Source organism: Megamonas rupellensis DSM 19944, from assembly GCF_000378365.1.
GTDB lineage: Bacteria > Bacillota > Negativicutes > Selenomonadales > Selenomonadaceae > Megamonas > Megamonas funiformis.
The window spans coordinates 1-57,671 of the sequence record NZ_KB899578.1; the positions used below are offsets into that span (position 1 = coordinate 1).

The 57,671-nt window shown below is 33.0% G+C and carries 62 protein-coding genes (1 of these 62 running past the window's edge); 40 read left to right on the plus strand and 22 right to left on the minus strand.

Features of this window, described 5'->3' with window-relative positions; translation table 11 throughout:
• A partial coding sequence (locus F553_RS12750; RefSeq protein WP_156809624.1) for an IS3 family transposase occupies window positions 1-88 on the plus strand: 88 nt, incomplete at its 5' end.
• Between the two features lie 75 nt (window positions 89-163).
• On the opposite strand, the gene F553_RS0106150 is transcribed toward F553_RS12750, so the two are convergent.
• The 11 genes from F553_RS0106150 to F553_RS0106200 all read right to left on the minus strand — a co-directional run bounded on the left by F553_RS0106150 (window position 164) and on the right by F553_RS0106200 (window position 11,277).
• Complete coding sequence (locus tag F553_RS0106150; protein ID WP_008537265.1) at window positions 164-1,516, minus strand: amino acid permease; 1,353 nt, start codon at window positions 1,514-1,516, stop codon at window positions 164-166.
• A 114-nt stretch (window positions 1,517-1,630) separates the two neighbouring features.
• Complete coding sequence (locus tag F553_RS0106155; protein WP_018999428.1) at window positions 1,631-2,113, minus strand: PTS sugar transporter subunit IIA; 483 nt, start codon at window positions 2,111-2,113, stop codon at window positions 1,631-1,633.
• Between the two features lie 227 nt (window positions 2,114-2,340).
• Window positions 2,341-2,787: a DUF2680 domain-containing protein gene (locus F553_RS0106160; RefSeq protein ID WP_008537260.1), complete on the minus strand. Its 447-nt coding sequence runs from the start codon at window positions 2,785-2,787 to the stop codon at window positions 2,341-2,343.
• Window positions 2,788-2,865: 78 nt separating this feature from the next.
• Entirely contained in the window at window positions 2,866-4,302 is a 1,437-nt protein-coding gene (locus F553_RS0106165) for a sensor histidine kinase (RefSeq protein ID WP_018999429.1), read from the minus strand.
• Complete coding sequence (locus F553_RS0106170; protein WP_018999430.1) at window positions 4,289-4,981, minus strand: response regulator transcription factor; 693 nt, start codon at window positions 4,979-4,981, stop codon at window positions 4,289-4,291. The genes F553_RS0106165 and F553_RS0106170 overlap by 14 nt, the downstream gene beginning before the upstream one ends.
• A 132-nt stretch (window positions 4,982-5,113) precedes the next feature.
• Window positions 5,114-7,066, minus strand: coding sequence for an ATP-dependent zinc metalloprotease FtsH (gene ftsH, locus F553_RS0106175; RefSeq protein WP_008537257.1), 1,953 nt, complete (start codon window positions 7,064-7,066; stop codon window positions 5,114-5,116).
• Between the two features lie 93 nt (window positions 7,067-7,159).
• Window positions 7,160-7,708 carry a hypoxanthine phosphoribosyltransferase gene (gene hpt / locus F553_RS0106180; protein ID WP_008537255.1) on the minus strand — a complete coding sequence of 183 codons (549 nt, stop codon included), beginning with the start codon at window positions 7,706-7,708 and terminating at the stop codon, window positions 7,160-7,162.
• A gap of 21 nt (window positions 7,709-7,729) precedes the next feature.
• Window positions 7,730-9,196, minus strand: a complete 1,467-nt coding sequence (gene tilS, locus F553_RS0106185) for a tRNA lysidine(34) synthetase TilS (protein ID WP_018999431.1) — start codon at window positions 9,194-9,196, stop codon at window positions 7,730-7,732.
• A 94-nt stretch (window positions 9,197-9,290) separates the two neighbouring features.
• Entirely contained in the window at window positions 9,291-9,752 is a 462-nt protein-coding gene (locus F553_RS0106190; RefSeq protein WP_008537253.1) for a S1 domain-containing RNA-binding protein, read from the minus strand.
• An 83-nt stretch (window positions 9,753-9,835) separates the two neighbouring features.
• Window positions 9,836-10,069: an FtsB family cell division protein gene (locus tag F553_RS0106195; protein WP_018999432.1), complete on the minus strand. Its 234-nt coding sequence runs from the start codon at window positions 10,067-10,069 to the stop codon at window positions 9,836-9,838.
• An 80-nt stretch (window positions 10,070-10,149) separates the two neighbouring features.
• A complete protein-coding gene (locus tag F553_RS0106200; RefSeq protein ID WP_008537251.1) occupies window positions 10,150-11,277 on the minus strand; it encodes an MGDG synthase family glycosyltransferase in 1,128 nt (375 codons plus the stop codon).
• 205 nt (window positions 11,278-11,482) lie between these two features.
• Between F553_RS0106200 and recJ the strand changes: the two genes are divergently transcribed.
• The 12 genes from recJ to sdhB all read left to right on the plus strand — a co-directional run bounded on the left by recJ (window position 11,483) and on the right by sdhB (window position 24,205).
• Entirely contained in the window at window positions 11,483-13,471 is a 1,989-nt protein-coding gene (recJ, locus tag F553_RS0106205) for a single-stranded-DNA-specific exonuclease RecJ (RefSeq protein ID WP_018999433.1), read from the plus strand.
• Between the two features lie 106 nt (window positions 13,472-13,577).
• Window positions 13,578-16,196: an alanine--tRNA ligase gene (alaS, locus tag F553_RS0106210; RefSeq protein WP_018999434.1), complete on the plus strand. Its 2,619-nt coding sequence runs from the start codon at window positions 13,578-13,580 to the stop codon at window positions 16,194-16,196.
• A 158-nt stretch (window positions 16,197-16,354) separates the two neighbouring features.
• A complete protein-coding gene (locus tag F553_RS0106215; RefSeq protein WP_008537248.1) occupies window positions 16,355-16,630 on the plus strand; it encodes an IreB family regulatory phosphoprotein in 276 nt (91 codons plus the stop codon).
• 6 nt (window positions 16,631-16,636) lie between these two features.
• Window positions 16,637-17,050 (plus strand): Holliday junction resolvase RuvX, encoded by a 414-nt coding sequence (ruvX, locus tag F553_RS0106220; protein WP_008537247.1) that lies wholly within the window; start codon window positions 16,637-16,639, stop codon window positions 17,048-17,050.
• A 39-nt stretch (window positions 17,051-17,089) separates the two neighbouring features.
• On the plus strand, window positions 17,090-17,836 hold the full coding sequence (gene rph, locus F553_RS0106225; protein ID WP_018999435.1) for a ribonuclease PH: 747 nt from the start codon (window positions 17,090-17,092) through the stop codon (window positions 17,834-17,836).
• Window positions 17,836-18,432, plus strand: a complete 597-nt coding sequence (locus tag F553_RS0106230; RefSeq protein WP_008537245.1) for an XTP/dITP diphosphatase — start codon at window positions 17,836-17,838, stop codon at window positions 18,430-18,432. Before rph ends, F553_RS0106230 begins: the two co-directional genes overlap by 1 nt.
• Window positions 18,429-18,905: a metallophosphoesterase family protein gene (locus tag F553_RS0106235; RefSeq protein WP_008537244.1), complete on the plus strand. Its 477-nt coding sequence runs from the start codon at window positions 18,429-18,431 to the stop codon at window positions 18,903-18,905. Before F553_RS0106230 ends, F553_RS0106235 begins: the two co-directional genes overlap by 4 nt.
• A 463-nt stretch (window positions 18,906-19,368) precedes the next feature.
• A complete protein-coding gene (locus tag F553_RS0106240; protein ID WP_008537243.1) occupies window positions 19,369-20,214 on the plus strand; it encodes a fumarate hydratase in 846 nt (281 codons plus the stop codon).
• A gap of 22 nt (window positions 20,215-20,236) precedes the next feature.
• Window positions 20,237-20,809, plus strand: coding sequence for a Fe-S-containing hydro-lyase (locus F553_RS0106245; protein WP_018999438.1), 573 nt, complete (start codon window positions 20,237-20,239; stop codon window positions 20,807-20,809).
• Between the two features lie 192 nt (window positions 20,810-21,001).
• Window positions 21,002-21,619 carry a succinate dehydrogenase/fumarate reductase transmembrane subunit gene (locus F553_RS0106250; protein WP_008537240.1) on the plus strand — a complete coding sequence of 206 codons (618 nt, stop codon included), beginning with the start codon at window positions 21,002-21,004 and terminating at the stop codon, window positions 21,617-21,619.
• 82 nt (window positions 21,620-21,701) lie between these two features.
• On the plus strand, window positions 21,702-23,450 hold the full coding sequence (gene sdhA, locus F553_RS0106255) for a succinate dehydrogenase flavoprotein subunit (RefSeq protein WP_051081863.1): 1,749 nt from the start codon (window positions 21,702-21,704) through the stop codon (window positions 23,448-23,450).
• Window positions 23,450-24,205: a succinate dehydrogenase iron-sulfur subunit gene (gene sdhB / locus F553_RS0106260; RefSeq protein ID WP_008537238.1), complete on the plus strand. Its 756-nt coding sequence runs from the start codon at window positions 23,450-23,452 to the stop codon at window positions 24,203-24,205. The genes sdhA and sdhB overlap by 1 nt, the downstream gene beginning before the upstream one ends.
• Before the next feature lie 104 nt (window positions 24,206-24,309).
• On the opposite strand, the gene F553_RS0106265 is transcribed toward sdhB, so the two are convergent.
• The 10 genes from F553_RS0106265 to F553_RS0106310 form a co-directional block, all read right to left on the minus strand.
• Entirely contained in the window at window positions 24,310-24,531 is a 222-nt protein-coding gene (locus F553_RS0106265) for a helix-turn-helix domain-containing protein (RefSeq protein ID WP_008537237.1), read from the minus strand.
• 208 nt (window positions 24,532-24,739) lie between these two features.
• Window positions 24,740-26,017 carry an amidohydrolase gene (locus F553_RS0106270; RefSeq protein ID WP_018999440.1) on the minus strand — a complete coding sequence of 426 codons (1,278 nt, stop codon included), beginning with the start codon at window positions 26,015-26,017 and terminating at the stop codon, window positions 24,740-24,742.
• A 15-nt stretch (window positions 26,018-26,032) separates the two neighbouring features.
• Window positions 26,033-27,274, minus strand: coding sequence for an adenosylhomocysteinase (locus F553_RS0106275; protein WP_015563116.1), 1,242 nt, complete (start codon window positions 27,272-27,274; stop codon window positions 26,033-26,035).
• A complete protein-coding gene (surE, locus tag F553_RS0106280; RefSeq protein WP_018999441.1) occupies window positions 27,258-28,028 on the minus strand; it encodes a 5'/3'-nucleotidase SurE in 771 nt (256 codons plus the stop codon). Before surE ends, F553_RS0106275 begins: the two co-directional genes overlap by 17 nt.
• A 16-nt stretch (window positions 28,029-28,044) precedes the next feature.
• On the minus strand, window positions 28,045-28,794 hold the full coding sequence (locus F553_RS0106285) for a 7-carboxy-7-deazaguanine synthase QueE (RefSeq protein ID WP_071594777.1): 750 nt from the start codon (window positions 28,792-28,794) through the stop codon (window positions 28,045-28,047).
• Window positions 28,787-29,164 (minus strand): 6-carboxytetrahydropterin synthase QueD, encoded by a 378-nt coding sequence (queD, locus tag F553_RS0106290; protein ID WP_008537232.1) that lies wholly within the window; start codon window positions 29,162-29,164, stop codon window positions 28,787-28,789. The genes F553_RS0106285 and queD overlap by 8 nt, the downstream gene beginning before the upstream one ends.
• A 138-nt stretch (window positions 29,165-29,302) precedes the next feature.
• Window positions 29,303-30,532: a glycosyltransferase family 2 protein gene (locus F553_RS0106295; RefSeq protein WP_008537231.1), complete on the minus strand. Its 1,230-nt coding sequence runs from the start codon at window positions 30,530-30,532 to the stop codon at window positions 29,303-29,305.
• Window positions 30,533-30,557: 25 nt separating this feature from the next.
• A complete protein-coding gene (gene pssA, locus F553_RS0106300) occupies window positions 30,558-31,271 on the minus strand; it encodes a CDP-diacylglycerol--serine O-phosphatidyltransferase (protein ID WP_008537230.1) in 714 nt (237 codons plus the stop codon).
• Complete coding sequence (locus F553_RS0106305) at window positions 31,271-31,909, minus strand: phosphatidylserine decarboxylase family protein (RefSeq protein ID WP_018999443.1); 639 nt, start codon at window positions 31,907-31,909, stop codon at window positions 31,271-31,273. Before F553_RS0106305 ends, pssA begins: the two co-directional genes overlap by 1 nt.
• Before the next feature lie 123 nt (window positions 31,910-32,032).
• A complete protein-coding gene (locus F553_RS0106310; RefSeq protein ID WP_051081857.1) occupies window positions 32,033-32,803 on the minus strand; it encodes a WecB/TagA/CpsF family glycosyltransferase in 771 nt (256 codons plus the stop codon).
• 203 nt (window positions 32,804-33,006) lie between these two features.
• Here F553_RS0106310 and obgE point away from each other — a divergent pair, with 203 nt between their 5' ends.
• From obgE to pyrR, 15 genes are all read left to right on the plus strand, one after another.
• Window positions 33,007-34,293, plus strand: coding sequence for a GTPase ObgE (gene obgE, locus F553_RS0106315; RefSeq protein ID WP_008537225.1), 1,287 nt, complete (start codon window positions 33,007-33,009; stop codon window positions 34,291-34,293).
• 149 nt (window positions 34,294-34,442) lie between these two features.
• Window positions 34,443-34,748: a ribosome assembly RNA-binding protein YhbY gene (gene yhbY / locus F553_RS0106320; RefSeq protein ID WP_018999445.1), complete on the plus strand. Its 306-nt coding sequence runs from the start codon at window positions 34,443-34,445 to the stop codon at window positions 34,746-34,748.
• Between the two features lie 46 nt (window positions 34,749-34,794).
• Window positions 34,795-35,925, plus strand: a complete 1,131-nt coding sequence (gene proB / locus F553_RS0106325) for a glutamate 5-kinase (RefSeq protein ID WP_008537223.1) — start codon at window positions 34,795-34,797, stop codon at window positions 35,923-35,925.
• Between the two features lie 17 nt (window positions 35,926-35,942).
• On the plus strand, window positions 35,943-37,214 hold the full coding sequence (locus F553_RS0106330) for a glutamate-5-semialdehyde dehydrogenase (protein ID WP_018999446.1): 1,272 nt from the start codon (window positions 35,943-35,945) through the stop codon (window positions 37,212-37,214).
• A 182-nt stretch (window positions 37,215-37,396) separates the two neighbouring features.
• Window positions 37,397-37,987 carry a nicotinate-nucleotide adenylyltransferase gene (gene nadD / locus F553_RS0106340; RefSeq protein WP_008537220.1) on the plus strand — a complete coding sequence of 197 codons (591 nt, stop codon included), beginning with the start codon at window positions 37,397-37,399 and terminating at the stop codon, window positions 37,985-37,987.
• A 53-nt stretch (window positions 37,988-38,040) separates the two neighbouring features.
• Window positions 38,041-38,997: a helix-turn-helix domain-containing protein gene (locus F553_RS0106345; protein ID WP_244263939.1), complete on the plus strand. Its 957-nt coding sequence runs from the start codon at window positions 38,041-38,043 to the stop codon at window positions 38,995-38,997.
• A gap of 34 nt (window positions 38,998-39,031) precedes the next feature.
• The gene (gene nrdR / locus F553_RS0106350; protein ID WP_008537218.1) at window positions 39,032-39,502 is read left to right on the plus strand and encodes a transcriptional regulator NrdR; all 471 of its coding nucleotides are present in this window, start codon (window positions 39,032-39,034) and stop codon (window positions 39,500-39,502) included.
• An 83-nt stretch (window positions 39,503-39,585) separates the two neighbouring features.
• Window positions 39,586-41,313, plus strand: a complete 1,728-nt coding sequence (locus F553_RS0106355; RefSeq protein WP_018999448.1) for a TIGR03960 family B12-binding radical SAM protein — start codon at window positions 39,586-39,588, stop codon at window positions 41,311-41,313.
• A gap of 52 nt (window positions 41,314-41,365) precedes the next feature.
• On the plus strand, window positions 41,366-42,184 hold the full coding sequence (gene pgeF / locus F553_RS0106360; protein ID WP_018999449.1) for a peptidoglycan editing factor PgeF: 819 nt from the start codon (window positions 41,366-41,368) through the stop codon (window positions 42,182-42,184).
• An 83-nt stretch (window positions 42,185-42,267) separates the two neighbouring features.
• On the plus strand, window positions 42,268-42,957 hold the full coding sequence (locus tag F553_RS0106365; protein ID WP_018999450.1) for a YggS family pyridoxal phosphate-dependent enzyme: 690 nt from the start codon (window positions 42,268-42,270) through the stop codon (window positions 42,955-42,957).
• A 15-nt stretch (window positions 42,958-42,972) separates the two neighbouring features.
• The gene (locus F553_RS0106370) at window positions 42,973-43,416 is read left to right on the plus strand and encodes a cell division protein SepF (RefSeq protein ID WP_008537214.1); all 444 of its coding nucleotides are present in this window, start codon (window positions 42,973-42,975) and stop codon (window positions 43,414-43,416) included.
• A 24-nt stretch (window positions 43,417-43,440) separates the two neighbouring features.
• The gene (locus F553_RS0106375; RefSeq protein WP_008537213.1) at window positions 43,441-44,226 is read left to right on the plus strand and encodes a YlmH family RNA-binding protein; all 786 of its coding nucleotides are present in this window, start codon (window positions 43,441-43,443) and stop codon (window positions 44,224-44,226) included.
• A 17-nt stretch (window positions 44,227-44,243) separates the two neighbouring features.
• Entirely contained in the window at window positions 44,244-44,696 is a 453-nt protein-coding gene (lspA, locus tag F553_RS0106380; RefSeq protein WP_018999451.1) for a signal peptidase II, read from the plus strand.
• Window positions 44,693-45,607 carry an RluA family pseudouridine synthase gene (locus F553_RS0106385; RefSeq protein WP_018999452.1) on the plus strand — a complete coding sequence of 305 codons (915 nt, stop codon included), beginning with the start codon at window positions 44,693-44,695 and terminating at the stop codon, window positions 45,605-45,607. The genes lspA and F553_RS0106385 overlap by 4 nt, the downstream gene beginning before the upstream one ends.
• 53 nt (window positions 45,608-45,660) lie before the next feature.
• Complete coding sequence (pyrR, locus tag F553_RS0106390) at window positions 45,661-46,209, plus strand: bifunctional pyr operon transcriptional regulator/uracil phosphoribosyltransferase PyrR (RefSeq protein WP_008537209.1); 549 nt, start codon at window positions 45,661-45,663, stop codon at window positions 46,207-46,209.
• Between the two features lie 50 nt (window positions 46,210-46,259).
• Here the strand turns inward: pyrR and sigH are convergent, their stop codons facing one another.
• On the minus strand, window positions 46,260-46,979 hold the full coding sequence (sigH, locus tag F553_RS0106395; protein WP_008537208.1) for an RNA polymerase sporulation sigma factor SigH: 720 nt from the start codon (window positions 46,977-46,979) through the stop codon (window positions 46,260-46,262).
• 330 nt (window positions 46,980-47,309) lie between these two features.
• On the opposite strand from sigH, the gene F553_RS0106400 reads away from it, so the two are divergent.
• From F553_RS0106400 to F553_RS0106455, 12 genes are all read left to right on the plus strand, one after another.
• Window positions 47,310-47,876 carry a Maf family protein gene (locus F553_RS0106400; RefSeq protein WP_018999453.1) on the plus strand — a complete coding sequence of 189 codons (567 nt, stop codon included), beginning with the start codon at window positions 47,310-47,312 and terminating at the stop codon, window positions 47,874-47,876.
• Window positions 47,873-48,562 carry a RadC family protein gene (radC, locus tag F553_RS0106405; protein WP_008537206.1) on the plus strand — a complete coding sequence of 230 codons (690 nt, stop codon included), beginning with the start codon at window positions 47,873-47,875 and terminating at the stop codon, window positions 48,560-48,562. Before F553_RS0106400 ends, radC begins: the two co-directional genes overlap by 4 nt.
• 41 nt (window positions 48,563-48,603) lie before the next feature.
• On the plus strand, window positions 48,604-49,647 hold the full coding sequence (locus F553_RS0106410; RefSeq protein WP_008537205.1) for a rod shape-determining protein: 1,044 nt from the start codon (window positions 48,604-48,606) through the stop codon (window positions 49,645-49,647).
• The gene (gene mreC / locus F553_RS0106415) at window positions 49,647-50,564 is read left to right on the plus strand and encodes a rod shape-determining protein MreC (RefSeq protein ID WP_018999454.1); all 918 of its coding nucleotides are present in this window, start codon (window positions 49,647-49,649) and stop codon (window positions 50,562-50,564) included. Before F553_RS0106410 ends, mreC begins: the two co-directional genes overlap by 1 nt.
• Window positions 50,561-51,067 (plus strand): rod shape-determining protein MreD, encoded by a 507-nt coding sequence (mreD, locus tag F553_RS0106420; protein WP_008537203.1) that lies wholly within the window; start codon window positions 50,561-50,563, stop codon window positions 51,065-51,067. Before mreC ends, mreD begins: the two co-directional genes overlap by 4 nt.
• A 185-nt stretch (window positions 51,068-51,252) precedes the next feature.
• Complete coding sequence (mrdA, locus tag F553_RS0106425) at window positions 51,253-53,055, plus strand: penicillin-binding protein 2 (protein WP_018999455.1); 1,803 nt, start codon at window positions 51,253-51,255, stop codon at window positions 53,053-53,055.
• A 20-nt stretch (window positions 53,056-53,075) separates the two neighbouring features.
• Entirely contained in the window at window positions 53,076-53,699 is a 624-nt protein-coding gene (locus tag F553_RS0106430; RefSeq protein ID WP_018999456.1) for a septum site-determining protein MinC, read from the plus strand.
• A 78-nt stretch (window positions 53,700-53,777) separates the two neighbouring features.
• A complete protein-coding gene (minD, locus tag F553_RS0106435) occupies window positions 53,778-54,581 on the plus strand; it encodes a septum site-determining protein MinD (protein ID WP_008537200.1) in 804 nt (267 codons plus the stop codon).
• 19 nt (window positions 54,582-54,600) lie between these two features.
• The gene (gene minE / locus F553_RS0106440; RefSeq protein ID WP_008537198.1) at window positions 54,601-54,873 is read left to right on the plus strand and encodes a cell division topological specificity factor MinE; all 273 of its coding nucleotides are present in this window, start codon (window positions 54,601-54,603) and stop codon (window positions 54,871-54,873) included.
• A 174-nt stretch (window positions 54,874-55,047) separates the two neighbouring features.
• Entirely contained in the window at window positions 55,048-56,034 is a 987-nt protein-coding gene (locus tag F553_RS0106445) for a lysylphosphatidylglycerol synthase transmembrane domain-containing protein (protein ID WP_008537197.1), read from the plus strand.
• Between the two features lie 38 nt (window positions 56,035-56,072).
• The gene (gene ruvB, locus F553_RS0106450; protein WP_008537196.1) at window positions 56,073-57,077 is read left to right on the plus strand and encodes a Holliday junction branch migration DNA helicase RuvB; all 1,005 of its coding nucleotides are present in this window, start codon (window positions 56,073-56,075) and stop codon (window positions 57,075-57,077) included.
• A gap of 26 nt (window positions 57,078-57,103) precedes the next feature.
• Window positions 57,104-57,671 carry the 5' portion of an epoxyqueuosine reductase QueH gene (locus tag F553_RS0106455; protein WP_008537195.1) on the plus strand. 47 nt of this gene lie beyond the right edge of the window, so the window shows 568 of its 615 coding nt (coding positions 1-568); the start codon lies at window positions 57,104-57,106; the stop codon falls past the right edge of the window.

Consider the following 57,671-nt stretch of genomic DNA (forward strand, 5'->3'; position numbering starts at 1 on the left):
AAAATATTATAATACAAAACGGATAAAGATAAAACTAAAAGGACTTAGTCCTGTAGAATACAGAATTAAATTTCAATTAGTAGCCTAATTAATATGTCCAATATTTTGGGTGCATATCATTTATCTGTACTCTTTATTTCTGTTTATATTTCTATTTTTATATTTATTTTTTCTTTTTAAGCATATAACCGATAGCTAAAATAATAATCCATAAAGGTAAAATATACAAAGCATTTCTAGTATCAGGAATTTGATACATCATGAATGCAATAAAAATCAAAAATACAATACATAAATAATTGATGATTGGATAACCAATAGATTTAAAATGTAAATCTTTATCTTGCCCTAAACGAGCTTTAGCTTTTCTAAATTTCAAATGTGTAACAATGATGATAAACCAACTAACAAGTACCGCTGCTACTGCAATAGAAACTAAATACATAAATACTTTTCCAGGGAAAAGATAATTTAAAACTACTGCGATTAATGTAATTCCTGAAGAAATGAAAATACCAACCATTGGCACACCATTTCTAGTTAAAGCAGTTAAAATCTTAGGAGCATTTCCTTGACTAGCTAAACCATATAACATGCGTGAATTACTATAAATAGCACTATTATAAACAGATATAGCCGCTGTTAATACTACTATATTTAATAAATTTGCTGCAGCAGGTATACCAATATTAGAGAAAATCTGTACAAATGGACTTGCTTCTAATCCTACTTCATTCCATGGATATAAAATCATTAAAACGACTAAAGTACCAATATAAAAAATAAGAATTCGCCAAATAACTTGGTTTATAGCTTTAGGGATAGATTTTTGTGGTTCATCTGCTTCACCTGCAGTAATACCGATTAATTCTATACCGCCAAAAGAGAACATAACTACTACTAAAGAAAGAGCAAGACCCCACCAGCCATTTGGCAAGTAACCGCCATGACTCCAAAGATTGCTAAGATTTTCAGGAAATGTTCCCATATCTGTACAAATAATATATATGCCAAAAATAATCATACAGCAAATAGCAACTACTTTAATAATAGCTGTACAAAATTCAAATTCACCATATAATTTTACATTAATTAAATTAATCACTGTAATGATAATTAAACAAATAAGAGCAGAAAGCCATTGTGGTACATCTGGCAACCAATAATTTATATAAATACCTACAGCTGTTAATTCTACCATACTAACGATGACATAATTCATCCAATAATTCCAACCAGATAAAAAACCTACGAATTCATGCCAATAAGTATTTGCATATGAACTAAATGAGCCAGAAACTGGATTATCTACAGCCATTTCCCCTAACATGCGCATGATAAAAAATATTACACAACCACCAATTAAATAAGATAGTGAAATAGCTGGCCCAGCCAATTGAATTGTTGAAGCCGAACCATAAAATAGACCTGTACCAATAGCGCCACCTAAAGCAATCATCTGTAAATGACGATTTTTCAAACCACGCTTTAGACTTTGCTGTGAATTTGTTTTCATTTTAATTCCCTCCATCAATCAAATAAGGTAATTAATTAAAAACCCTGTAGGTTTTCTATTCCTACAGGGTTTAATTATTAATAGTACAAATAGATGTTACTATTATACACTATTTTATTTGTAATTTAAAAGACCTTTTTCACCAGCAACAACATTTTGTCCAATTTTAAAAACTTCAACTTTATTATTGCCAGTAAAAGCAATAGGAGATACGAGTGATTTACCTGCTTCTTGTACAGCTTCTAAATCCACAACTACTAAAACATCACCTTGTTTTACTTCATCACCGACTTTTATATTAGAAGAAAAACCTTCGCCTTCCATTTCAACTGTATCAATTCCAATATGAATTAATACTTCTGTGCCGTCTTCTTTAGCTTCTAAACCAAAAGCATGACCAGTAGGGAAAGCAGCTGTTACTTTAGCATCAAAAGGTGCAACAACTGTACCATCTGTCAATTCAATACCGCAACCATCACCCATCATTTTTTGAGCAAATGCAGGGTCTGGAATATCGCTCATAGCCACCACTTTACCTGTCATCGGTGAAACAAAATTTTTTTCATTAGACTGAAATAGTTTTGAAAATAATCCCATTTATTTATCCTCCAAAATCTTAAACATACTACTTACGTTTTTTATTTATTATATACTAAGCTAGTATTACATTGCAATAAATATTCTAAATCATCATTAATTTTTGCAATTTAATTTCAAAATTTACTATAAAAAAAGACTTAATCTGGCATATAAACCAAAATTAAGTCTTTTTTATATCTTTAATATATATTTATTAAATTTAATCTGTCAATTTAAGTAATCTTTTACCATCTGCAATCGCCACAGCGGTTATGATGATGTCTGCCACCATCACGATATCCATCACCATTACCATCACGGTAACCGCGACCATAGCCACAACCATATCCATAGCCTTCGCCATCACAAAGAGCTTGTCTTTCTTCAATAGAAGCTAAAATTTTATCTGCTTGTTCTTGAGTAAGTCTGCCATCTGCTACACGTGCTGCTAATTGATCTTTTCTAAGTTCTAAAATTTCTGCTTTAAATTCATCTAATTTGCCAGCTTCTTTAGCGATAGTGCCAAAAGATTTACCTGTATCATGTCTTTCATCAATAACACTTTCTACGCTACGACCAGTGAGTCCAGCAACTATTTCTGCTGGATTATTATAAGCAGATGTTGCAAAAGCTGTAGTTGCAACGCTCAATGCTAATAATCCTGTAACGATAATTTTCTTTAAGTTTTTCATATTTATTCCTCCCTACTTATCTCTTATCTTTGATTATATTGTAGCAAGACTTTTTGTCAAAATTATGTCTTTTTTGTTTTATTTTAATGGTATTTTAAAAATAAATTTTGCCCCACCATCAAAATTATTTTGAGCAATTAGTTCTATATTATGCCTTTCCGCTATCTGTTTTGCTATAGCTAAACCTAAACCTGTACCTACTTTATTATGCTCACCATGAGTTTTGTAAAATCTATCAAAAATATGTGGCAAATCTTTTTCATTTATACCTATGCCATAATCACGAATAATAATTGTGTCATTTTTAACCAAAACATCTACCTTATTATTTTCAAAAGAAAATTTGATGGCATTATCTAATATAATCAAAAACATTTGACGGAGTCTTCCATAATCACCAGAAATTTTTAAATTAGGATTTTCTAAATCAATATTTATATTAATATTTTTATTTTTAGCAATCTGCCTTGCACTTCTAACTACATCAGAAATTACATCATTTAAATTTAACTCCTGCTTTTCAATCGCAAAATCTGGATTTTGTAATCTAGATAAATCAAGTAAATCCCCTACTAATCTTTGCAAAAATTTAGCTTCATTTAACATCTGTAAATGATATTCATCAATTTGATTAGGGTCTGTAATAATCTTATCACAAAGTGCTTCTAAAGAGCCTCTAATAACTGTTACTGGTGTTCTAAGTTCATGTGATATATTAGACACAAAATCCTTTCGCATTTGTTCTAATTTTAAACTTTCTTTACTAGCTTCATCTAAACGTCCAGCTAATAAATCCATTACATTTGCCAATTCTCCAACTTCATCTTTCTGTTTTATATTACATTTAGCCTGATAATTACCTTCGGCTAATTGCATTGCCACAGATTTCATCTTTGTCAAAGGTTTAGTGAAAAAATATGAAAATAATATTGCTAAAGCTAAAACAATAATAAGTGCTAAAATTATACTTATGCCTAAAATCATAAGCCCTTGATAAATCCCATCAGTGGTACCTTCTACAGGTGAATGCAATAATACAGCTCCCCATACTTTTCCATTTGCATCTTTTATCGGCACACCTACAGTTAACGTCAATTGTGATAAAACATCACTAAATCCTTCACTAAATACTGTTTTATCTTGAAAAACTTCTCTGATAACCTCACTGGCATTTGGTGGCAACTCAGAAAAAGTATAATTTGCATGCATCATTTTATGATGTTGCATATTTCTTGGTGTGATGACATTCATATTCTCGTCTACAATCCAGACATTATAGCCCATAATTTCACTACTAAAATATAAATGCGCGCCATATCCCATACCATTATATCGTTTACCACTTGATAATGATTGTGCTAGCGATTGTGCATAATTTTGTAATTGCGTCTTATGCAAATCCACAGTATATTGCTTGAATAACACTAAAAACACACCACTGATTATAATGGAAAAAATTATCAAAGCTAGCGCAAAACTTAAGCTTAATTTTAGAGCTATTTTATTGTTTAACATCATCACTTACCTCAAATTTATAGCCAACTCCCCAGATAGTTTTTATTTCCCACTTATCATGAGGATATTTTTCCAATTTAGCACGCAATCTCTTTATATGGCTATCCACTGTTCTACTATCGCCGATATAATCATATCCCCATAATTTATTCAATAACATATCACGAGAAAAAACTCTATCTTTTTTTGTAGCTAAAGTCCATAAGATTTCAATTTCTTTTTTTGTAAGTGATAATACTTTATTATCTATACTCACTGTATAATCAGCTAAATTTATCTGTAAATTATCATAACTAAAAACTTGTAAATTTTCTGTTTTAGGCTGAATACGTCTTAAAATAGCCTTTATTCTAGCCATTATCTCTCCTGGTGAAAAAGGTTTTACTATATAATCATCAGCACCAATTTCCAGTCCCATAATCTTTTCAAAATCTTCACCACGAGCAGTAATCATTATAATTGGCACATTAGAAGTTTTGCGAATTACTCGACACACTTCAAAACCATCTATTTTAGGCATCATGACATCTAATAAAATAATATCTGGTCTTTCCCTTTGAAATACATCTAAAGCCTCTTGTCCATCTACAGCAATAACAGTTTGATATCCTTCCTTTTTAGCATAAGCTTCTAAAATAGAAGTAATTTGTTTATTATCATCTACAATCAAAACCTTCATAAAAAAACTCCCTTTATATCTATATTTTTTATTCTAAAAGTTTATAAAAAAAGTGCATAAGATAAAGTAAAAACTTTTTCTTACACACTTTTAGCTTACCCTATTTTTATATTACAAACAAGGTGAATATATTTAGATTTTTTCAGTAGTGGAAATAGCAGGTTCTTTAGCTACAGCATCTGCTTGTTTTTCTTCTACTACTTCAGCATTTTTCACTTCTTCTGTAGTGGAAGTTTCTTTTTCTTCGCTATTTGCTTCTTTGATTTCGCAAACGCCTTCTAAGCTACCAGTTTCCATGATAATTTTTAAATCTTTTTCTTCTAAAGTTTCTTTTTCAATCAAAGCTTTAGCGATTAAATGAAGTTTATCTATATTTTCGATTAATAATTTACGACATTCATCGTAAGCTTCTTCAATATAACGACGAACTTCTTTATCAATAGCACAAGCTACATCTTCACTGTAATTGCGTTGATTATTGAAATCACGACCTAAGAATACTTGATGATCTTGTCCATCACCAAAAGCAATTGGACCTAATACATCGCTCATACCATATTGAGTAATCATGCTACGAACTAAACCAGAAGCTTGTTGAATATCATTAGAAGCACCTGTACTGATTTCTTTAAGTACAACTTCTTCAGCAACACGACCACCGAGCATAGTTTTCAATCTATCAAGTAACTCTCCACGTGTAGCATAAGAGCGATCTTCTTTTGGTAACATTAAAGTATAACCACCAGCTCTACCACGAGGAATAATTGTTACTTTATGCACAGGATCAGCATTTGGTAATAATAAACCAATTAACGCATGACCACCTTCATGATATGCAGTTAGACGTTTTTCACGATCACTGATTACTTTAGATTTTCTTTCAGGACCTGCAATTACACGTTCTATTGACTCTTCTAAAGAATTCATAGAAATAGTCTTTTTATTTCTGCGTGCAGATAAAAGCGCAGCTTCATTTACGAGATTGCTTAAATCAGCACCTGTAAAACCTGGTGTACGGCGAGCTAATACATCAAGATTAACATCACTATCTACAGGTTTACCTTTTGTATGCACTTTTAAAATAGCTTCACGGCCACGAACGTCTGGTCTATCAACAACGATTTGTCTATCAAAACGTCCTGGACGTAAAAGAGCTGGGTCTAAGATATCTGGTCTATTTGTAGCTGCGATGATAATAATACCTTCATTAGCTGCAAACCCGTCCATTTCAACGAGTAATTGGTTAAGTGTTTGTTCACGTTCATCATGACCGCCACCTAAACCTGCTCCACGCTGACGACCAACAGCATCAATTTCATCGATAAATACGATACATGGTGCATTTTTCTTGGCTTGTTCAAATAAATCACGAACACGAGATGCACCAACACCAACGAACATTTCCACAAAATCAGAACCACTGATAGTGAAGAATGGAACGCCAGCTTCACCAGCTACAGCTTTAGCAAGTAAAGTTTTACCTGTACCTGGAGGGCCAAATAATAATACACCTTTTGGAATTCTTGCACCAAGGTCATTGAATTTCTTTGGATGTTTTAAGAACTCTACAACTTCAGCAAGTTCTTGTTTTGCTTCATCAGCACCAGCAACATCACTGAAAGTAACTTTTACTTTACCATCACCCATCATTTTGGCACGGCTTTTACCAAAGCTCATTACACGGCTACCGCCACCTTGTGACTGTTGCATGATGAAAAACCATACACCAATGAGTAAAAGCATAGGAAGTAAAGAAGAAAATAATGTTGTCCACCATGGTGTTTCAGGCGGATTTTCTGCTTTTATATCTACGCCATTATCGCGAAGAGTTTTTACAAGTTCTTCATCACTATTTGGATATCCTGGAGTAATAGTTGTAAATTCTGTACCATCTTTCAATGTACCTTTAATATTGCTATTTTGCATAACAACTTTAGCTACATTTTTGTCATCGACTTGTTTTACAAATTCAGTGTAATTTATTTCTTGTTTATTGCTTGTATCTACTGAAAAATGGTCGATTACAGTTATTGCTACAAGAATGATTAACAAGTAAAAACCCACATTCCTCAAAAATTTATTCAATCTTATGCCTCCTCATAGCATTGTCTTCAAATCATAATGATTAATTATATCATATAAACAAGTTAATTAATAGTTATTCTATGTTAATTATCATTATTTTGTATATACTTCTGGTTTTAAAATACCAATATATGGTAAATTACGATATTTGCTATCATAGTCTAAACCATAGCCAACTAAAAATTCGTTAGGCACTTCAAATCCTACATAATCAACTTTTACATCAACTTCTCTGCGTTCAGGTTTATTTAATAATGCACATAATTTTACGCTAGCTGGATGACGAGATTCCATATTTTTCAATAAATAAGATAAAGTAAGACCAGAATCTACAATATCTTCAATGATGATAACATGTTTGCCTTCAATGCTAAAATCTAAATCTTTTAAGATTTTAACTGCACCGCTACTAGTAGAACCTTTACCATAACTAGATGCTGCCATAAAATCAAAAGATACAGGAACATTGATTTCACGTACTAAATCAGCGTAGAAAATAATAGCACCTTTTAAAATACCAATAGCATAAATTTCTTTACCAGCATAATCACGATTGATTTCATCTGCAATTCTCTTTACACCTTCACGTAATTGCTCTTCTGTATAAAGTACACTCTGGATATCATCTTTCATTGTTTTCATAATTTAAAACCCACCTAATTATTATTTTTTTAATTTTAAATATAGTATATGTTTACTATTTTTATTTACTAAATAATTATTATCTTGTTGTATACCAGCTATCCAAATAATTCCCTTTTCATCACAAATCAAAGGAATTTTATCTCTATCTTCTGTCGGTATCTTTCTATCAATTAGAATGTCTTTTACTTTTTTACTGCCTGTCATGCCTTTAGGAGTTATTCTATCCCCATTTTGTCTTTTGCGAATAAATAAAGCTCCCTTAATCTTATCCATATCAACAAAACAATGTTCTCGACCAGATAATTTCATGACCTCATCTTGCCCGCAGATTTTATCTATAATCAATGATTGTTCATAAGGCAATTTTATTTCTTTTTTCGTCAAAAGTAAACCTAAATCTATTTTTATGGATATATTTTGCTCTTTTTCCTCAGAATTTTCAATTGGCAAAATTTCTTTTTCACTAAAAGTTAATCTATCATAATTTATCTTTACTTGCAAATTCTTCGGTAATTGCAAAATTAAACCAGTATGTCCATTGTATAAAAACTTATCAATTTTATCAATATGAACAAAACTAATATTTTCTAAATTCCTTTTAAATTCTTTTATAATATACCTATATAAAGCATTTCTTATTGCCTTATGTTCTTGTTTTAATACTTTGATATCTATTTTTATATATTTTCTACCTTGATTATCTATATCTACTATGACTTTATCTCGATAAAAATTTTTTACATAGTAATTTATAAAATCATTTTCTTGAGCAATAATCTTGGCACTATTGCAAATAGCTGTTACTACTTTAGGATTATATGCTTTTAATCTAGGGATTAAATCTAAACGTATGCGATTGCGTTCATAATCTAAACAATTATTCGTTTCATCTAAACAAGGATTGATATTTTCAACTGAGCAATATGCTTCAATTTCTTCACGATATAAACATAAAAATGGTCGTATAATATCTTCATTTTTAGCTTTCATACCGCTAAGACCTGCTGTTCCTGCACCTCTTAAAAGATGCTGTAGTATAGTTTCTGCTTGGTCATTTAAATGATGTGCTGTTACTATTTTTGTAGCATTTTGTGCTTTCGCTATTTTGCGTAAAAATTGATAACGCAATTTTCTAGCCAAAGTTTCTACAGATAATTTTTCTGTTTTAAGATGCTCTAATACATTTAAATGTTCCATAAAAAAAGGAATATTTTTTTGCTCACAATAATTTTTTACATACCATGCATCATTTAATGAACTTTCCTTGCGAATACCATGTTCAGCATGAGCTACAATAATCTCTAATTTATATTTAACACTGAGTTTTTGGAAGATATCCACAAGTGCCATAGAATCTGGCCCACCGGAACAAGCAATCAATAATTTATCATGAGCCTTAAATAAATCATATTCTCTAGCAAAATTTTCTACGCGCTCAATTATTTCCATTATATTTATTACATCTACATTATTATTTACGCTCATAAAAAAATTACCTCAAGATTAAATTCATATTCATATAATTTCCCAGCTATTAACAAAAAGCACTCTTTAAAAAATTAAAGAGTGCTTCTTAGTTTTATTCATATTTACGAGAACCGCCACCACGGCCACCACGTTTAGAATCTGTCTTACGACGTAAATCAGTAAGTTTTTCATCACTATCTTTTAAAAACTTGGATAATTTATCTTCAAAAGAAGCGCCGCTATTATTGTGTTTACGGAAGTCATTATTAAATTGCTTACGAGGAGCAGGACGATAATTACTACTCTGTGCAGGACGAGTATTTTGTTCTTCGACTTTTTTCTCCTGTAATTGTTTAATAGATAAACCTATTTTTCCATGGTCATCAACACTTAGTACTTTAACTTTGACTTTGTCTTTTTCTTTCAAAAAATCATTTACATCTTTAACGTAAACATCTGCAACTTCAGAGATATGTACTAAACCAACTTTTCCACCAGGTAATTCAACAAAAGCGCCAAATTTAGTAATACCTGTTACAACACCTTCTAGGATATTGCCAACTTCGATTGACATACTACTTTTATGTCCTCCTTAAGATAATTAGCTTTAAGCTTTTATTATTATAACCTTGCTAAACAAATAGTGTCAATAAAATGTTATTCTTTTTCTTCAGAAATATATGGCACTTCGCCTGGTTTTGTCATACCTAGCTCTTCACGAGCTACTTTTTCCACATATTCGAGCTTATTTAAATTATCTTTTTCTCTACTTAATTCTTCATTTATTTGCTTTGCTTTATTTAATCGCTCTTCGGCTATAATAGTCTGTTCTTCTACTTGGCTTAAATACACTTCTTGTTTAATAATTATAAATCCTAAATAACCAATCATTATCACAAAAGCGAATATTATAAACCGCTCCATTATTTTTCTGAACATATTTTCACCTATTAATTTATATTTCCCTAATACTAATCTAAACCTAACATATTTGCAATAACATCTGCTATATTATCGGAAGCATATGGTTTCTTTAATACCTTAGCATTATTTCTAAGTTTTGGCAAAATAGTTGCATCAGATAATACTTCACGTACTACTGCATCTAAAGTATCTTGATGTTTCACCCAAATAGCAGCACCATTATCAGAAACAAATTTTGCATTATCCACCTCTGGCCCTGGTATTGGGTCATGTAAAATCATTGGTAATTCTCTAGTCAATGCTTCACTTATTGTAAGTGCACCAGGTTTACTAATTAAGAATGTAGCCACAGACATAAATTCTTGAATATTATGCGAATATCCCCATACGAAAATTTTATGCTTGGAATGCTGTGCATATTCATTCATCTCTGACCAAAGCGCTACATTTGCTCCTGTAATTACGAGAATTTGAATATCTTTTTTCAAGCGTTCTAATTGGCAAAGTGCATTTTTTACGCCACCTAAACCAAGACCGCCACCCATAATCAAAGCTACAGGTTTATCTTTTTCCAATTTGAATTTTGCCAATAAATCATCTCGATTATAATCTACACGGAAATTATATCCCACAGGTATACCTGTAACAAAAATACGTTCTTCTAATAAACCTTGATTTACCATTTCTTTTTTCAATAAATCATTAGCAGTAAAATAAATATCAATATTTTTATATAACCAAAATTGATGTACACAAAAATCTGTCATCACTGTGATTAAAGGAATATTTATTTCCCCTGTTTGCTTTAGATAAGATGCAGCTGCACATGGAAAAGGATGAGTACAAATCACCATATCAGCTTCATATTTTTTTATAAGCTCACGCATATCTTTTTTCATAGCATGAGCAAAAACAGATTGTATAGTACTTCCTTTTGTAGAATCTGATGTAAATTTATAGAAAAATTCATACACGCTTGGTGTATGGTCGAGCATCTTTAAATATATATCTTTAACTAGACTATTGAAATAGGCTGTTTCTGTTGACATAAAATCAATAACATTTATTTTATTGACAGGATATTTTCTCTTTATTGCCTCTGCAACAGCATTGGCAGCCTTATTATGACCAGACCCCATTGATGCTGTAACCACTAGAATATTTTTACCTGACATATATTTTCCCCCAGATTATCAACTTAGTTCAATCATATTTTAATTTCGAATTTGTTAAATATGTATTAAAGTCTTCTTATTACTTGCAATAATTTACATTTTATCATATTCATTTTATACTGTAAAACAAATAGCTATTAATTATATGTAAAAAATAAATTAAATACTATCTATAAAAATCAAGTATAGGAGGTAATATTTATTTATGAATAAACGTTGGGAAATTCTACCCATTGATGAAAAAAAACAAATCTTATTAGAAAAGAATTTGCATATATCTTCTAGTCTAGCTGAAATTTTAACTAGAAAAAATCTTGATGAAAACTCAGCTAAATTATTTCTCAATCCCACAAAAATTCCCTATCATGACCCTTTTTTTCTAAAAGATATGGAAAAAGCTTGCCAAAGACTTTTATTAGCTTTAAAAAATAAAGAAAAAATCTGCATTTATGGTGATTATGATGTAGATGGTGTCAGCTCCACTGCTCTTTTAATGACAGTTTTTACTAGATTAGGCTTTAATATAGACTATTATTTACCTGACCGCCATAGCGAAGGCTATGGTCTTCATATCGAATCCCTACAAAAATTAATACCTAAATACGATTTATTAATCACTGTTGACTGTGGTATTACAGCTCTTGATGAAGTTGATTATGCCAAAGATAAAATTGATATGATTATCACAGACCACCATTTACCTCGTGAAATTCTTCCTGATGCCTTTGCTATTATCAACCCTACACAATCACAATGTAATTATCCCAACAAAAATCTTTGCGGTGTAGGTGTAGCCTTCAAACTTTGTCAAGGACTATATCAAAGCTTAAATAAGGATATTCATGAATTAGAAAATTATTTGGATATTGTAGCTTTAGGCACTATAGCTGATATTGTACCTCTTGTTGACGAAAATCGTCGCATTGTCAAAAAAGGATTAGCTCATATTCAAAACTTAGGTATAAAAACTTTAATTGAAATCTGCAATTATGATGAAAATAATATAAATACGGGTCATATTGGTTTTGGTGTAGCTCCTCGTCTAAATGCTGCGGGAAGATTGACTCATGCTAGCATTGCTGTTGAATTATTATTAACCACTGATAAACAAACAGCTCATCAAAAAGCATTATATCTAGATGAAGAAAATAAACAACGTCAAGAAATTGTAGAAAATATTTTTCACGAAGCTGTCAAAAAAATTGAAGAAAATAATCTTCAAGAAAATAAAATCATCATTGTTGTTGGCGAAAATTGGCATGAAGGTGTTATCGGTATAGCAGCTTCTCGCCTACAAGAAAAATATTATCGACCTATAATAATCATAGCGACTAAAGATAATATTGGTAAAGCCTCTTGCCGTAGCATAGATGGACTCCATATGAAAAATGCCCTCACTTATTGTGAACAAGATTTAATGGTTTATGGAGGTCATTCCAAAGCAGCAGGTTTTACGATTGATTTAGCTAAATTAGATGATTTTATTTCACATATGCAAACATATGCTAATGAACATTTAATAGATGAAGATTTAATACCAATTTATCAAGTAGAAACAGTTTTAACACCTCAAGATATAACCATGGATTTTATCGAGGAATTATCTTTACTTGAACCTTTTGGCATGGGAAATCCTAAACCACAATTTGTCTGTCAAAATCTTTTAGTCACTAAAAGCATGAAAATGGGCAAAGAAAATAATCATTTACGTTTTAATTTTGCTTATAATAATACACAATATACTGCTATTGGTTGGCATATGGCAGATGTTGCCGATGATATAAATAATAAATATGTAGATATTTTATTCCAGCCTGAATTAAACCACTGGAATGACCATACTTATCTACAATTTAAATTAAGTGATTTACGTCAAAGCAAACGAAAAATTTCTTATTTAGAAGAATTTCCTGCTTATGACACAATCGGCAAAATATATCTTTGTCTGCGCAATCAAGAAAAAAAATATGGTCAAAGTATATTTTCCCTTAAAGATTGTCAAGCTTTATTAAAACAAATTTACAATCTAAATTTATCTGATTACAGTATAAAACAATGCCTGATTATTTTAAGTGAAATTAACATTTTAACGATAAATCAAGATAAAATTAAATTATTATCTTTACCTAATCAAAAAATAGATATAAAAAATTCTCCGACTTTTGCTAAGCGATTTAATCTACAAAAGCTTTAAAAACCTTGATAAATTGACTTGAAATAATTTATTATATATAATTATAGAAGTTTTTTATTAGTAAATAATCAAAAATTTCAACTTAAAATATTGGAGGTAGATTAGTTTGAAGTATATGAGCGGAAAAGAACTCCGTAGAAGATACCTTGACTTTTTTGTCAAAAATGGACATTTAGAACTTCCTAGTGCATCTTTAATTCCAAAAGATGACCCTAGCTTATTGATGATTGGTGCTGGTATGGCTCCTTTCAAAGCTTATTTCACAGGTAAAATGACACCACCTTGCACTCGTATCACTACAAGTCAACGTTGTGTTCGTACTGGTGATATTGAAAACGTAGGTCGCACAGCTCGCCATCATACTTATTTTGAAATGCTTGGTAACTTCTCCTTTGGTGATTATTTCAAATATGATGCTATTAAATGGGCTTGGGAATTTTTAACTGGAGAATTAGAACTTCCAAAAGATAAACTTTGGGCTACAATCTATCCTGATGATGAAGAAGCATATAAAATTTGGACAACAGAAACTGACATCAATCCAGAACATATCGTTAAATTAGAAGATAACTTCTGGGAAATTGGTAGCGGTCCTTGCGGTCCTGACTCTGAAATTTTCATTGACCTCGGTGAAGAACGTGGTTGTGGTAGCCCTACATGTGGCGTTGGTTGCGATTGTGACCGTTATCTTGAAATTTGGAACCTTGTATTTACTCAATTTGATCGTACTGAAGATGGAAAATACAATCCACTTGTACATAAAAACATTGATACAGGTTGTGGTCTTGAACGTCTTGCTTCAGTATTACAAAATAAACCATCTAACTTTGAAACAGATTTAATGTTCCCTATCATTGAATATGCTAGCAAAGTTGCTAATAAAGAATATGGTAAAGATAAAGAAACAGATATTTCTTTAAAAGTTATTGCTGACCATGCTAGAAGTATTTCCTTCATGGTTATGGACGGTATCTTACCTTCTAATGAAGGTCGTGGCTATGTACTTCGTCGTTTATTACGTCGTGCTGTACGTCATGCTCGTATGCTTGGCATCGAAGATAAATTCTTAACTGGCGCTGTTGATGTAGTTGCTGAAATCTACAGTGGTGTTTATGATGAACTCACAAATAGAAAAGATTACATCAAAAAAGTAATCAGCTTAGAAGAAGACCGTTTTGCAACTACATTAACTCAAGGTATGGATTTATTAAATGCTGAAGTTGAAAAATTAAAAGCTGAAAATAAAACTGTTCTTGATGGTGAAGTTGGTTTCAAACTCTATGATACTTATGGTTTCCCTTGGGAATTAACAGATGAAATTCTCCATGAAAATCATATGACTTTAGATAAAGAAGCTTTTGATAAAGCTATGGACGAACAACGCACTCGTGCACGTAATGCTCGTGGCGAAAACAAACGCATGGATATTCCTGATTTACGTGATAGCAATATCGGTGAATTAAAAGTTGATGAAACTGCTCGTCAAGCTAAAATCGTTTGCATTTGGAAAGATGCTAAAACTACAAATAGCCTTGAAGACGGCGATGAAGCTGGTCTTATCTTAGACGTTACACCATTTTACGCTGAAGGTGGCGGACAAGAAGGCGATATTGGTAGCTTAAAAACAGATATGGGTAATGCACAAGTTATTGATACTAAAAAATTACCTGATGGTTCTGTTTATAATATTGTTCATGTAACTGAAGGTAGTCTTCATGTTGGAGATACTGTAGAAATAACTGTAGATATGGAAAATAAACTCGCTTCTGCACGTAACCATACAGCAACACATCTTTTACAAGCTGCTTTAAAACGTGTTGTTGGCGACCATATCAATCAAGCTGGTTCTGCTGTAAATGCTCATCATTTACGTTTTGACTTCTCTAGCTTTGAACCAATCTCTGCTGAACAATTACAACAAGTAGAAGAAATGGTAAATGCTGAAATTTTAACAGGTAAAGATGTAGAAATTTCTCATATGAACCAAGAAGATGCTAAAAAAGCTGGTGCTATGGCATTATTCGGTGAAAAATATGGCGATATCGTTCGTGTAGTTACTGTACCTGGATTTAGTATGGAACTTTGCGGTGGTAGCCATGTTAAAAATATCGGTCAAATCGGCATGTTTAAAATCATTGGTGAATCTGGTGTAGCTGCTGGCGTTAGACGTATTGAAGCTATCACTGGTAAAGCTGCTATTGATTATATGAATGCTAAAGCTAAACTTTTACAAACAGCTATAACAACTTTAAAAACTAACGAAAGCAATCTTTGCGATAAAATTGCAAACCTTCTTCAAGAAAATAAAGAAATGAAAGCTGAAATTGCTAAAGTTCAAGCTGAACGTGCTAAAGCTGATTCCAATAAATTATTAATGGCATTAAAAGAATATAATGGTGTTAATGTAATTGTTGGTAAAATCCAAGCTGCTAACATGGATGAACTTCGCAACAATGCAGACCTTCTTTGCAACAAATTCGATAAAGCTGGTGTAGTTGTTCTCGGTGCTATACTCAACGATAAAGTTAACTTCGTTGTAAAAGTAAATAAAGACGGTGTAGCTCGTGGCTTACACGCTGGTAAAATTGTAAAAGAAGTAGCTATGGTTACTGGCGGTAACGGTGGCGGTCGTCCTGATATGGCTCAAGCTGGTGGTAAACAACCAGAAAAATTAAATGATGCTTTTGCTAAAGCTCATGAAGTAATTCAATCTCAAATTAAATAATTATATTTAAACTAGCAAGGGGGCTAATTATCTAGCCTCCTTTTGTTTTCTTAAAGTAATATTGACTGTCTTTAAAACTATTTTTTTGTTATAATTAGTACATAGATTATAGATTAATCTACTATATGACAATATATAGATATTTTGAGGTGATTATTATGTCCAACATTAAAGATGAAACTATGATGTTTAATTTTGGTGCAGATGATGATAAAGCAGCAAAAGCACTTTGCTTATCTTGCCGTGCTATGCTCGAAAAAGGTTACAGTCCAATCAATCAATTAGTTGGTTATCTTTTATCTGATGACCCAGCTTATATCACAAGTAACAAAAATGCTAGAAATGAAATTCGTAGATTAGGACGAGATGAATTGCTAGAAGAACTTGTACGTTTCTATTTAGAAAACAATGAGAATATAAAAAAAGGTGAATAAATATTTATGAGAATAATGTCCCTTGATATCGGTGATAGAACTGTTGGCATTGCCGTAAGCGATGAACTTTTATTTACAGCACAAGGTGTAGAAACAATTCGCCGTAAATCTTATAAACACGATTTAGCTCGTATTCGCGAATTAAGCAAACAATACGAAACTAAAAAATTTGTCGTTGGCTTACCTAAAAATATGAATGGTACAGTTGGCGAACGATGCGATATTGTAAAACATTTTACAGATAAAATCCTAGAAGATATTCCTGATGCTGAAATTATCTTTTGGGATGAACGTTTATCTACTGTTGCTGCTGACCGTTATTTATTAGAAGCTGATGTCAGTCGTGCAAAACGCAAAAAAGTTATTGATAAAATGGCTGCTGTATTTATTTTACAGGGCTATCTTGATAGTTTAAAATAACTTAAATTTTATGATTTCATTTGGAGACTTTTTATTTATATGACTAGAATTGATAGACGAAATGCAGACCAATTGCGTCGTTTTAAAATAACAAAATACTTTCAAAAATATCCAGCTGGCTCTGTTTTAATTGAAACAGGCAATACTAAAGTAATTTGTGCTGCTACTATTCAAGATGGTGTTCCTTCATTTTTACGTGGTAGCGGTACAGGCTGGTTAAATGCTGAATATTCCTTACTTCCATCAGCGACATTGACTCGTTCTCCTAGAGAAGCCTCTCGTGGTAAACAAAATGGCAGAACACAGGAAATCCAACGCCTTATAGGACGTTGCCTTCGCAGTGTTATGGATTTTAAAGCTTTAGGTGAAAGAACAGTCATTATTGACTGTGATGTAATTCAAGCCGATGGTGGTACGCGAACAGCTTCAATCACTGGAGCTTTTGTAGCATTAGCTGAAGCTTTAGCCACTATCTACGACCCTAAAAAACCATTTCCATTAAAAGATTTCATGGCTGCCATAAGCGTAGGTATCTCTAAAGATAATGAACCTATATTAGATTTATGTTATGAAGAAGATTCTACCGCTATAGCTGATATGAATATCGTCATGACAGGCGAAGGCCATTTTGTAGAAATTCAAGGTACTGGTGAAAAACAACCTTTTACACATGAACAATTCAGTAAAATGCTCGCCTATGCTCAAAAAGGTATTGATGAATTAATCTCTTATCAAAAAGATATTTTAGGTAATGACTTAGTTTGGAAAATAGGAAGGATTCCATGATGAAAAAAATTATTGTAGCTACAAAAAATCAAGGCAAAATAAAAGAAATGATAAATGCATTTAAAAATTTACCTGTAGAACTTCATTCTTTAAGTGAATTTGGCCCTTTACCTGATGCTGTTGAAGATGGTACTACTTTTGAAGAAAATGCTATCAAAAAAGCAAAATTTTACGCTCAAAAAACAGGCTATGCTTGTTTAGCAGATGATTCAGGTTTAACCATTGATATTTTAGATGGAGCTCCTGGTATTTATTCAGCTAGATTTGCTGGTTATCATGCAGACGATTTAGCTAATAATAAAAAAATGATTGAAGAACTACAGAAAAAAAATGTAGAGCAATCAACTGCTCAATATGTTTGTTCTTTAGTCTTTGTAGATACTGATGGCAAAACATTAACTTGTACTCAAAAATGTGAAGGTATCATTCGCATTTTCGCTCAAGGAAATAATGGCTTTGGTTATGACCCATATTTTTTTGTTCCTGATTTGCAAAAAACTATGGCTGAATTAACTATTGAAGAAAAAAATAATATTAGTCATCGTGGCAAAGCACTACGTGAAATGGAAATCCAACTAGGTGAATATTTAAAATGAAAATAGGAATTATGAGTGATAGTCATCATGATCTATCTGCTATTGATGATGCAATTTGTCTAGCTGACGATGTAGATTGTTGGCTTCATGCTGGCGATAGTATTGATGATGCTGGCTATTTAGCTGATGTATCTAAAAAACCTGTATATGCTGTTCCTGGTAATATAGATTGGTTTTCCACTAAGCCAAAAGAAATATTAGTAGAAATTGCTGGCAAAAAAATATTTTTGACCCATGGTCATAAATATAATGTAAAATGGACAACTAAATATCTATATGAACAAGCCTCTAAATTAGGTGCAGATATAATAGTTTATGGTCATAGTCATGTAGGTAACGAAGAGCATGTAAATGATAAAATAATCATTAATCCAGGAAGTGTTTCTGAACCTCGAGATGGTCTAGACCCTTCTTTCATGATAATTGATATAAATAATGAAAAAATAAATCTTCAACGCATATTTTTAAAATAAAAGTTTTTTATATTTAAGATAAATATTTATAATGATTTTATATATTTATTTAATAAAATTATGTACTAAAATAAATAACTTTTTATATTTTTTAGTCTATAAATATATTTTATTTATAAAAGTGAACAGCCTTCAACTTTAATAATATTAAGGCTTCCAGCCATTTTAGGTGTTGAAAGACATTCAAAAATATGCTAAAATTTTCATTACATGAGGATATTTTTATCCAATTTGTTCGTGATAAATCCCCCACTACTTTTAACCAGTGGTGAGAGTTAATTTATTAGAGATGGGACAGATCTCAAAATAGATAAATTCTTATTTATTTAAAAATTTTCTACTTAAAAAATATATACTTATTAAGTAAAAATATGTCCTTAACCGTTAGTCATTAATGGGGATTGCCTAAATTTAGGAAGTTTAATAAAACAATGACTAAATATTTTAATCCATTGGAGGGGTTATGGTGCGTACAATCCAAGCAGAACAAATCACTCAAGAAGTAGCGCAGATGTGTAAAGAAGCTGCCTACTATTTACCAGGAGATGTGTTTGCCGCATTAGAAAGAGGTAGACTTAGTGAAAAATCTCCAGTAGGAAGAGAAGTACTCGACCAAATTATCACAAATGCAAAAATTGCAAAAGAAGAAGACAGACCTATTTGCCAAGATACTGGTATGACTATTGTTTTTGTTGAATTAGGTCAAGATGTTCACATTGAAGGCGGCAACTTAAATGACGCTATCAATGCTGGTGTAGCTAAAGGTTATACTGAAGGCTATTTACGTAAATCCGTTGTAGCTGAACCACTTTTCGATCGTAAAAATACTCAAGATAATACACCAGCTGTTATCTACACAGAAATCGTTCCTGGCGATAAATTAACTATCCAAGTTGAACCAAAAGGTTTCGGTAGCGAAAATAAATCTGGCTTAAAAATGCTTGTACCGGCTGATGGTGTAAAAGGCGTTAAAAAAGCAGTTATGGATATTATCCTTCATGCTAGCTGCAATCCTTGCCCACCAATGGTTGTTGGTATTGGTATTGGCGGTACTATGGACCGTGCTGCTGTTATGTCTAAAAAAGCATTACTTCGTCCAACTAATGTTCGTAATGCTCATCCTGAATATGCAAAACTTGAAGAAGAGCTTTTAGAATTAATCAACCAGACAGGTATTGGTCCACAGCTCGGTGGTACAACAAGTGCTCTTGCTGTTAATATCGAATGGGGTCCTACTCATATTGCTGGTCTTCCTGTGGCTGTAACAATTTGTTGCCATGCATGCCGTCATTCTAAACGCGTATTATAATTTATTCGGGAGGTACATTTAAATGGCTGATAAAATTCGCATTACAACACCTTTGACTGAAGAACAGTCTCGTAAATTAAAAGTAGGCGATAGCGTTCTTATTTCTGGCGTTATCTATAGCGCACGTGATGCTGCTCATAAAGTTATGACAGAAGCACTTGCTCGTGGTGAAAAACTTCCAATTGATTGGAGCAATCAAATTGTTTATTATCTTGGACCAACTCCAGCTAAACCTGGTAATCCAATTGGTTCTTGCGGTCCTACAACTTCTGGTCGTATGGACGCTTATACTCCTACAATGCTCGAACAGGGTATTAAAGGTATGATTGGTAAAGGTTCTCGTGATAAAGCTGTTATCGAATCCATGAAGAAAAATGGTGTTACTTATTTTGCCGCTGTTGGTGGTGCTGCTGCACTTATTTCCAAATGCGTAAAAAAATATGAAGTAATCGCTTATCCAGAACTTGGTCCTGAAGCACTTGCAGCTCTTACTGTTGAAGATTTCCCTGCAATCGTAGTTATTGACTCTGAAGGTAATAATTTCTATGAAATGGGTCAGGCTCCATATCGCACTTTAGATATGGATAAACTTTAATAATTAACAAAATCCTGAGCTCCTTTATTATCTTCTAGGAGGAGCTCAGTTTATTTTGCGAACCGTGGGACACACGGGGATAGCCATCTATCATTTATATTACATATAATTAATATATGGAAGCTTTTTTAAGCATGTCATAAGGTGTGTAAATTTTCCCTATGAAAATTAAAAAGTACAGGAGGTTCAAGGATGATTCACACAACATTTTATATTCGCAGATTACATTCCCTCTGCGGTATTGTTCCTGTAGGTTTATTCTTACTCGAACATATCTTTACAAACTCTATGGTATTAGGTGGACCAGCTCCATTCAATGCAGCAGTTGAGCATCTTGCATCTATTCCACATGAAATTATGCTTCCTTTGGAAATTTGCTTCATTTTAGTTCCATTCCTTTTCCATGGTCTTTATGGTTTGTACATTTTAATGCAAGCTAAAAACAACGTAAAAAGCTATGGTTATGCTCGCAACTGGAATTTCTATTTCCAAAGAATAACTGCTGTTATTATCTTCCTTTTCTTAATCTGGCATGTTGTTTATCTCCGCATTATGGTAAAAGGTGGCGGTACTCCTATTTCCTTCGAATTATTACAAGCTTATTTCCAAAATCCGCTTGTATGGGGTGCTTATACAATCGCTATGATTGCATCTATTTTCCACTTCTTTAACGGTCTTACTACATTCACTATGACATGGGGTATTGCAAAAGGTCCTCGTATCCAGACTTTCTTCTCTCGTGTATTCATGGCAATCTTTGTAGTATTATCCCTTTTAACAATTGCTTTCATGAGCATGTACTGGTTTTAATCTATAAATTCTGATATAAGGAGAGACTCACGTGAAATCTACAAAAAAAATCATCGTTGTCGGTGGCGGTTTATCCGGTCTTATGGCTACGATTAAAATTTGTGAATCTGGCGGTATTGTAGACTTATTCTCTTATTGCCCAGTAAAACGTTCCCACTCCCTCTGTGCACAGGGTGGTATTAATGCTTGTATGGATTCCAAAGGTGAACATGATACTGTTTGGGATCATATCGATGACACAATTTATGGTGGCGACTTCCTTGCTGACCAATTAGCAGTTAAAGGTATGTGCGAAAACGCTCCAAAACTTATTAAAATGTTCGACCGCATGGGTGTTCCTTTCACTCGTACACCAGAAGGTAACCTTGACCTTCGTAACTTCGGTGGTGCAAAACATAAACGTACTTGCTTCGCTGGTGCTACTACTGGTCAACAGCTTTTATATGCTCTTGATGAACAAGTTCGTAAACTTGAAGTAAAAGGCAAAGTTAAAAAATACGAATTCTGGGAATTCGTTCACATCATTAAAAACAAAGAAGGCATCTGCCGTGGTATCACTGCTCAGAACATGAATTCCATGGAAATTGAAGCTTTCCCAGCTGATGCAGTTATCTTAGCAACAGGTGGTCCTGGTGTTATTTTCGGTAAATGTACAGCTTCTACAATCTGTAACGGTTCTGCTGTTTCCGATGTATACCAAGAAGGTGCTTACCTCGGTAACGTTGAATTCATTCAGATTCACCCAACAGCTATTCCAGGCGAAGATAAAAACCGTCTTATGTCTGAAGCAGCTCGTGGTGAAGGTGGTCGTGTTTGGACTTACAAAGATGGCAAACCTTGGTACTTCCTCGAAGAAAAATATCCAGCTTATGGTAACCTCGTTCCTCGTGATATCGCAGCTCGTGAAATTTATCAAGTTTGCGTACACATGGGTCTTGGTATCAATGGCGAAAATCGTGTATACCTCGATCTTTCCCACATTGATGCAGATTACTTAAACCGTAAACTCGCTGGTATCATGGAAATCTACGAAGAATTCGTTGGTGACGACCCTCGTAAAGTTCCTATGCAGATCTTCCCTTCCGTTCACTATTCCATGGGTGGTATTTGGGTAGACCGTAAACACAGAACAAATATCCCTGGTTTATTCGCTTCCGGCGAATGTGACTATCAGTACCATGGTGCTAACCGTCTTGGTGCTAACTCCCTTCTTTCCGCTGCTCATTCTGGTACTATTTCTGGTCCAGAAGCTATTCGTTGGGCTAACGGTGATTCCGCTTGGACAATTGAAGGTAAAACTATTGCTGAAGACAATGGTGCTGCTCTTACTGATGCAGAACTTGCTGCAGCAAAACAACAGACTGTTGATGAATTTGAAAAAATCATGAATATGAAAGGCGACGTTAACGCTCATAAACTCCATATGGAATTAGGCGAACTCATGCTTCGTTACTGCACAATTGAACGTATTAACAAAGACCTTGAATATTGCTATGAAGAAGTTAAGAAAATCCTCAAAAAATGGGATCATATCGGTCTTACTGATACTAGTCGCTGGGCTAACCAAGAAGCTATGTTCGTACGTCAGCTTCGCAACATGATCATCTACGCTCTTGCTATCTGTAAAGCAGCTCGTATGCGTGATGAAAGCCGTGGTGCTCACTTCAAACCAGAATTCCCTAACCGTGATGACGAGCATTTCTTAAAAACTACACTTGTTAGAATGAACCCTGAAACTTGTGAACCAGAAATCAGCTATATCGATTTTGATCACTCCTTAGTTAAACCTCGTCCACGTCGTTATGATGTTACTAAAGGAGGCAAAAAATAATGGCAGATACTAAAAAAACTGTTCATTTGATTATTGAACGTCAAGATAGCCCTACTGGCAAACCTTACACAGAAGAATTTGAAATTCCTTATCGTCCTGCACTTAACGTAGTTGCAGCTTTAATGGAAATTCAGAAAAACCCTGTAACTAAAGATGGCAAAAAAACTACTCCTGTAGTTTGGGAATGCAACTGCTTAGAAAAAGTATGTGGTGCTTGTATGATGGTTATTAACGGTCGTGCACGTCAAGCTTGTGCTTCTCTTATCGACAAACTTCCTCAACCAATCCGCATTGCTCCAGCTCGTACTTTCCCTGTAATCCGTGACCTTTTAATCGACCGTAGCGTTATGTTTGAAAGCCTCAAACGTATCCAAGGTTGGATTAATGTTGATGGTAGCTGGGAAAATCGTGAAGCTCCAATTCAAAACCCATATACTGCTGCTACAGCATATGAAATTTCCCACTGCATGACTTGTGGTTGCTGCTTAGAAGCTTGCCCTAACGTTGGTCCACAGTCTGACTTCATCGGACCTGCTCCAACAGTTCAAGCTTATCTCTTCAATTTACATCCATATGGTAAATTTGACAAAGAAAAACGTCTTAATGCTCTTATGGAAAAAGGCGGTATCACTAGCTGCGGTAACAGCCAAAACTGCGTAGAAGCTTGTCCAAAACACATCAAATTAACTACTTACCTTGCTCAGTTAAACCGTGATGTAAATAAACAGGCTCTCAAAAATATCTTTGATAAATAATAAAAGATATATCAATCAAATAACAAAAGGAGTTAGTTTAAAACTAACTCCTTTTTATTATCAAAAAACAGCACCTTAAAAAGTGCTGTTTTCTATTTCATATCTTATTGTCTAAAGTAATGATAATTGTCTTTTATCTCAACTAATTCATCTAATTTTACATTTAAAGCTTTTGCAATAGACGCTATTACTAAAAAAGTTGGTTGGCGTTTATCATTTTCTATAAAGCTAACCATAGCTGTACTAATACCTGCTCTCATAGCTAATTGTTTCTGAGTCATCTTTTTTTCATGTCTTTTTTCGCAAATATTATATTTAATTGTCATAATACAAAGCTTCCTTTCAATATTGGATAATGGGGTGAATAATCCCAATTGCAAATAAAAAGTAGCTTTGTTTGTAATCAAAAACATACATCTCATTATCTAAATACTAAATAATATTTTATTATTTATTTTTATTTATGGTTTTAGTATAGCACAAATCAATAAACTATGGTTATTTATTAAAAAAAACTTATAATTTATAAAAATTTTAACGCAATGTTAAATTCATGGCACAACGATTAGCTTCATATTTAATTTTTTCTTCATCAATAGTAGTAAAAGTTCTATTTTCTAATAAAACTTTACCATCTACTAATACTGTATCAACCATTGAGCCATTCATGCTATACGCTAATAAAGATACTAAATCATGACGTGGATAGCATTGTGGAGCAGACATATCAAATAAAACGATATCTGCTTTATATCCTTCTTTGATTAAGCCTACATTATTTAATCCTACAGCTTTAGCGCCATATTCAGTTCCCATTTTTACACCTTCAAGAGCTGGCACAGCTAATGGGTCTAAAGTATTTACTTTATGCAGTAAAGTCGCTAAATTAATTTCTTCTAGCATATCAAGATTATTATTACTAGAAGCTCCATCTGTACCTAAGCCTACACAAACTCCTGCTTTTAATAATTGTGGAACTGGAGCAACACCGCTAGCAAGTTTCATATTGCTTCCTGGATTATGCGCTACACGTACATTGTATTTTTTCATAATTTGAATATCTTCATCTGTTAAATGAACACAATGAGCAGCTAATACGCCACGGTCTAAAATACCTACTTCTCCCATTAAAGCTATAGGTGTTTTGCCATATTCTTTTAAACAATTTTCTACTTCACCTTTAGTTTCTGCTAAATGAATATGAATTTCTCCATTATATTCTTCACTAGCTTTCACTACTTTTTGTAGAAAATCTGGAGGGCAAGTATATGGTGCATGAGGGCCAAACATAACTGTTATTTTACCATCATTAGCATTATTAAAATCTCTGAATAAGATTTTGTTTTCTTCTAATGCTTGATTGCCATTTGGTGCTACACCAATAATACCGCGGGAAAGCACTGCTCTAATATCTGTATCAATACAAGCCTGGGCTACTTGGTCCATATCGCCATACATATCAGCAAAAGTAGTTGTACCGCTCTTTATCATTTCAGCGATACCAAGCATAGCGCCCCAATAAATATCTTCTTTTTTCATTTTAGCTTCGATTGGCCATATTTTATTTTCTAACCAATCCATAAGCTTCATATCATCAGCATAGCTACGCAATAAAGTCATGGATACATGTGTATGCGCATTAACAAAACCAGCTGTTGCTAATTTATCTGTACCATCAATCACTTTTTCTGCTTTAAATGTTTCTGGTATATTTTCTATAGCTAAAATTTTGCTATCTTTAATTGCAATATCTGCAATTTTTACTTTACCATCAGCTAATAAAACATTAGCATTTTTTATTAAAATATTCATATTTAAACCTCTTAATTATGCTTTTGCTAAATATGCTTTTTGTTCTTCTGTCAATTCATCAAGTTCTACACCAAGAGCTTTTAATTTAATTTGAGCAATTTTTGTATTGATTTCTTCTGGCATTAAATATACTTTATTTTCCATTTCTTGATGATGATTCAAAATATGAAGTGCGGAGAAGAATTGTACACCAAAGGATAAATCCATGATTTCTGCTGGATGTCCATCACCTGCTGCAAGATTAACTAAACGACCTTCAGCTAAAAGATATAATTTACGTCCATCTTTTTGTACATATTCTTCAATATTTTTACGAACAGGACGATGAGATACAGAATTTTTGAGTAAATCCACTTTGTTGATTTCCACGTCAAAATGACCAGAATTTGCCATCATTGCGCCATCTTTCATGAGTGCAAAATGTTTTTCATTGATGACATTATCACAGCCTGTAAGAGTCAAGAAGATATCGCCAATTTTTGCAGCTTCTTCCATAGGCATTACTCTAAAGCCATCAAATACTGCTTCAATAGCTTTAATTGGGTCAACTTCAGTGATAACTACATTCGCACCAAGACCTTTAGCACGCATAGCTCCACCTTTACCACACCAGCCATAGCCAGCAATTACTACTGTTTTGCCTGCAATTACTAAATTTGTGGTACGCATGATACCATCCCAAGTAGATTGACCTGTACCATAGCGATTATCAAATAAATATTTACAATATGCATCATTTGCTGCAATCATAGGGAATTTTAATTTTCCTTGTTCAGCTAAAGCTTTCAAGCGAATAACACCTGTTGTAGTTTCTTCGCTACCGCCAATAATTCTATCAATTAATTCAGGACGTTCATTATGAATACGTGCTACTAAATCGCCACCATCATCAATAATCATATCTGGATTGCAATCTAATGCTTTATCAATGAACATATCATATTCTTCATTTGTGCAATTATACCAAGAATATACTGTTACGCCGTCTTCAACAAGTGCAGCTACGACATCATCTTGTGTAGAAAGTGGGTTACTGCCTGTAGCGATAACTTCTGCTCCTGCATTTTTAAATACTAAAGCTAAATATGCAGTTTTAGCTTCTAAGTGCATAGTAATAACTACTTTTTTACCTGCAAAAGGTTTTGTTTTACTATACTCTTCATCTATAGAACGAAGTACAGGCATAAAGTTTTTTACCCATGCAATTTTATCATGACCTGATGGTGCAAGTTTAATATCTCTAATCATTGATTCCATTAAGAATTCCTCCTAAATTATTTAAAGTTTCTAATTTACTAAAATCAGTACGCTCTATCTGTAAAGGCGTAACTGATATATAACCATTTTTTACAACTTCAATATCTGTAAATTCATCATTGCCTATATCTTTAGCTCGCCCTTGCATTTTATATGCTATAGAGCCATCATCTAAAATCACAGCATCAAATTCATTTTCATAAATGCGATGTCCATGTTTAGTAAATACAAATTTTATTTTATTATCTTTCAAGCTTTTAGGGAAGTTTATATTATACATAAATAATTTATCAGTATTATAAAAAAAACTAATCCTATCTGCCATTACTTTTGCAATCGTTGAAAATGATACATTTGATTTACTAGATACAGAAACGGCTATAGAAGATATTTTATGATTATATCCTTCTAAAGCCGCTCCTACTGTTCCCGAATAAAGCACATCTGTTCCTAAATTAGCTCCATTATTTATACCAGAAATTATCAAGTCTGGTTTTTCTTTTAATAAAAATTCCAAAGCTAATTTAGTACAATCTGCTGGTGTTCCTTCCACAGCATAAGCCGTTACATTTTCCATCTTCATATCCACAGTTTCTACACGCAAAGGAACACCCATAGTCAAAGCCTGCGACATTCCGCTTTGCTCTGTCATCGGTGCTACAACAAAAACTTCATGTTTTAAAGATAACTCTTTAGCTATAGCTTTTAAGCCTTCGGCTTTTATGCCATCATCATTAACTAATAAAATCTTCATAAAAACCTCATCAATATTATAATTGGTTCATCATTTTATGAGTTTGTGGTATTACTCTAACATTTTTCAATACTTGCATTGCTCTAGTTTGCCATTTGAGCATTTTTTCTGGAGGAGCTTCATGTAATCCTCCTAATGGTGTAATTGGCTGTAAAACTAATAAAATATTTTCATCAATATTTTTTATGATGGATAATGCTTTTTCAAAATCTTCAACTGTAGACTCCTTGGAAACTACAATTTTTACATAAACATCTTTTTTACTAGCCAATTTCAAAAATTCTTCATGCTCTTGCCAATAAGCTTTACCAATATCACTTGGCAATTTCATATCCATGCTGATTATATCTATTTCATCAATAACTTGAGCTAATTGTTTCACCAAAGTACCATTTGTTTCCAAAAATAATGGTATAGATAATGGCTTTAGATTTTTAGCCAATTCTAAGATAATCTGTGGATATAATAACGGCTCTCCGCCAGTAATACTGATAGAATGATGTGGCTGTTGTAAACGATAATTGATATAAGGCATGATGTCATTTAAATCCAAAGGATTTTTTAATTCTAAATCGCCTTCATATCCTTCACATTTTTCTAAAACACATGGAACTAAATTACTATGTGCCAATTTATCCGTATCACAATAAGGGCAATCCATATTGCAACCAATAAGACGAATAAATAATTGTCTGCAACCTACATATTTTCCTTCGCCTTGAATAGAAGAAAAAATTTCTGATACTCCTGCTTGCAAATTAAGCATCCTTTCTATATATAACTGCTGCTTTTGGTGATTCCCATACTTTTATATAATTTAATTTACAATTAGTTTTAAATAAATCATTTGCTTCAATTGTTTCATAAATATATTTAGCCAAATGTTCTGCTGTAGGATTTAATTCTTTAAATTGAGGTAATTCATTTAAGTATTGATGATCCATAGCATCTAATACTTCCATTAACATAGATTTTAATACTTTAAAATCTGCAACCATACCAATATTATCTAATTTATCTCCACTGACAGACATCTCTACAGTCCAGCTATGACCGTGTAATCTGTTGCATTTTCCAGGATAATCTACTAAGCGATGAGCTGCTTCAAAAGCTCCATTTACTACTAATTCAAACAAAAAAATTTCCTCCTTAATAATTAATAAAATTAATATAAAAATTATACCATATATTTATCTACTATAAAAATTTTATAATAATTTATTTATATAGCTAAAAAAGAACTATTAGTTTAATCTAATAGTTCTTTTCTTAAATTAACGAGTCAATTCATCATAACTAACTGCACGAGTATGTTTTGTATGTGACCATTCATGTTTATTTCTATCTAAAAATCCTAAAAATACAATTGGGATCCAACTATAAATAAACACTGGATATAAAATTAAGTAAAACCATGCTTTCCATTTAACATGTATCTTTGCCAAAATAATAATAGGTAAAATATATTGCCCCATAGTAATTACAGTTAGCAAACTAGATGGTAAAAATTGATATATATTTGTAAATAACGGATATCCTAATCCCATCTGTACATATGATAAGATGACAAAGAATGTGGAAATCAATAAGAAATGAGGCTGTAATAAATGTAGACAACCATCTAAAATACGAATATCACGACGACGAATACCTTCTTTTAACATCTTCGGAATAAAGCGATGTGCCACGTCAAATTGACCTTGTGCCCAACGTTTACGCTGGTTCCAAGATTGTTTAAAAGTAAGTGGTTTTTCATCATAAACAATCGCATCATGAGCCCATGTTGTTTTTATACCTTCTGCTAAAGATTTCATGGTAAATTCCATATCTTCAACAAGGCAAGTAGCACCCCAACCATGTTTTTTCAAAACATCTGTTGTAATACACATACCTGTACCACCAAGTACAGAAGATAAACCAATATTTGTTTTTGCTAAATGCCAAATATGGTCAATAACCCAAAAGGCAATCGCAAAAGTTCCGGAAACCCATGTATCATAAGGATTTTTCGCATCAAGATAACCTTGTACTAATTTATCCCCTTTACATAAGCGATTATTCATCTCTAATAAGAAGCGTTTATCTACTAAATTATCTGCATCGAAGATTGCCACTGCATCATATTTGCGTTTCATTTCAAATAATCTAGCAAACATCCATTCCATTGCAAAGCCTTTACCACGTTCTTTATCATTAAAACGTTCATGAACAATAGCTCCGCAATCGCGTGCAATCTGAGCTGTATTATCTGTACAGTTATCAGCAATTACAAAAATATCATATAGTTCTTTTGGATAATCTAACATTTTCAAGTTATCCACTAATTGACCAATTACTGCAGATTCATTATGTGCTGCCACAATTACTGCAAAAGTTTTTTGTGGTGTTAAAATTTTCTTTTCCTTTTTGCGCCACAGACCATTTACACCTATTAAAAAATAATAAACTGTAAATAAGAAAATTATTATCTGAATTGGCACCATAATCCAATCGAGAATATACATTTAAATCCCCTTTTAGCTATTTATTTTAGTTACGACCTAAAGAAAATATAGTATTTAAAATACCTAACAATGCATAAGATATAAAGATATCAAACAAAATTGCATATCCTATAGCATCGCGACCAAAATACAATACACAAATAGCAAAAATAGCTATTATACCTAATGCTACTTTGCTAATTTTTTCGCCTTTGCCCTTAAAATCTGGATATTTAAAAGTACTAACCAATAAATATCCTACAAACATAATTAAAATGGGTAAAAAATATCCCAATGTATCAATTTGCATAGCTGGTGTAATACCTAAATGAGTGGATAATAAAATCCATGTGGCGATTAAGCAACCGCCAGCTGGAATAGGTACTCCCATAAAATAACCATGTATTACGGAAGCATTTACATTAAAACGAGCTAATCGCCACATGCCACACACAGCGTAAAAAATCACAGCTATCCAACCAAAATAACTAAATTCATGCATAACAAAGCTATATGCTAAAAATCCTGGTGCTGCACCAAAGGAAACACAGTCGCATAAAGAGTCCATCTCTTTACCCATTTCACTGCTAACACCAAAAAAACGAGCTGTTCTACCATCTAAACCATCAGCTACTAATGCCAATAAGATGAATACAGCACCCCAGAATATATTTCCATTAAATGTGGAAATAATTGAACACATACCAAAAACTAAATTACTAGAAGTAAACAGATTTGGTATGATTACTCTATAATTCATTACTCTTTAATCCTCCCAATAATTGTTTCTCCACCGACAACTTTGTCGCCTTTTTTTACTAATAATTCTACATTTTTTGGTACAACAACTTCTGTGCAAGAACCAAAGCGAATCATACCGTATAATTCGCCTTTAGAAAGTCCATCATTTAAAGTAACCCAAGAAACAATTCTGCGAGCTAAAATACCTGCAATTTGCGTTACTGTTATGCGCAAATCCTCATTTTCAATACCTATCATATGACGTTCATTTTCAAAACCTACATCTTTTTTATATGCAGGGTCAAATCTTCCACAACTATATTGCTGACATTTTATTTCGCCTGCAATTGGGCTGCGATTTACATGTACATTAAATACTGATAAGAATATTACTACTTTTCGACCTGGAGCTTTTATAAACTCATCATTATCTACATCTGATACTTCCATCACTGTTCCATCTGCCGGAGATACTAAAATATCTTTTCCCTGTGGAATATTACGACGTGGATTGCGGAAAAAATACGTGAAAAATAACGTTAATACCGCAGGAAAAACAGCAACTACAGGATGCACAAAATAACCCAAAAGAAAGGTAATTACTACACCAATACCAATGAACGGAAACCCTTCTTTAACAATGGGCAATCTTAACACTCCAACCCCTCCTATGAAAAATTGAAAAATTACTAAAAACCCTTAAAAACATTATATGCTATCCTAAAATGTTTGTCTATCTAGACTATTTATATTTTATATATTTATTTAACTAATTATTTATTATTTTTTAGAAGCTTTCACCGCCATTACAAATCGTGGCAAAGCCATCAATCTGCCTATGCGTTTTGGCTGTAACATACCCCTAAATAACCATTCTAATTTGGCTTTTTGCATCCAAAGTGGTGCTCTTTTCATAACACCTGCCATAACATCAAATGTGCCACCTACGCCTATACATAGTGGACAATTCAATTCCTGCATATGCGCCTTTAGCCATTTTTCTTGTTTTGGCACGCCCAAAGCTGCCAATAATAAATCTGGCTTAGCTTCTTTTATCTGAGCAATTATTTCAGCCTCATCTTCAGCTGTAAAAAATCCATCTCGTGTTCCTACTATTTGAATACCTGGATAATCTTTTTCTGCTTTTGCTTTTGCTTTTTCTGCTACACCTGGAGCAGAACCAAAGAAAAATATACGTCTTTTTTTCGCAGGAGCATTAGCAAATAAAGCTTGTACTAAATCAAAACCTGCTACCCTCTCTGGCATTTGCACTCCTAAATAATTAGAAGCCCAAACTGTACCTGCACCATCGGGAACTACTAAATCAGCAGTGTTTAAAATTTCTTTCAATTCAGTATCATGTGTTGCTCGCATAATCATCTCTGCATTAGCAGTTGCTATCAAATGCGGTTTTTCACTGTCCATAAAAGCTTCAGCTGTTTTCACAGCTTCACCCATGGTCAAAGCTGCGACTCTCACTCCTAATATATCTGCTTTACGAAACTCCAAGAGAAACTCTCCTTTTTTATAACTTTTTATGATAAAGTCCATAATTCACAAATATATATTTTAACATAAAGAATTATATACATCAATGAAATATCTATCAATTATACTTGCAAAACCTATCCTATTTATATTATACTACAAATTTGCTATACTCTTTACAAATTATTATTTTTTTGGTATGTTTAGTGCCATAGAATATTTTTTGGTAATTTAATATTAATTTTATTTTAATAAGGTAGGAAAAAATGCAATTTATTGACAGAACAAAAATTATTGTAAAAGCAGGCGATGGTGGACACGGAAAATCTGCTTTTCGCCGCGAAAAATTCATACCTAAAGGTGGACCAAGTGGCGGTGATGGCGGTCGTGGTGCTGACGTCATTTTAAAAGTTGACCGCAATATGAATACACTTTTAGATTTCCGTTATCATCGCAAATTCGTTGGTAAAAACGGTGGCAATGGTGATATAAAAAATCAATATGGTAAAAATGCACCTCAATGCATTATCAAAGTGCCAGCTGGTACTTTAGTCAAAGATGCTGAAACAGGTGAAGTTTTAGCTGACCTTGTAAATGAAGGTGATGAAGCAATCGTTGCTAAAGGCGGTCGCGGTGGTCGTGGAAATGCTAAATTCGCCACTAGTGCTAATCGTGCTCCTACATTTGCTGAACTCGGTGAACCTGGTGAAGGTAGAACACTTCTTTTAGAATTAAAATTATTAGCTGATGTTGGCTTAGTAGGATATCCAAGTGTCGGTAAATCTAGTATCATCGCAAGTGTATCAGCAGCTCGCCCTGAAATTGCTGATTATCACTTCACTACTATAACTCCAGTTTTAGGTGTAGTAAGTCTTGGAGATGCTCAAAACTTTGTCATGGCTGATATTCCAGGTCTTATCGAAGGAGCTTCTGAAGGCGTTGGTCTTGGTCATGATTTCTTACGTCATATTGAACGCACAAAAGTTATCATTCACGTTTTAGATGCTTCTGGCATTGAAGGACGCGACCCTGTAGAAGACTTCTACAAAATAAATAAAGAATTATCTTTATACAGCCCAAAACTTGCTAAACGCAGTCAAGTAATTGCAGCTAATAAACTTGATTTACCACAAGCTAGTGAAAACTTAGCTCGAATTCAAGAAATGGCTGAAAAAGAGGGCTTAAAAGTTTTCCCTGTATCTGCAGCAACTAAAGAAGGTCTTCAAGATTTAATGCGTTATGTATATCAAATGCTTCAAGATTATGTTGAAGAAGTAGATGAAGAAGATAATGCAGAAAAAATTTACAATGCTCAAGAAGATGACGCTGATGATATCACTATCAAACGTGATATGACAGGTCAAGGCTTTATCGTTTCTGGTAAATCTTTAGAAAAACTCGTTGCCATGACTAACTTTGGCAATGATGAAGCAATTCGTCGTTTCCAATATATTTGGAGATTAAAAGGTATCGATGAAAAACTTCGCGCTAAAGGTATTAAAGAAGGCGATACTGTATATATCGGTGAAATGGAATTTGAATATAGACAATAATATATAGCTATTGTTTTAATTTAAATTTCTAAATTAGCAAATCACATAAAGAATTTTTATTTTAGTGGGTATTTTAATTAGGTAAAAACTTAATTATACCCACTAAAAAATTATTTAATTTTAAAACTTATTTATAGGAGGATTTTTCATTGATAAAAAACACACTCACAGGTAAACAAAAAAGATTTTTACGCTCTTTAGGTATGACATTAGAGCCAATCGTTCCAATCGGCAAAGAAGGTATCACCCCTGCTGTTGTAAACAGTGCTGATGAAGCTATTGAAAAACGTGAACTCATCAAAGTTCGTGTTCTTCAAAACTGCCCAGAAGATATTGAAGTTGCTATTACTACTTTAGCAGAACGCACTAATTGTGATTTAGTTCAAATCATTGGTCGTAACGGTCTTTTATGGCGTCGCAATTTCAAAAAACCAAAAATCGAACTTCCTAAATAATATAATTTAACAAATAAAAATATAAATAATGAAATGAGTAAAGATTATGTTACCTCGTCAAGAATTAACTAAAGCCAAACGTATTGTAATCAAAGTCGGCACTAGTACTTTAAATTATGATACAGGAAAATTAAATATCTCAAGAATAGAACATCTAGTACGTGAACTTTCCGATTTAGCTAATCAAGGAAAAGAAATAATTCTCGTTTCTTCAGGAGCTGTAGGTGCAGGTCTTGAACGTATGAAGAAAAATACTCGACCAGCAAGTATTCCCGAAAAACAAGCAATGGCTGCTGTAGGTCAAGGAATATTGATGCATATATATGAAAAATTATTTGCAGAATATGACCAAATAGTAGCTCAAGTTTTATTGACTAAAGAAAATTCTCGTCAATATTCTCAATATATAAATTCACGCAACGCCTTGATGGCTTTATTATCCATGGGGGTAATTCCTATCATCAATGAAAATGATGCTGTTGCTGTTGATGAATTAAAAATTGGCGATAATGACACTTTGTCTGCAACTGTTGCAACTTTAGTAGATGCTGACGCTTTAATAATTTTATCCGATATTGATGGATTATATACTGCTAATCCAAGCAAAGATAAAAACGCAAAACTTCTCCATGAAGTACCACATATCACTCCTGAAATTGAAAATATGGCTGGTGGTGCTGGTACATCTATGGGAACAGGAGGAATGAGTACTAAAATCAAAGCAGCTAAAATAGCTATTAATTCTGGCTGTACAATGGTCATCGCTTCTGGTTCAGAACATGATGTTTTACGTCGTTTATTAAAAGGTGAAGAACTAGGCACTATCTTCCCTGCTAAAGAAACCCATCTTAAACAACGCAAATCTTGGCTTGCTTTTGGTAAACAAATAGCTGGCGATATCATTGTCGACAAAGGCTGTGAAAAAGCTGTGCTTTCTGGTTCTAGTTTACTAGCTGTAGGCATTTTAGCTATAGCAGGTGAATTTAAACAGGGAAATACTGTACGTATTTTATCTCAATCTGGTCGTGAAATTGCTCGTGGCAGTGTAAATTATAGTTCTCAAACGCTACAAAAATTAAAAGGTTTACACTCCGACGAATTTAAAAATATTTTATTGGACAATTCACCAATATTTGATGAAGCTGTTCATCGTGATAATATGGTTATTATGGTCTAATTAAAAAAGGTGATTATATGAGTTCAAATGCACAAATAGATATAAAAGAAATCATTACTAATCAAGCAATGATGGCCAAAAAAGCCTCTCAAAAATTGGCTACATTATCTTCATTAGAAAAAAATAAAGCATTGCTCACTATGGCACATGCTTTAGAAGTAAAAACTCCAATTATTTTAGAAGAAAATAATATCGATATGGAAAATGGTCGCCAAAAAGGCTTATCTGCTTCTTTGCTAGATAGATTGCTTTTGACTACAGAACGAATTGCTCAAATGGCTAATGGTCTTCGTCAAATTGCTAATTTAAACGACCCTGTTGGTAATGGCATCATGTCTTGCCGTCGTCCTAATGGCTTAGATATTCGCTGTATTCGTGTACCACTTGGTCTTGTTGGCATAGTTTATGAAGCTCGTCCAAATGTTACAGCTGATGCTATAGGTCTTTGCTTAAAATCTGGTAATGCTGTGATTTTACGTGGCGGTTCAGAAGCTATTCATTCAAATAAAATCTTAGCTTCCATCTTAGCTGAAGCTGCTTATAGTGCAGGTATTCCTCATGGAGCTATTCAATTTGTCAGCATAACAGAACATGAGGCTGTAGATGTGATGATGCGTTTAAATAAGTATGTTGATGTAATCATTCCACGCGGTGGCGCTGGCTTAATAAAACGTGTAGTTGAAAATAGTTCTGTTCCTGTAATTGAAACTGGTGTAGGCATTTGTCATGTATTTGTTGATGAATTTGCTGATTTAGAATTAGCTACAAAAATCATTCTCAATGCTAAGACTTCTCGTCCTGCAGTCTGCAACGCTATAGAAACAGTTTTAATTGACCAAAAAATTGCCAACGAATATCTTCCTATGATTTGTCAAAAATTATCAGAGGCTAAAGTTGAAATTCGTGGCTGTGAAAAATGTTTGGCTATTTGCCCTGAATTAAAAACAGCTACCAAAGAAGATTGGTCTACTGAATATGGAGATTTAATCATTTCTATAAAAATAGTTGAAAATATTGATGAGGCTATTTCTCATATCAATACTTATGGCAGTGGTCATTCTGAAGCCATCATCACAACTAATTATAATAACGCTTTGAAATTCCAAAAATTAGTAGATGCTTCTGCTGTATATGTAAATGCTTCTACACGTTTCACTGATGGAAATGAATTTGGTTTTGGTGCAGAAATCGGCATTAGTACACAAAAACTCCATGCACGTGGGCCAATGGGACTAGAAGCTTTAACTACCATGAAATATTTAATTTATGGTGAAGGTCAAATTCGTTAATGTTTAAATATTTATCTAATTGTCTAAAATTATTAAAACAATATTATTCCACTCCAAAAGGTCATCATGATATTTTAGATTATAGTCGTGCTTTTTTCTTATTTATATTTTTATCTATAATTTTTTCCCTTATTTTAATATATATTTTCTATTAAAACTATTAAAGTTTGGAGATATTTATCATGAAAAAAATAGGTATTATGGGTGGTACATTCGACCCAATTCACGTCGGACATTTAATGATAGCGGAAGCTGTTTGGGATGAATTTAAACTAGATAAAGTTATCTTCATTCCTTCAGCTAATCCCCCTCATAAACACAGTGTAATGACCTCGGCTAAACATCGTTTTAATATGACATTACTTGCAACTTGCTCCAATCCTCATTTTGAAGTATCTTCTATTGAGATGGAACGTTCTGGTCCATCATATACCATAGATACGATAAAAGCGCTTAAAACTATCTATGGTGAAGATACTGATTTTTATTTTATTATCGGTGCTGATTGTATCAATGATTTACCTACATGGCATAAAATTGATGAACTGCTTGCAAGTTGCAAATTCATTGCTACAAAACGACCAAGCTATACTTTAGATTTAACTACCATTCAACAACATTTTAAAAATTTCAATATAACACTTCTAGAAACACCTGAACTTGAAATATCTTCTACAGATATTCGACAACGTATAAAAAAAGGATATTCTATACAATATATAACTACAGAACAAGTTCAGCAATATATTCGTAAAGAAGAACTTTATTTATAAACAAGCTTATTGTATAATGTTTATAATTAAATTACACTTAGAGAAGGAGAACCATGATGTTAGGTGATTTATTACGTGAAACACGTGAACAAAAGAAATTATCATTAGAAGATGTAGAACAAGGTACTAATATACGTAAATTATATATAAAGTCCATTGAAGATGGTGATTATGATAAACTTCCTGGTGAAGTATTTTTAAAAGGTTTTATCAAAACATATGGTAAATTTTTAGGTTTAAACAGCCTAGAACTTATTGAGCAATACAAAAAAGAAAAAAATGCGTCTACCTCTGAAAAAGAAGTAGAATCAACTAATCAAGTTCAAGAACAACCTGTTTCTCCTGCTCAACCTCCAAAAGTTGAAGAAAAAATAACTGAAAAAACTGCTGAACCAACTAAAGAAAAAAACATTCCTAAAATAGACTCTTTTGCTAGCAATCAAGCATATTTGCAACCAACTAAATCCAATAGCAAAAAAAATATTTTTCTCGTTATTATCATCTTAATTGTTATAATCGGCGGTGCAGTATTCTTTTTATCTAGCCAAGATACTTCTGATACTAAAGCTCCTGTACATACTACACAGCAGGAATCTACACAACAACCAGAGCAACAAGCTCAACAACCTGCTCCAGCTCCAGTTGTAAATGGCGCTGAAGTAACAGCTGTATTCAATGAAGATTGTTGGACTGAAGTAAAAGTTGATGGTAACGTTGTTCTTTCTGAAACTGTAAAAAAAGGTAGCAATTTAAATTGGAAAGGTAATAATCAAATAGATATTACTGTAGGTAATGCTGGTGCTATTGATATTACATTCAACAATCAACCAGTTGGCAAATTAGGTGATATCGGTGCTGTTGTAACTAAGTCCTTCGTTGCTCCAAATGCACAAAATGCTCAAAATCAGCAACCAGCTACAGCTCAACCACAAAATCCAGCTCCTGCTAATAATGCACAAAACGCACCTGCTGCCAATGCTCAAAATGCTATTCAGCAACAAGCAAAATAATTAAAAAATTACAGACTTACTTAGAGGTGATATTATGAAATGCCCATTCTGTGCAGCTCCCGACAGCCGTGTAGTAGATTCCCGTACTACTGATGATGGTAATTCTATAAGACGACGCCGCGAATGTACAGTTTGCGGGAAAAGATTTACCACTTATGAAACTGTGGAAAAAGTACCTTTAATGGTCATAAAAAATGATGGTAGTCGTGCTGTATTCGCTAAAGAAAAAATTCTTCAAGGTATTATTCGCTCTTGTTATAAACGAGATATACCTACTGAAAAAATCATCAAATTAGCTGATGATATTGAACGCGAAATCTGCAATACGATGAAACATGAAATTCCCAGCAAGATTATTGGTGAAATCGTCATGAAACATCTCAAGACTTTCGATAAAGTTGCCTATATTCGTTTTGCTTCTGTTTATCGTAAATTCTCAGATATCGATAATTTCAAGCAAGAATTAGAAAATCTTAATTCTATGAATAAAGATAAACTAAAATAAATTTATTCAAGCTCACTTTTGTGAGCTTTTTTCTTATTTATTATCATAAATTTAACTATAAGATAAAGGAGAATACGCCCACTTTGAATTGGAAATTAAAACAACAATTACAAGAAATGCTCAAACAAGAACAAGGATATAAAATCTTTCCTGGTGGCTTTCGCAAACGATTTGCCCTAGCTTATCCAAATTCTTATTTTGTTGGTATGTCTAATCTAGGTTTTCATATAATTTATGACCAAATAAACAACCGCAATGACAGTGCTTGTGAACGTTTCTTTTTGCCTGATAAAAATTTAATAGATGATTATACACGCACTCATACTCCGCTTATGAGTATGGAAACACAAACACCACTCCATGATTTTGCTTTAATTGGCTTTGCTATTTCTTTTGAAATGGACTATTTCAATATTTTACAAATGCTCTCTTTAGGTAAAGTAAAATTATTAGCTAACGAACGCACAGAAAAAGACCCAATTGTCATCGCTGGTGGCCCTTGTGCTACATTTAATCCTGAACCACTCTCATTATTTATCGATGCTTTCATCATTGGCGAAGGCGAAGAAACTATCAATAATTTTTTAGATGTATATAATGATCCATCTAATGAAAATTTATCCCGCAAAGAATTATTATTTAAACTTGCTCAAGTGCCAGGTGTCTATGTACCTTGTTTTTATGACCATATATATGATGAAAATAATAAACTTTCCGCCATCAAAACAAATGATACGGTTCCTCAAAAAGTCTCTCGTCAATGGATAAGAGATTTAGATGCTTATGATGGTAAAACTGTCATCACCACAGAAAATACGGAATTCAACTTATTTCTAATCGAAACATCTCGTGGCTGTGGTCGTCATTGTCGTTTTTGCATGGCAGGATATTGCTTTAGAAAACCTCGCCATCGCAGTTTAGATAAATTATTATCATATTTACCACAGGCAAAAAATCTGAATAAAAAAGTAGGTCTAATGGGCCCTGCAATATCTGATTATCCGCAAATCAATGAACTTTGCTCACATATTCGCAGTCAAGATATGCCTATGTCTGTTGCTTCTTTTCGTGCTGACTCTGTAACCCAAGAATTAGTAGATGCTCTTGCTCAAAGTGGACAAAGAACATTGACGCTAGCACCTGAAGCAGGCAGTGAAAAAATCCGCCATATCATCAACAAAGGCATCGAAGAAGAACATCTCTTTAAATCCATCTCTATGGGTATAAATGCTGGCGTTAAAAATTACCGCTTATATATCATGGTAGGTCTTCCTAATGAAGATGAAAATGATATTAAAGCCATTGTTGATATGACTATTCGCTTAAAACAATATATGGAAAAACTTGGTTCTAAAGGCACTTTAACCTTAAGTATCAATCCATTTATCGCTAAACCATGCACGCCATTCCAATGGAGTGCTATGGCAGATTTAAAACAAACGGAAAAATATTTTAAATATATAAAATCTGAACTAAAAAAATATAAAAATATCGAAGTTCAATTTGAATCCACCAAAGAATCATTTATCCAAGGCATATTAGCTAGAGGAGATAGAAAAATTTCTCAAGTAATTTATGAAGCTCATTTAAATGGCGGTAGCAAAGCATTTAAACGTGCCTTAAAAACTTTCAAAATCAATGCTGATGATTATTTATATCGCAATTTTGACAAAGAAGAATTACTTCCTTGGGATAGCTTAGATATGGGCTTTACTAAAGATTATTTATGGAAAGAATTGCAAACAGCACTTCAAGAAAAACACACTATACAATGTTTTGATGGTTGCAAGCGCTGTGGTGTCTGCAAATAATCCATATCTATTATCTTTTATCCTTTATATGTATATTTAGGAGTTGATATTTTTGTTCAAATTAATTCACGCTCAAAATAATTTATGGTATGGACAATTTTCTATTTTTCCTCAAGATAAAGTAATTCATGCCATATCTACTAGATTTAATGGTCATAGTAAAGCACCATTTGATAGCTTAAATTTAGCTCTTCATGTAAATGATAATCCAGATGATGTCATCGCCAATCGCCAATTATTTTGTGAAGGTTTAAATTTAGATAGTCATAAAATGACTACTTGTAAGCAAGTTCATGGCAATAAAGTTGCTTGTATTACTGAAGAAAATATCGGTAGTGGTGCTATTTCTTTTGCAAATTCCATTGATGATACAGATGCTCTAATCACCAATCTAAAAAATGTACCACTCACTTTGTTTTTTGCAGATTGCACACCTATTATGATTTATGACCCTAAAAACAATGCTATTGGCGTAGCTCATGGTGGTTGGCGTGGCACTGTAGGCGAAATTGCCAAACATACAGTAGCAGAAATGACTAAACATTATCACACTAATCCTAGTGATTGCCTAGCTTCCATAGGTCCATCTATAGGAGCATGTTGTTATGAAATAGGTGATGAGGTAGTTGCAAAATTTAATGAAGTCTTCCAAAATGATAGCGATAAAATCTTGCATTTTAATCAAGATAGTAAAAAATATCATTTAGACCTTTGGCAAGCAAATGCTATTATCTTACAAAGAGCAGGAGTTTTAGCTGATAATATTGATATGGCTAATACTTGCACAGCTTGTAACAAAGATGTATTTTTCTCTTATCGTGCAGATAATGGCAAAACAGGTAGAATAGCTTCCATTATTTCACTTAGATAAATAATTTTACCTAAACTATGGATAATTTTCATAAATTATTATATTATTAAATAGATTATAAGATTTTCAGGGGATGAATTTCTATGATTAAAGAAAATTTAAAAACTGTTCAAGAACATATTAAAGAAAGTATAGCAAAAAGACATAATGCTGCTAGTGAAGATGTTTTATTAGTAGCAGTAACTAAAAATCATGATGTAGCTTCTATGCAAGAAGCTATTGATGCTGGTGCTAATGTAATCGGTGAAAATCGAGTACAAGAAGCCTTGCAAAAACATGAAACTTTAAATCGTGATGTAACATGGCATTTAATTGGTCATTTACAAACTAATAAAGCTAAATATGCTGTAAAACTATTTGATATGATTGAATCAGTAGATAGTATCAAATTAGCTGAAGCTCTAAATAAAGAAGCACAAAAAATTGACAAAGTTCAACAAGTATTAGTACAAGTTAATTTAGTCAAAGAAGCTTCAAAAACTGGGGTTTATTTAGAGGAATTAGACGAGCTTTTAGCGAAAATTGATATATTAAGCAATTTAAAACTTATGGGGCTAATGTTTATTGCACCAAAAGTAGATAATTTAGAAGATGTTCGTCCTATGTTTGCTCAAATGTTTAAACTCTTTAAACAAGTTCAAGCTAAAACATTTGCTACATCAGAAATAAAATATCTATCTATGGGCATGACACATGATTACCAAATAGCTATTGAAGAAGGTGCTAATATCGTTCGTGTTGGCACAGGTATCTTCGGCCCACGTCAATATTAAGGAGAAATATATATTATGAAAATTGTCGACAAAATCCGCAATAAGATGGGACAAAATCCTGAATCTGAAGAGTATATTGAAGAAGTAGATAACACTGATGATAGTGATTTACAAGCAACAACTTATCAAAATCCTGATAATGTTGTAGATTTTAAAAATAAAGCTAAAAACAACCAATTAAAAGTAATGGTAATTGAACCAGTTTCTTTTGACGATGCTCAGCAAGTAGCTGACCATATTCGCAACCACAAACCAGTTGTAGTAAACTTTGAAAACACTAGTAGCGATATTGCTAAACGCATTATTGATTTTATCAGTGGTACTACTTACGCTTTATCCGGCGATATCAAAAAAGTTGGTAAAAATGTATTTATGTGTGCCCCAAATAATGTTAGTGTTAACTTTACTGAAGAATTGAAAAAACCATCTTCTTCAACAACTATGCCTTGGGAAGAATAAACAAAAAGGATTGATTTTTTTATAATGGCAGACCGTGAAAAGATTATTCGCTTTTATAAAGGAACTGAAGGCGAAGAAATTGTTATAAAATTAATAGACGCAGTAGAAGCTGTAAACAAAACAAGAAAATTCCGTGCTACAGATTTTCTTGACCCTTATGGCTGTGAAATAGCTGAAACTGTAGTTGCTCACTATGATGGTATATCTGTTGATTTCTTTGGCGGATATATCGGTGCAGAAAGACAATGTGCCAACTTTGTACATGAAGATTTTATGGGAAAACCTTCTTATAATATCTCTGTTGTCAAAGCTACATGGAACGATAAATTCTATCGTCTTTCTCATCGTGATGTTTTAGGTGCTCTCATGGGACTTGGCATCAAACGTGAGCAAATTGGTGATTTATTGATAACTTTAGGTATGGTAAAAATTATTTGCACTACTAAAATGGCTGATTTCATCTTACAAAATTTAACACAAATCGGTTCAGCTAAAGTTAGTTGTGAATTAGATAACCTTGAAACTATCGCTCCTCGTGAAGAACGTTGCAAAGAAATAACTTCCACTGTAGCCTCTTTACGTATTGATTCTATCGCAGCTTCTGGATTTGGAGCTTCTCGCAGTAAAATGTCTTCTATGATCGATGCTGAAAAACTCAAATTAAATTGGCAAACTGTGAAAAGTGCCTCCCAAATGGTAAAACAAGGTGATATCATTTCCATTCGTGGACGTGGTCGCCTAGAAGTAGCTGAAGTTCGTGGAACTACAAAAAAAGGACGTACTGTTGTTTTATTAAAACGTTATCTTTAAAAATGGGAGACTTATTTGTGTTTTTTTTATCCTCTTTTGTTATTTTAATCATCGTCTTAGACCAATTAATCAAATATTTAGTTGTAAACAATATGTTTTTAGGTGAGTCCATTCCTGTTATTCCTCATTTATTGCATCTCACTTATATTTTAAATCCAGGTGCAGCTTTTGGTATTTTAGAAAATCAGCGTTTCTTTTTTATCCTTATCGCTGTAATTTTGATATTCGCTATCGTTTATTTTTATTCTAAAATCATAAAACTAAATAAATTATTTCAGTTAGGTATAGCTATGCTTTTCAGTGGCGCTATCGGCAATATGATTGACCGTATATTCATCGGTAAAGTAGTCGATTATATCGATTTTCGCATTTGGCCTATTTTCAATCTTGCCGATATTGCTATTGTTTGTGGCTGTATCATCATCATTTACGAACTATTATTTATTACAGATAAAGGAACAAACTCATGATAAAAACATATACAATCTCTGATGAAATAGGCACTAGATTAGATGTTTTTCTTGCCGGTCAAGAAGATAATCCATCTCGTGCTAGTATTCAAAAAATGATTACTGATGGTGCTATAACTGTCAACAATGAAGTAAAACGTGCTAATTATAAATTAAAAGCTAATGACCAAATCACTATGGTATTTGAACCACCTACAGAAATAGAAGTAAAACCAGAAAACATTCCGCTTGATATTCTTTATGAAGATAACGATATTATCGTCATCAATAAAGCTCGTGGTATGGTAGTTCATCCTGCCGCTGGAGTCTATAGTGGAACTTTAGTAAATGCTTTACTTTATCATTGTCATGATGAATTATCCGGTATCAATGGCAAAATTCGCCCTGGTATTGTTCATCGCCTAGATAAAGACACTTCCGGCGTCATGGTCGTTGCCAAAAATGATTTTGCTCATAATGACTTAGCCTTACAGATAGGCAGTAAAACAGCTATTAAAGAATATGTAGCTTTAGTTCATGGTAATATTACCGAAGAAAAAGGTATTATCAATGGTAATATCGGTCGCCACCCTATTGACCGTAAAAAAATGGCAGTTGTAACAAATGGTGGAAAACCAGCAACTACTGTTTTTCATGTACTAGAACGCTATAAAAATTATACTTTCGTACAATGTCGATTATTGACAGGTAGAACACATCAAATTCGTGTTCACATGGCATATATTGGACACCCACTTATCGGTGACCCTAAATATTGCAATAGTAAAAATAAATTCAATATCGAAGGACAAGCACTTCATTCTTTAAATTTAAAAATCATTCACCCACGCACAAAAGAAGAAATGACTTTTACTGCACCAATTCCTGAAGATATGGAAAACTTATTAAAATATTTTCGTCAAACCATTTAAACTTTTATCTAAATCATCAATATCATGAAGTTTATTTAAGGATGTGATTAATAATGGCTAAACTAATTGAAAAAACTGTTGTCATGGACGGTAAAGCCATCGAACGTGCTTTGACTCGTATAGCACATGAAATAATCGAAAAAAATAAAGGCACTAAAGATGTCATCATTGTTGGCATTAGAAAACGTGGTGTGCCTTTAGCTGAAAGATTATCATCTATTATCGAAAATATCGAAGGTGTTCATATTCCTATCGGTGTTTTAGATATCACTTTATATCGTGATGACTTAGCTCATATGTCTTATCAGCCACTAATTCAAGAAACTCATATTGATGAAGATATCACTAATAAAACTCTTGTCTTAGTAGATGATGTTTTATACACAGGTAGAACTATCCGTGCTGCCTTAGATGCTCTAATTGATTTAGGCAGACCTAAAAAAATTCAATTAGCTGTTTTAATCGACAGAGGACATCGTGAATTACCTATTCGTGCTGACTATGTAGGTAAAAATGTTCCTACTGCTACAAAAGAAGCTATTGCAGTAAAATTAACTGATACTGACGATTGCGATAAAGTTTTCATTGGCGAATACATTTAAAAAAAGCTGTAATTTTTAAGCATAAAAACTTAAAAATTACAGCTTTTTAATTAATACATATCTCTTAAATATTTACCTACAGAACCAAAATCACTCATACTGCCTTTTATGTCTATGTTACCATGACCGTCTACATATTTTTCTAGTTTTCTCTTTACTCTTTGTAGCGCATTATCAATTGATTTTACATGTCTATGTAATTCTACAGCAATTTCTTGATAAGATTTACCATCAAGATATGCAATTAAGACTTTCCATTCTAAATCACTTAATAATTTTTCCATCTTATCTTCAATATCTAAGAATTCTTCACGATGAATCATCATCTCTTCAGGGTCAATAACAACAGAGCCAGAAATTATATCTAGCAGGGTACGGTCTGATTCTTCATCATAAATTGGTTTATTTAGCGATACATATGAATTTAATGGTATATGTTTTTGTCTTGTAGCTGTCTTTACTGCCGTTATAATCTGTCGTGTAATACACATTTCGGCAAATGCTCTAAATGAAGATAATTTATCACTGCGAAAATCTCGGACACCTTTATATAGTCCTATCATTCCTTCTTGAATGATATCTTCTCTATCAGCACCAATTAAAAAATATGCTCTTGCCTTTACTCTAACTAAATTGCGATATTTTTTTATGATATAATCTAGTGCGACATCATCATGCTTTTCTTTTATCTGCATTACAATTTCTTCATCAGTCATTTTATCTAGACATTTAATTTTTTCTTCTAATTCTTTACTATTATTTATCTCCATCGCACTATCTCCTCTGTGAAAATAACAACGATTTCCAAAATTTGCAAGTTATATTCAGAATTATACCATTGAGGTCGTGTTTCAGTCAAGCCAATATTATAGATAATCAGAATATTTATACAGTTTAATTTTAATATTATGCAAAATTAAAATTTAGTAAAATTAGATGAAAAGCTTTATGTTCTCTGCTATAATGAACTTAACCATTCATAATATGCTATTTTTTATTTTTATATAAATCCTAATACAATAGTTATCTTATATCGTATGATTAGTATTCATATGTAAAAGCATATTAATAAACAAAATTACTTATAGAAGGGATTTTTTATGTTAATCTTAGCTTCATCTTCACCGCGTCGTAAAGAGTTATTAGCACAAATCGGTTGCAAATTCGTTTGTCGTCCTAGCAGTTGTGAAGAACTCACTTTTCGCGATGAACCCAATCCACAAAAATTAGTCATGCAAAATGCTATTTTAAAAGCAAAAGCCAGCGTTGATAACCATCATAAAGATGAAATAATTTTAGGTTCCGACACTGTAGTTGCCTTAGACAACAAAATTTATGGTAAACCTAAAGATGATAATGATGCTTTTTGCATGCTCAAAAATCTTTCAGGAAAAACACATCAAGTTTGCACTGGTATCGCATTGATAAAAAATGGAAAAATATTTTCTGATGTTTGCACTACTGATGTTACCATGAAAAATTTATCTGATGAGGAAATTTTAAATTATATTAAAACAAAAGAACCACAAGATAAAGCAGGAGCTTATGCTATTCAAGGATTAGCTTCTATTTTTATTGAAAAAATCAATGGCTGTTATTTTAATGTAGTAGGTTTACCTTTAAATTGTTTATATAATTTATGTAAAAAAGCTGATGTTGATTTATGAGCACAAGTATCAAAGATTTACCTGATGAAGAACGACCCCGCGAAAAACTTTTAACTCTTGGAGCTAAAGCTTTAAGCAATGTTGAATTATTAGCTATATTATTACATTCTGGTACACGAAAAAAATCTGTATTTGAATTATCTCAAGAAATTCTAGCTAAATACAAAGAAGATGGCTTGGCTTCTCTTGTGAATTCTTCACCAAAAGAATTGATTTCCATAAAAGGTTTAGGGCTTGCTAAAGTTACTACGCTGTTAGCTGCTATTGAATTAGGTTTGCGTCTAGCAAAAAAACCTTCTGCACAAAAATTGGCGATAAAAAGACCTTTAGATGTAGTAAATTATGTAATGCCTAGACTTCGCTATGAGAAAAAAGAACACTTTGCCATTTTACTTTTAGATACTAAAAATCAAATCATTGCTTTTCCAGATATTTCTATAGGAAGCTTAAATGCTTCTATAGTTCACCCTCGTGAAGTTTTTCGCTGTGCTATCAATCATTTTGCTTCATCTATGATACTTGTACACAATCACCCTAGTGGCGATCCTAGCCCAAGTATGGAAGATATTCATATAACAAAAAAGCTAATAGCAGGCAGTAAAATACTTGATATAGAAATTTTAGATCATATTATTGTTGGAGATAATAAATTTACTAGCTTAAAACAACAAGGTATGATAAAATAAGTAGTCAGATTGTTATAAAATTGAAGGGAGAATGTTTTAACATGAAGTGGAATTTATTTGGTGGTTTTTCCCAAGATATCGGTATCGATTTAGGAACAGCCAATACCCTTGTGCATTTAAAAGGAAAAGGTATTGTGCTTAGAGAACCATCTGTTGTTGCTATTAGAAAGGATACAGGAGCAGTTCTTGCTGTTGGTTCTGATGCCAAAGGCATGATTGGTCGTACTCCAGGCAATATCGTAGCTATTCGCCCAATGAAAGATGGCGTAATTGCTGATTTTGAAGTTACTCAAGCAATGTTAAAATACTTTATCAATAAAGCTAGAAATGGTTCTTCCTTTAGCAAACCACGTGTTGTTGTAGGTGTACCATCTGGTGTAACTGAAGTAGAAAAACGTGCTGTTATAGATGCTGCTATTCAAGCAGGTGCTAGAGAAGCATATTTAATTGAAGAACCTATGGCTGCTGCTATTGGTGCTGGTCTACCTGTTGAAGAAGCTACTGGAAGTATGGTAGTTGATATCGGTGGTGGTACTACAGAAATCGCTGTTATATCCCTTGGTGGTATTGTTACAAGCTGTTCTCTTCGTGTTGCTGGTGACGCTTTAGACACTGCTATCATTCAATATATAAAACGTAAATACAGCCTCATGATTGGTGAACGTACTGCTGAAGAAATCAAAATGTCTATCGGTAATGCTATGGTTAGTGATGACATGGAAAAAGATTTTGAAATCCGTGGTCGTGACCTCGTTAGTGGCTTGCCAAAAACATTAAAAATTCATGCTGAAGAAATCACTGAAGCTTTGAAAGAACCAGTTAAGAAAATTGTTGATGTTGTAAAAGTAACACTTGAAAGAACACCACCTGAACTTGCTGCTGATATCTTAGACCGTGGTATCATGCTAACTGGTGGCGGTGCGTTATTACACAATTTAGATAAATTACTTTCTCAAGAAACAGGTATGCCTGTAATCATTGCTGAAGACCCATTATCTTGTGTTGGTGAAGGTACTGGTAAATCTTTAGAAAATATCAATCTCTTAAACAATGTAATTATTAGTGATAAGAAGTTGAATAAATAATGAAATCACCCTCTAAACGTTCATTAATCGTCTTATTTATCATTATAAGCATAATTTGTATTCTCTTTTTTGCTGCTATTGGTAGATTTAATGCACCACTTGCTAATTCTATTGTTGTAAACGTTTTAGCACCATTTCAATCTGTTACTAGCGCAGTTTCAAGTAAATGTAATGATTTCCGTAACTATCTTTATGATGTATTTTATGTTTACGACCAAAATAGAGAATTAAAAGCTCAAAACGATGATTTAAAACTCAAGGTTGCTCGTACAGCTGAGCTTGAAGCAGAAAATGCTAATCTGCGTCAATTATTAAATTATAAAAAAGCTAATTTGCAATTTGATTTATTACCTGCCAACGTTATTGGTCGTGATAGTGCTACTTGGAGCAGTCATATCATTATCAATCGTGGTACAGATGATGGTGTACAAAAAAATATGACTGTCATTACTCCTGATGGTCTTGTAGGTAATATTCATGAAGCTTATGCTTCTTATTCTGAAGTTGAACTTATTACTGACCCTCGCTCTGCTGTTGGTTCTATTGTTCAACGTGCTGATTCTCGAGTAGCTGGTATAGTCAAAGGTTCTGCTGATTCCAATTCAGCAATCAATATGACTAATATCCCACAAAACGCTAATATCGTAGAAGGCGATACTATCATCACTTCTGGTTTTGGTGGTATCTATCCAAAAGGAATTCCTATCGGCTCTGTAGCTGCTATAAAAAATGATTCTGGTGGATTATTACAATATGCAACTTTATATCCTTGTGTAGATTTTCAAAAACTTGAAAATGTTGCTGTTATCATTAACCATCGTGAAGTAGCTCAACCTGCTGCAACTCCAGCTCCTACAGCACCAGCTCAAGCAAATGCTCAAACTCCAGCTCAACCTACTACAGGTGATACAAAATGAAAACAGTAATACCATGTTTTTTATTAATATTCATTGCCTATATTCTACAATCATCTGTTTTTAACATTATTGCTTATGATGGAATTTCTGTAGATTTAATCTTATTATTAGTTATTTTCTTTAGCATTATTTATGATAAATATGCTATTTTATATGGATTTTGTGCAGGATTATTTCAAGATTTAGCTTCTGGTACATTCCTTGGTATCCATACTCTAAGTCTTGTTATCATCTGTATCTTAATCCATAAGATATCTCAACTAATCTACAAAGAAAATATATTTTTACCTATTGTAGCTAGTGTATTTTCTACTTTTTTAAATTATTTTATCATTGCTTTATTCATCTTTTTATTAGGTTATAGTTATAATATCTGGCTTGTCATAAACAATATGATTATCGCTCTTATCTATAATCTAGTATTTGCTTATCCTGTATATTTTATCGTTGTTAAAATCGACGCTAAACTTCAATATTGGATAAAAAGATCTGAACAATTCTAACCTTAGGTTAGAAATTAATTTTAGAGTGATGAATAGCTCACAATCATAAATAATTTATAAAAAATCTAAAAGAGTATGATATAATTATATTAACTTTTAGGTAAGCATATTTTTATATCTATACGATATTAAATGACTTTAAGACACCTAAGGGTGTCTTAATTTATTATAGGAGTAAATTAAAGTTGAAATTTCTTGATAAACGTTTAAAAATTTTAGCTGCTATTGTAACACTTATAGTTGTTGCACTCATTAGCCGATTAGTTTATTTACAAATCTATCAAGGCGAATATTTTTCTAAATTAGCAGATGGTAACCGCATTCGTCTTGTTTCCACATCTGCACCTCGAGGCATTATCTATGACCGCAATGGTGTACAATTAGTAAATAATCGACCTGCTTTTACTGTAGAATTATTGCCATCTTTAGAGCCTGTATCTCCTGAAGTAGTGGCTCGCTTGGCTACTTTATTAAATATCAGTGTTGATGAAATAAATGAAAAAATTTCCCATCATTCTGGTTTTGACCCTGTTACCTTAAAAATAGATGTACCACCTGAAATAGTAACTATCATTGAAGAACAACAAGATTTATATCCAGGTGTATTTATCGATACAAAACCAGTCCGTAACTATATCTATAAATATGAAGGAGCTCATGCTCTCGGTTACGTAAGTGAAATCAGCGATAGTGAACTTGAAGACAAGAAAAAAGCTGGTGATGATTCCTATAAATTAGGTGATATCATTGGTAAATTCGGTCTTGAAAAATACTATGATAAATATCTTCGTGGTATTCCTGGTGGTGAACAGGTTGAAGTTGACGTTACCGGTCGTCCTGTTCAACGTCTAGGCATGAAAAATCCTGTAAGTGGTGCAAGTCTTACTTTGACTATTGACCACAATCTTCAAGAAGCTACAGAAAAAGCCATGGACGAAGTAATGTCTGGCATCAATGCGCAGGCTGCTGCTGCTGTAGTATTAAATCCTCAAACTGGCGAAGTATTAGCTATGGTTAGTCGTCCAACTTATGACCCAAATTTATTTGCTCTTGGTATTTCCACTAAAGACTGGAATGCTATAAATAATAATCCACATTATCCTCTTGATAATAAAGCTGTAACTGGTGAATATCCTCCTGGTTCCACTTTCAAAATCATCACAGGTACTGCTGCTTTAATGGAAAAAGTAGTAACTCCTGATGAATTGATTTTTGACTCTGGTCAGCACTGGATAATTCCAAAAACAAATGCTGATGGTGAAGCTTTAGGTTATATCAATTTTGAACAAGCCTTAGCTCATTCTGATAACGTTTATTTCTACGAAATGGGTAACCGTTTAGGCATTGATAGATTAGCAAAATGGGCTCGTATCTTTGGTATTGGTGAAAAAACAGGTATAGACTTACCATATGAAGCTGTAGGTAATGTCGCTTGCCCTGAATACAAACGTAAGGTATTTGATGAAGATTGGTATCTTGCTGAAACATTTGACGCTTCTATAGGTCAAGGGTTCACACTTGCTACACCATTACAAATGGCTTTAGTTATGAGTGAAGCTGCTAATGGTGGTAAAAAATATCGTCCATATTTAGTAAAAGATATCATTGCTCCAGATGGTACGGTAATCAAACATTTTGATCCAGTAGTTGAACGTGATTTAAATATTGATCCATCTGTTATTAGTCTTGTTCAAGAAGGTCTACATGAAGTTAGTACTGTCGGTACAGCAGCTGCCATGTTTAAAGACTTCCCTGTGCCAATTGCTGGTAAAACAGGTACTGCCGAAAACTCTCATGGTCGTGAACATGGTTGGTTTGTAGCCTACGGTCCATTTGATAATCCTAATATTGCTGTAGCTGTTATCGTAGAAAATGCAGGTTATGGTGCTACTTCTGCCGTACCTATTGGATATAAAATTCTAAGTGCTGCTTTTGGTTTAGATAAGCCAAAAACTTCAGAAAATCAACCAGCTCCTGCACAACAATAATAATAAAATGAAGTGATTATATGAATGAATTAATAACGTTTAAAGGTTCTAATGATGGCTTAATTTTAGTCATAACAAAAAAAGCTAATTTCAATCAAATTAAAGAAGCATTAAGTAAAAAATTAGCTTCTTGTTCCAATTTTTTTGAAGCTAATACTACTATATTGCTCAAAGATGATAAATTCTCTCAAGAAGAGCAAAATATATTAGCTGATATCTTAAAACAATATCAATTAAATTTAAAAATTGTAGCTGTTGATAAAACAGCTACAAACCAACATTGTTCAGCACAAAATCCGCCATTAATCATCAAACGCACTGTGCGTGGAGGCGAAGAAATTTTTTCTAAAGGCTCTATCGTCATCGAAGGAAATGTCAATCCTGGTGCTAAAATCATAGCTGGTGGAAATATTGATATTCATGGTCATTGTCGTGGCATTGTCTATGCTGGAGCCTATGGCGATATTAATTCTTATATAATTGCTGATAAATTATCGCCACTGCAAATACGCATAGCACATTTAATTGCTAGAGCACCAGATAATAGTGAAAACATTACTGATAATAAAAAATCATCAACTCCTGAAAAAGCTATTATCTGTGATAATACCATTATCCTAGAGCCATTCAATCGAGAAAATTAATTTGCACAAAGTATATAATTGTAAAGAGAGGTGCTTTTCTGTTTGTCTTGTAGTGCAAAAAGGCAACAGTAATCTTATATGACCCAAACTAATACAAATTGTAAAATCATTGTTATTACTTCTGGTAAAGGTGGTGTAGGCAAAACTACTACTACAGCCAATATAGGTGCTGGTCTTGCCATGAAAGGATATAAAGTCGCACTTATTGATACAGATACAGGGCTTCGCAATCTTGACTTATTATTAGGTTTAGAAAATCGCATTATGTATGATTTAGTAGATGTAACATCTGGTAAAATTCCTTACAAAAAAGCCCTTGTTCGCCATAAAAAATATGAGACATTATTTTTATTGCCTACATCTCAGACAAAAGATAAACTCGCCGTATCTCCTGAACAAGTTGTCGCTTTATGTTCAGAAATGAGTGCAGATTTTGATTTCATCTTGATTGACTGCCCTGCTGGTATTGAACAAGGTTTCAAAACAGCTGTAGCCGCTGCTGATATCGCTTTAGTTGTTACTATGCCTGAAATCTCTGCTGTTCGTGATGCCGATAAAATTATTGGTGAATTGAACCGTGCTGATAAAGAAAATATCTTATTAATCGTCAACAGAATTCGTCCTGATATGGTAGCTAAAGGTGAAATGCTAGACCTTGATGATATCAACGATATCTTAGCTATAAAATGTATTGGTCAAATTCCAGATGATGAAATGGTCGTATCTTCTACTAACCGTGGTGAACCTGTAATCGCTAATACAAAATCTCAAGCTGGTATAGCTTATCAAAATATCACTAGACGTCTTTGTGGTGAAGATGTTCCATTTATGACTTTCCGTACTAAAGAGTCTTTCTTTGATAGATTAAAAAAATTATTTTAATTAAGGAGAGCATAATATTATGTTTGAGGTTGTAATGAAATTATTAAATAGAAATCAAAAAACATCTAAAGAAATTGCTAAAGATAGATTAAAAGTCGTATTAATTCATGACCGTGCTAATATTTCTCCTGAAGTTATGCAAGCTTTAAAAAACGATATAATTGAGGTAATTTCTCATTACATGGATATAAATAAAAATGAAATGGAAATTTCACTAGAAAATGATGATAATTCCGTTGCATTATTAGCTAATATCCCTGTAAATCGCATCAAAAATCAAGCTAAAAGATAAATTATAGGCAAGCATTTATTTTTAATAAGTGCTTGTCCTTTTATTTTTTACTCAAGATTTACTATTTATTTATTAGATTAGTATTTATTGCTTTGCTTTACACTTCATCTAAAAAAATGGTACAATATAACATAATGATTATCAAATTATCCCATATTAATGAGGTTTATATTAATGAACAAATTCCATAAAAGACTTTGTGTCTTAATTTTTTTCGTATCTGTGATTTCTGCTGGAGTCATCTATTTCACAGTGGATATTAATACTTTATCTAGTTTGACACAGTTCAATCCTCTAGCAATAATCGCAGCTTTGATTTCCATTAGCTTTGGTTTATTTTTAGATGGTTTAAGACTTGTCCAGTTAGTTAATATCTCCAACGAAAAAATCTCATTTTCACAAGCATTACATGTAGTATTTGGCAATTATTTCTTAGCACTGCTAACACCTGGTTTCAGCGGTGGTGCAATTGCTCAAGTACTCTTTTTACGTCATGCTGAAATACCTGTCGGAAAAGCCACTATAATTGTCATTGTCCGCACAATTTTATCCATTATGTTTTTAATCATGTGCATGCCGTTTATCTTCATGCACGATGCAGGCATAATTCCATGGATTTCTGATGAAACCTTAATGATTATCTCTAGTTTGGCTTTTTTAGTCATTTTGATGTTGATTTGGTGTTTCAAGCATAATTACTTAGATTATCTAGTAATTAAATTTGTTCGTCGACTTTCTTATAAAAAAGCAAAAGCATTTCTTTCTTTTTATCGAGATAATAAATTAGCTATAAAACTTTTATTAGCTTCACCTTTAAAAATGCTTAAAGTCTATATTACGTCGGGCTTAAGTTTACTTTTTATCTATGCTATCGTACCAATTTTAATGTTTAGTTTAACTGATGATTTTGATGGTGTCTTAGCCATGGGACGTATGATAATTTTAAATATCTTACTTTACTTTTCTCCAACGCCAGGAGGTTCTGGTATCGCTGAAGGTGGCTTTATATTATTGTTTAACTCTATGTTACCAGAAGGTACTGTCGGTATTGTAGCTGTTACATGGCGCTTAATCGCTGAATATATACCTTTCCTCATTGGTTTTTACTATACAATTAAAGTCTTTGGTCGAGATTTTTTAAATAAACCACTTATAAAATAATCTTTTAAAATTTTATTTATGGAGGCAAATTTTATTTAATGGAAGACTTTAATGAACGCATAGTTTCTGGTGGCGAGATGGATATTGATAATTGGCAGTATTCCCTACGCCCTAAGAAATTGCAAGAATATATAGGACAAGATAAAGTCAAAGATAATTTATCTATTTTCATTCAAGCAGCTTTAAATCGCAATGAAGCTCTTGACCATGTACTTTTATACGGACCTCCTGGACTCGGCAAAACTACACTTGCCAATATTATCGCTAATGAAATGGGAGTAAACTTCCGTGTAACTTCTGGGCCAGCTATTGAACGCTCTGGCGATTTAGCAGCACTACTTACGAATCTCACCGAAAAAGATGTATTATTCATTGATGAAATTCACCGTCTTTCTCATAGCGTAGAAGAAGTTTTATATTCCGCTATGGAAGATTTTGCCTTGGATATCATCATCGGTAAAGGGCCAAGCGCTCGCTCTATTCGTCTTGATATTGCGCCATTTACACTCATTGGAGCGACTACTAAAGCTGGTGCCTTAGCCTCTCCACTACGTGATCGCTTTGGTGTTATTTCTCGCCTAGAATATTACACACCTGAATCATTAGTTTTTATTATCAAGCGCTCCGCTGAAATCTTAAATATACCTATCGAAGATAGAGGAGCTTTGGAAATCGCGCGTCGCTCTCGTGGAACACCTCGAGTAGCTAATCGCCTTTTAAAACGAGTTCGTGATTTCGCCCAAATAAAAGGCGACGGTATCATCACTGATGAAATCGCAGATACGGCTCTAGCTATGCTTGAAATTGACAAGATGGGGCTTGACCATATCGACCGCAATATTTTACTCACTATGATTAATAAATTCGGCGGTGGCCCTGTCGGTCTTGAAACATTAGCTGCAGCAGTAAGCGAAGAAACAGATACTATCGGTGATGTTTATGAGCCTTATTTACTTCAATTAGGCTTTATCAATCGCACTCCTAGAGGACGAGTTGTTACCAAACTTGGTTATGAACATCTTGGTTTAACAAAAACGGAATAATTTATATTTATTTAGGGAGTTTATAAATGAATATATTACTTCATATGTGTTGTGGTCCATGCGCTTGTTATCCAGTGCCAAAACTTCGCTCAGAAGGTCATGATATTACAGGATATTTTTTCAATCCTAATATTCACCCTTATAAAGAATTTAAGCACCGTTTAACAACTGCACAAGAATATGCACAAAAAGTTGATTTAAAACTTATCGTAGATACAAATTATCAATTACGAGATTTTTTACAACGTGCTTTAACTATCGAAAAAAATACAGATGGTCTTAATTTAGATAATCGACGCTGCCGTATGTGTTATGCTTGGCGACTTCATCAAACAGCAATCTATGCTAAAGAAAATAATTTTGATGCATTCTCATCAACTTTATTTGTCAGTCCTTATCAAAACCATGAAATGATGAAAGATGTCGCTCAAAAAATTTCTCAAGCGGTAGGTATTCCTTTCTTCTATGAAGATTTTCGACCAGGATTTGCTGAAGGAACACAAACAAGCATTGATTTAGAATTATATCGTCAACCTTATTGTGGTTGTATCTTCAGTGAAGAAGAACGTTATTCCAATTCTTTCAAGAAAAAAC

Excerpts from the sequence above, each read along its gene's own strand:
- F553_RS0106150 (WP_008537265.1), bottom strand. The coding sequence starts at position 1,516 with ATGAAAACAAATTCACAGCAAAGTCTAAAGCGTGGTTTGAAAAATCGT.
- F553_RS0106155 (WP_018999428.1), bottom strand. The coding sequence starts at position 2,113 with ATGGGATTATTTTCAAAACTATTTCAGTCTAATGAAAAAAATTTTGTT.
- F553_RS0106160 (WP_008537260.1), bottom strand. The coding sequence starts at position 2,787 with ATGAAAAACTTAAAGAAAATTATCGTTACAGGATTATTAGCATTGAGC.
- F553_RS0106165 (WP_018999429.1), bottom strand. The coding sequence starts at position 4,302 with ATGTTAAACAATAAAATAGCTCTAAAATTAAGCTTAAGTTTTGCGCTA.
- F553_RS0106170 (WP_018999430.1), bottom strand. The coding sequence starts at position 4,981 with ATGAAGGTTTTGATTGTAGATGATAATAAACAAATTACTTCTATTTTA.
- hpt (WP_008537255.1), bottom strand. The coding sequence starts at position 7,708 with ATGAAAACAATGAAAGATGATATCCAGAGTGTACTTTATACAGAAGAG.
- tilS (WP_018999431.1), bottom strand. The coding sequence starts at position 9,196 with ATGAGCGTAAATAATAATGTAGATGTAATAAATATAATGGAAATAATT.
- F553_RS0106190 (WP_008537253.1), bottom strand. The coding sequence starts at position 9,752 with ATGTCAATCGAAGTTGGCAATATCCTAGAAGGTGTTGTAACAGGTATT.
- F553_RS0106195 (WP_018999432.1), bottom strand. The coding sequence starts at position 10,069 with ATGATTGGTTATTTAGGATTTATAATTATTAAACAAGAAGTGTATTTA.
- F553_RS0106200 (WP_008537251.1), bottom strand. The coding sequence starts at position 11,277 with ATGTCAGGTAAAAATATTCTAGTGGTTACAGCATCAATGGGGTCTGGT.
- recJ (WP_018999433.1), top strand. The coding sequence starts at position 11,483 with ATGAATAAACGTTGGGAAATTCTACCCATTGATGAAAAAAAACAAATC.
- F553_RS0106215 (WP_008537248.1), top strand. The coding sequence starts at position 16,355 with ATGTCCAACATTAAAGATGAAACTATGATGTTTAATTTTGGTGCAGAT.
- ruvX (WP_008537247.1), top strand. The coding sequence starts at position 16,637 with ATGAGAATAATGTCCCTTGATATCGGTGATAGAACTGTTGGCATTGCC.
- rph (WP_018999435.1), top strand. The coding sequence starts at position 17,090 with ATGACTAGAATTGATAGACGAAATGCAGACCAATTGCGTCGTTTTAAA.
- F553_RS0106230 (WP_008537245.1), top strand. The coding sequence starts at position 17,836 with ATGAAAAAAATTATTGTAGCTACAAAAAATCAAGGCAAAATAAAAGAA.
- F553_RS0106235 (WP_008537244.1), top strand. The coding sequence starts at position 18,429 with ATGAAAATAGGAATTATGAGTGATAGTCATCATGATCTATCTGCTATT.
- F553_RS0106240 (WP_008537243.1), top strand. The coding sequence starts at position 19,369 with ATGGTGCGTACAATCCAAGCAGAACAAATCACTCAAGAAGTAGCGCAG.
- F553_RS0106245 (WP_018999438.1), top strand. The coding sequence starts at position 20,237 with ATGGCTGATAAAATTCGCATTACAACACCTTTGACTGAAGAACAGTCT.
- F553_RS0106250 (WP_008537240.1), top strand. The coding sequence starts at position 21,002 with ATGATTCACACAACATTTTATATTCGCAGATTACATTCCCTCTGCGGT.
- sdhA (WP_051081863.1), top strand. The coding sequence starts at position 21,702 with ATGGCTACGATTAAAATTTGTGAATCTGGCGGTATTGTAGACTTATTC.
- sdhB (WP_008537238.1), top strand. The coding sequence starts at position 23,450 with ATGGCAGATACTAAAAAAACTGTTCATTTGATTATTGAACGTCAAGAT.
- F553_RS0106265 (WP_008537237.1), bottom strand. The coding sequence starts at position 24,531 with ATGACAATTAAATATAATATTTGCGAAAAAAGACATGAAAAAAAGATG.
- F553_RS0106270 (WP_018999440.1), bottom strand. The coding sequence starts at position 26,017 with ATGAATATTTTAATAAAAAATGCTAATGTTTTATTAGCTGATGGTAAA.
- F553_RS0106275 (WP_015563116.1), bottom strand. The coding sequence starts at position 27,274 with ATGGAATCAATGATTAGAGATATTAAACTTGCACCATCAGGTCATGAT.
- surE (WP_018999441.1), bottom strand. The coding sequence starts at position 28,028 with ATGAAGATTTTATTAGTTAATGATGATGGCATAAAAGCCGAAGGCTTA.
- F553_RS0106285 (WP_071594777.1), bottom strand. The coding sequence starts at position 28,794 with ATGCTTAATTTGCAAGCAGGAGTATCAGAAATTTTTTCTTCTATTCAA.
- F553_RS0106295 (WP_008537231.1), bottom strand. The coding sequence starts at position 30,532 with ATGTATATTCTCGATTGGATTATGGTGCCAATTCAGATAATAATTTTC.
- pssA (WP_008537230.1), bottom strand. The coding sequence starts at position 31,271 with ATGAATTATAGAGTAATCATACCAAATCTGTTTACTTCTAGTAATTTA.
- F553_RS0106310 (WP_051081857.1), bottom strand. The coding sequence starts at position 32,803 with ATGGACTTTATCATAAAAAGTTATAAAAAAGGAGAGTTTCTCTTGGAG.
- obgE (WP_008537225.1), top strand. The coding sequence starts at position 33,007 with ATGCAATTTATTGACAGAACAAAAATTATTGTAAAAGCAGGCGATGGT.
- proB (WP_008537223.1), top strand. The coding sequence starts at position 34,795 with ATGTTACCTCGTCAAGAATTAACTAAAGCCAAACGTATTGTAATCAAA.
- F553_RS0106330 (WP_018999446.1), top strand. The coding sequence starts at position 35,943 with ATGAGTTCAAATGCACAAATAGATATAAAAGAAATCATTACTAATCAA.
- nadD (WP_008537220.1), top strand. The coding sequence starts at position 37,397 with ATGAAAAAAATAGGTATTATGGGTGGTACATTCGACCCAATTCACGTC.
- F553_RS0106345 (WP_244263939.1), top strand. The coding sequence starts at position 38,041 with ATGATGTTAGGTGATTTATTACGTGAAACACGTGAACAAAAGAAATTA.
- nrdR (WP_008537218.1), top strand. The coding sequence starts at position 39,032 with ATGAAATGCCCATTCTGTGCAGCTCCCGACAGCCGTGTAGTAGATTCC.
- F553_RS0106365 (WP_018999450.1), top strand. The coding sequence starts at position 42,268 with ATGATTAAAGAAAATTTAAAAACTGTTCAAGAACATATTAAAGAAAGT.
- F553_RS0106370 (WP_008537214.1), top strand. The coding sequence starts at position 42,973 with ATGAAAATTGTCGACAAAATCCGCAATAAGATGGGACAAAATCCTGAA.
- F553_RS0106375 (WP_008537213.1), top strand. The coding sequence starts at position 43,441 with ATGGCAGACCGTGAAAAGATTATTCGCTTTTATAAAGGAACTGAAGGC.
- F553_RS0106385 (WP_018999452.1), top strand. The coding sequence starts at position 44,693 with ATGATAAAAACATATACAATCTCTGATGAAATAGGCACTAGATTAGAT.
- pyrR (WP_008537209.1), top strand. The coding sequence starts at position 45,661 with ATGGCTAAACTAATTGAAAAAACTGTTGTCATGGACGGTAAAGCCATC.
- sigH (WP_008537208.1), bottom strand. The coding sequence starts at position 46,979 with ATGGAGATAAATAATAGTAAAGAATTAGAAGAAAAAATTAAATGTCTA.
- F553_RS0106400 (WP_018999453.1), top strand. The coding sequence starts at position 47,310 with ATGTTAATCTTAGCTTCATCTTCACCGCGTCGTAAAGAGTTATTAGCA.
- radC (WP_008537206.1), top strand. The coding sequence starts at position 47,873 with ATGAGCACAAGTATCAAAGATTTACCTGATGAAGAACGACCCCGCGAA.
- F553_RS0106410 (WP_008537205.1), top strand. The coding sequence starts at position 48,604 with ATGAAGTGGAATTTATTTGGTGGTTTTTCCCAAGATATCGGTATCGAT.
- mreC (WP_018999454.1), top strand. The coding sequence starts at position 49,647 with ATGAAATCACCCTCTAAACGTTCATTAATCGTCTTATTTATCATTATA.
- mreD (WP_008537203.1), top strand. The coding sequence starts at position 50,561 with ATGAAAACAGTAATACCATGTTTTTTATTAATATTCATTGCCTATATT.
- F553_RS0106430 (WP_018999456.1), top strand. The coding sequence starts at position 53,076 with ATGAATGAATTAATAACGTTTAAAGGTTCTAATGATGGCTTAATTTTA.
- minD (WP_008537200.1), top strand. The coding sequence starts at position 53,778 with ATGACCCAAACTAATACAAATTGTAAAATCATTGTTATTACTTCTGGT.
- minE (WP_008537198.1), top strand. The coding sequence starts at position 54,601 with ATGTTTGAGGTTGTAATGAAATTATTAAATAGAAATCAAAAAACATCT.
- F553_RS0106445 (WP_008537197.1), top strand. The coding sequence starts at position 55,048 with ATGAACAAATTCCATAAAAGACTTTGTGTCTTAATTTTTTTCGTATCT.
- ruvB (WP_008537196.1), top strand. The coding sequence starts at position 56,073 with ATGGAAGACTTTAATGAACGCATAGTTTCTGGTGGCGAGATGGATATT.